Annotated in this window: 62 protein-coding genes and 1 pseudogene (1 of these 63 running past the window's edge); 9 read left to right on the top strand and 54 right to left on the bottom strand. The window is 38.2% G+C overall.

Translation table 11 applies throughout. The features are described 5' to 3' along the window. The 7 genes from CSV77_RS14720 to CSV77_RS14690 form a co-directional block, all read right to left on the bottom strand. On the bottom strand, positions 1-383 hold the 5' portion of the coding sequence (locus CSV77_RS14720; protein ID WP_233201577.1) for a protein-tyrosine phosphatase family protein. Its footprint begins 46 nt before the window's first position; only the first 383 of its 429 coding nucleotides appear in the window; it begins with the start codon at positions 381-383; the stop codon falls past the left edge of the window. 20 nt (positions 384-403) lie between these two features. Further along, on the bottom strand, positions 404-1,348 hold the full coding sequence (gene trxB / locus CSV77_RS14715; RefSeq protein ID WP_099670883.1) for a thioredoxin-disulfide reductase: 945 nt from the start codon (positions 1,346-1,348) through the stop codon (positions 404-406). Positions 1,349-1,366: 18 nt separating this feature from the next. Continuing rightward, the gene (arsA, locus tag CSV77_RS14710) at positions 1,367-3,139 is read right to left on the bottom strand and encodes an arsenical pump-driving ATPase (RefSeq protein ID WP_099670884.1); all 1,773 of its coding nucleotides are present in this window, start codon (positions 3,137-3,139) and stop codon (positions 1,367-1,369) included. 12 nt (positions 3,140-3,151) lie between these two features. Beyond that, the gene (gene arsD / locus CSV77_RS14705; protein ID WP_099670885.1) at positions 3,152-3,511 is read right to left on the bottom strand and encodes an arsenite efflux transporter metallochaperone ArsD; all 360 of its coding nucleotides are present in this window, start codon (positions 3,509-3,511) and stop codon (positions 3,152-3,154) included. An 88-nt stretch (positions 3,512-3,599) separates the two neighbouring features. Beyond that, complete coding sequence (gene arsC, locus CSV77_RS14700) at positions 3,600-4,019, bottom strand: arsenate reductase (thioredoxin) (protein WP_099670886.1); 420 nt, start codon at positions 4,017-4,019, stop codon at positions 3,600-3,602. A 23-nt stretch (positions 4,020-4,042) separates the two neighbouring features. After that, the gene (locus CSV77_RS14695; RefSeq protein ID WP_099670887.1) at positions 4,043-5,341 is read right to left on the bottom strand and encodes an arsenic transporter; all 1,299 of its coding nucleotides are present in this window, start codon (positions 5,339-5,341) and stop codon (positions 4,043-4,045) included. A gap of 15 nt (positions 5,342-5,356) precedes the next feature. Beyond that, complete coding sequence (locus CSV77_RS14690) at positions 5,357-5,704, bottom strand: ArsR/SmtB family transcription factor (RefSeq protein ID WP_099670888.1); 348 nt, start codon at positions 5,702-5,704, stop codon at positions 5,357-5,359. Between the two features lie 353 nt (positions 5,705-6,057). Between CSV77_RS14690 and CSV77_RS14685 the strand changes: the two genes are divergently transcribed. Continuing rightward, positions 6,058-7,020, top strand: coding sequence for an arsenic resistance protein (locus CSV77_RS14685; RefSeq protein WP_099670889.1), 963 nt, complete (start codon positions 6,058-6,060; stop codon positions 7,018-7,020). A gap of 177 nt (positions 7,021-7,197) precedes the next feature. On the opposite strand, the gene merA is transcribed toward CSV77_RS14685, so the two are convergent. Beyond that, complete coding sequence (gene merA / locus CSV77_RS14680; protein ID WP_099670890.1) at positions 7,198-8,838, bottom strand: mercury(II) reductase; 1,641 nt, start codon at positions 8,836-8,838, stop codon at positions 7,198-7,200. Positions 8,839-8,854: 16 nt separating this feature from the next. Then, positions 8,855-9,253 (bottom strand): mercury resistance transcriptional regulator MerR1, encoded by a 399-nt coding sequence (gene merR1 / locus CSV77_RS14675; protein WP_099670891.1) that lies wholly within the window; start codon positions 9,251-9,253, stop codon positions 8,855-8,857. Between the two features lie 143 nt (positions 9,254-9,396). On the opposite strand from merR1, the gene CSV77_RS14670 reads away from it, so the two are divergent. Next, positions 9,397-9,672, top strand: coding sequence for a YmaF family protein (locus tag CSV77_RS14670; protein WP_158231892.1), 276 nt, complete (start codon positions 9,397-9,399; stop codon positions 9,670-9,672). A gap of 132 nt (positions 9,673-9,804) precedes the next feature. Here CSV77_RS14670 and CSV77_RS14665 read toward each other — a convergent pair whose 3' ends face one another. From CSV77_RS14665 to CSV77_RS14625, 9 genes are all read right to left on the bottom strand, one after another. Continuing rightward, positions 9,805-10,326: a CueP family metal-binding protein gene (locus CSV77_RS14665; RefSeq protein ID WP_099636593.1), complete on the bottom strand. Its 522-nt coding sequence runs from the start codon at positions 10,324-10,326 to the stop codon at positions 9,805-9,807. 283 nt (positions 10,327-10,609) lie between these two features. Continuing rightward, positions 10,610-11,173 (bottom strand): YdhK family protein, encoded by a 564-nt coding sequence (locus CSV77_RS14660; protein WP_099670893.1) that lies wholly within the window; start codon positions 11,171-11,173, stop codon positions 10,610-10,612. A gap of 113 nt (positions 11,174-11,286) precedes the next feature. Beyond that, positions 11,287-11,613 (bottom strand): four-helix bundle copper-binding protein, encoded by a 327-nt coding sequence (locus CSV77_RS14655; protein ID WP_099630248.1) that lies wholly within the window; start codon positions 11,611-11,613, stop codon positions 11,287-11,289. 128 nt (positions 11,614-11,741) lie between these two features. Continuing rightward, on the bottom strand, positions 11,742-12,818 hold the full coding sequence (locus tag CSV77_RS14650) for a stage II sporulation protein P (protein ID WP_233201578.1): 1,077 nt from the start codon (positions 12,816-12,818) through the stop codon (positions 11,742-11,744). Between the two features lie 179 nt (positions 12,819-12,997). Further along, positions 12,998-14,488 (bottom strand): multicopper oxidase family protein, encoded by a 1,491-nt coding sequence (locus tag CSV77_RS14645; RefSeq protein WP_099670894.1) that lies wholly within the window; start codon positions 14,486-14,488, stop codon positions 12,998-13,000. Positions 14,489-14,783: 295 nt separating this feature from the next. Then, positions 14,784-15,275 carry a DUF2269 domain-containing protein gene (locus tag CSV77_RS14640; protein WP_233201583.1) on the bottom strand — a complete coding sequence of 164 codons (492 nt, stop codon included), beginning with the start codon at positions 15,273-15,275 and terminating at the stop codon, positions 14,784-14,786. Then, positions 15,272-15,454, bottom strand: coding sequence for a hypothetical protein (locus CSV77_RS14635; protein WP_099670896.1), 183 nt, complete (start codon positions 15,452-15,454; stop codon positions 15,272-15,274). Before CSV77_RS14635 ends, CSV77_RS14640 begins: the two co-directional genes overlap by 4 nt. A 125-nt stretch (positions 15,455-15,579) precedes the next feature. Continuing rightward, entirely contained in the window at positions 15,580-16,662 is a 1,083-nt protein-coding gene (locus CSV77_RS14630) for a sensor histidine kinase (protein WP_099673984.1), read from the bottom strand. Next, complete coding sequence (locus CSV77_RS14625) at positions 16,659-17,351, bottom strand: response regulator transcription factor (RefSeq protein ID WP_199203764.1); 693 nt, start codon at positions 17,349-17,351, stop codon at positions 16,659-16,661. The genes CSV77_RS14630 and CSV77_RS14625 overlap by 4 nt, the downstream gene beginning before the upstream one ends. A gap of 211 nt (positions 17,352-17,562) precedes the next feature. Here CSV77_RS14625 and CSV77_RS14620 point away from each other — a divergent pair, with 211 nt between their 5' ends. Further along, complete coding sequence (locus tag CSV77_RS14620) at positions 17,563-17,952, top strand: cupredoxin domain-containing protein (RefSeq protein WP_099673983.1); 390 nt, start codon at positions 17,563-17,565, stop codon at positions 17,950-17,952. Positions 17,953-18,105: 153 nt separating this feature from the next. Here the strand turns inward: CSV77_RS14620 and CSV77_RS14615 are convergent, their stop codons facing one another. The 9 genes from CSV77_RS14615 to CSV77_RS14575 all read right to left on the bottom strand — a co-directional run bounded on the left by CSV77_RS14615 (position 18,106) and on the right by CSV77_RS14575 (position 27,185). Beyond that, positions 18,106-20,520: a heavy metal translocating P-type ATPase gene (locus CSV77_RS14615; RefSeq protein ID WP_099673982.1), complete on the bottom strand. Its 2,415-nt coding sequence runs from the start codon at positions 20,518-20,520 to the stop codon at positions 18,106-18,108. 126 nt (positions 20,521-20,646) lie between these two features. Beyond that, entirely contained in the window at positions 20,647-20,847 is a 201-nt protein-coding gene (copZ, locus tag CSV77_RS14610) for a copper chaperone CopZ (RefSeq protein WP_099673981.1), read from the bottom strand. Between the two features lie 81 nt (positions 20,848-20,928). Continuing rightward, entirely contained in the window at positions 20,929-21,216 is a 288-nt protein-coding gene (locus CSV77_RS14605; RefSeq protein ID WP_009498348.1) for a metal-sensitive transcriptional regulator, read from the bottom strand. 201 nt (positions 21,217-21,417) lie between these two features. After that, a complete protein-coding gene (locus CSV77_RS14600) occupies positions 21,418-22,461 on the bottom strand; it encodes a C40 family peptidase (protein WP_099673980.1) in 1,044 nt (347 codons plus the stop codon). Between the two features lie 337 nt (positions 22,462-22,798). Next, positions 22,799-23,374: a redoxin domain-containing protein gene (locus tag CSV77_RS14595; protein WP_099673979.1), complete on the bottom strand. Its 576-nt coding sequence runs from the start codon at positions 23,372-23,374 to the stop codon at positions 22,799-22,801. Between the two features lie 64 nt (positions 23,375-23,438). Next, positions 23,439-24,323 (bottom strand): permease-like cell division protein FtsX, encoded by an 885-nt coding sequence (gene ftsX / locus CSV77_RS14590; protein WP_099673978.1) that lies wholly within the window; start codon positions 24,321-24,323, stop codon positions 23,439-23,441. Next, positions 24,313-24,999, bottom strand: a complete 687-nt coding sequence (gene ftsE / locus CSV77_RS14585; RefSeq protein ID WP_099673977.1) for a cell division ATP-binding protein FtsE — start codon at positions 24,997-24,999, stop codon at positions 24,313-24,315. Before ftsE ends, ftsX begins: the two co-directional genes overlap by 11 nt. Before the next feature lie 415 nt (positions 25,000-25,414). Further along, complete coding sequence (gene spoIIP, locus CSV77_RS14580; protein WP_099673976.1) at positions 25,415-26,212, bottom strand: stage II sporulation protein P; 798 nt, start codon at positions 26,210-26,212, stop codon at positions 25,415-25,417. A gap of 49 nt (positions 26,213-26,261) precedes the next feature. Then, positions 26,262-27,185, bottom strand: a complete 924-nt coding sequence (locus tag CSV77_RS14575; protein WP_233212267.1) for a plastocyanin/azurin family copper-binding protein — start codon at positions 27,183-27,185, stop codon at positions 26,262-26,264. A 229-nt stretch (positions 27,186-27,414) separates the two neighbouring features. On the opposite strand from CSV77_RS14575, the gene CSV77_RS14570 reads away from it, so the two are divergent. Continuing rightward, positions 27,415-29,424, top strand: a complete 2,010-nt coding sequence (locus tag CSV77_RS14570; RefSeq protein WP_099673974.1) for a copper-translocating P-type ATPase — start codon at positions 27,415-27,417, stop codon at positions 29,422-29,424. A gap of 163 nt (positions 29,425-29,587) precedes the next feature. Here CSV77_RS14570 and lgt read toward each other — a convergent pair whose 3' ends face one another. The 8 genes from lgt to CSV77_RS14530 all read right to left on the bottom strand — a co-directional run bounded on the left by lgt (position 29,588) and on the right by CSV77_RS14530 (position 38,125). Next, positions 29,588-30,397, bottom strand: a complete 810-nt coding sequence (lgt, locus tag CSV77_RS14565; protein WP_099673973.1) for a prolipoprotein diacylglyceryl transferase — start codon at positions 30,395-30,397, stop codon at positions 29,588-29,590. A gap of 48 nt (positions 30,398-30,445) precedes the next feature. After that, a complete protein-coding gene (gene ccsB / locus CSV77_RS14560) occupies positions 30,446-31,636 on the bottom strand; it encodes a c-type cytochrome biogenesis protein CcsB (protein WP_099673972.1) in 1,191 nt (396 codons plus the stop codon). After that, a complete protein-coding gene (gene resB, locus CSV77_RS14555; protein WP_099673971.1) occupies positions 31,636-33,285 on the bottom strand; it encodes a cytochrome c biogenesis protein ResB in 1,650 nt (549 codons plus the stop codon). The genes ccsB and resB overlap by 1 nt, the downstream gene beginning before the upstream one ends. Before the next feature lie 303 nt (positions 33,286-33,588). Next, on the bottom strand, positions 33,589-34,299 hold the full coding sequence (locus CSV77_RS14550; RefSeq protein WP_099673970.1) for a cytochrome c biogenesis CcdA family protein: 711 nt from the start codon (positions 34,297-34,299) through the stop codon (positions 33,589-33,591). Positions 34,300-34,378: 79 nt separating this feature from the next. Beyond that, positions 34,379-35,113, bottom strand: a complete 735-nt coding sequence (locus tag CSV77_RS14545; RefSeq protein ID WP_099670910.1) for an urease accessory protein UreH domain-containing protein — start codon at positions 35,111-35,113, stop codon at positions 34,379-34,381. Between the two features lie 22 nt (positions 35,114-35,135). After that, complete coding sequence (locus CSV77_RS14540) at positions 35,136-36,053, bottom strand: F510_1955 family glycosylhydrolase (protein ID WP_099670911.1); 918 nt, start codon at positions 36,051-36,053, stop codon at positions 35,136-35,138. Between the two features lie 15 nt (positions 36,054-36,068). After that, on the bottom strand, positions 36,069-36,746 hold the full coding sequence (locus tag CSV77_RS14535; protein WP_099670912.1) for a response regulator transcription factor: 678 nt from the start codon (positions 36,744-36,746) through the stop codon (positions 36,069-36,071). A 17-nt stretch (positions 36,747-36,763) separates the two neighbouring features. Further along, complete coding sequence (locus CSV77_RS14530; protein WP_199203763.1) at positions 36,764-38,125, bottom strand: sensor histidine kinase; 1,362 nt, start codon at positions 38,123-38,125, stop codon at positions 36,764-36,766. 224 nt (positions 38,126-38,349) lie between these two features. On the opposite strand from CSV77_RS14530, the gene resA reads away from it, so the two are divergent. Continuing rightward, a complete protein-coding gene (resA, locus tag CSV77_RS14525; RefSeq protein ID WP_099673968.1) occupies positions 38,350-38,886 on the top strand; it encodes a thiol-disulfide oxidoreductase ResA in 537 nt (178 codons plus the stop codon). 323 nt (positions 38,887-39,209) lie between these two features. Beyond that, on the top strand, positions 39,210-40,109 hold the full coding sequence (locus CSV77_RS14515; protein WP_099673966.1) for a cation diffusion facilitator family transporter: 900 nt from the start codon (positions 39,210-39,212) through the stop codon (positions 40,107-40,109). Between the two features lie 84 nt (positions 40,110-40,193). Here CSV77_RS14515 and CSV77_RS14510 read toward each other — a convergent pair whose 3' ends face one another. The 7 genes from CSV77_RS14510 to CSV77_RS14480 all read right to left on the bottom strand — a co-directional run bounded on the left by CSV77_RS14510 (position 40,194) and on the right by CSV77_RS14480 (position 45,887). After that, on the bottom strand, positions 40,194-40,916 hold the full coding sequence (locus CSV77_RS14510) for a ZIP family metal transporter (RefSeq protein WP_099673965.1): 723 nt from the start codon (positions 40,914-40,916) through the stop codon (positions 40,194-40,196). A 129-nt stretch (positions 40,917-41,045) separates the two neighbouring features. Next, the gene (locus tag CSV77_RS14505; protein WP_099673964.1) at positions 41,046-41,951 is read right to left on the bottom strand and encodes a cation diffusion facilitator family transporter; all 906 of its coding nucleotides are present in this window, start codon (positions 41,949-41,951) and stop codon (positions 41,046-41,048) included. 13 nt (positions 41,952-41,964) lie between these two features. After that, positions 41,965-43,011 carry a flavin-containing monooxygenase gene (locus tag CSV77_RS14500; RefSeq protein ID WP_099673963.1) on the bottom strand — a complete coding sequence of 349 codons (1,047 nt, stop codon included), beginning with the start codon at positions 43,009-43,011 and terminating at the stop codon, positions 41,965-41,967. 88 nt (positions 43,012-43,099) lie between these two features. Then, positions 43,100-43,540, bottom strand: a complete 441-nt coding sequence (locus CSV77_RS14495; protein ID WP_099673962.1) for a disulfide oxidoreductase — start codon at positions 43,538-43,540, stop codon at positions 43,100-43,102. Continuing rightward, positions 43,540-44,214, bottom strand: a complete 675-nt coding sequence (locus tag CSV77_RS14490) for a DsbA family protein (RefSeq protein ID WP_099673961.1) — start codon at positions 44,212-44,214, stop codon at positions 43,540-43,542. Before CSV77_RS14490 ends, CSV77_RS14495 begins: the two co-directional genes overlap by 1 nt. 24 nt (positions 44,215-44,238) lie before the next feature. Beyond that, a complete protein-coding gene (locus tag CSV77_RS14485; RefSeq protein ID WP_099673960.1) occupies positions 44,239-45,333 on the bottom strand; it encodes a copper resistance D family protein in 1,095 nt (364 codons plus the stop codon). Further along, positions 45,330-45,887, bottom strand: coding sequence for a copper resistance CopC family protein (locus tag CSV77_RS14480; protein WP_099673959.1), 558 nt, complete (start codon positions 45,885-45,887; stop codon positions 45,330-45,332). Before CSV77_RS14480 ends, CSV77_RS14485 begins: the two co-directional genes overlap by 4 nt. Before the next feature lie 161 nt (positions 45,888-46,048). Here CSV77_RS14480 and CSV77_RS17300 point away from each other — a divergent pair, with 161 nt between their 5' ends. The 3 genes and pseudogenes from CSV77_RS17300 to CSV77_RS14470 all read left to right on the top strand — a co-directional run. After that, positions 46,049-46,180: a hypothetical protein gene (locus tag CSV77_RS17300; protein ID WP_255407105.1), complete on the top strand. Its 132-nt coding sequence runs from the start codon at positions 46,049-46,051 to the stop codon at positions 46,178-46,180. A 75-nt stretch (positions 46,181-46,255) separates the two neighbouring features. Further along, positions 46,256-46,645 (top strand): ArsR/SmtB family transcription factor, encoded by a 390-nt coding sequence (locus CSV77_RS14475; protein ID WP_099673958.1) that lies wholly within the window; start codon positions 46,256-46,258, stop codon positions 46,643-46,645. Positions 46,646-46,721: 76 nt separating this feature from the next. After that, positions 46,722-48,479: pseudogene (locus CSV77_RS14470) on the top strand (heavy metal translocating P-type ATPase); the annotation flags it as partial. Between the two features lie 3 nt (positions 48,480-48,482). Here CSV77_RS14470 and lspA read toward each other — a convergent pair. The 12 genes from lspA to CSV77_RS14405 all read right to left on the bottom strand — a co-directional run bounded on the left by lspA (position 48,483) and on the right by CSV77_RS14405 (position 57,384). Then, positions 48,483-48,944, bottom strand: a complete 462-nt coding sequence (lspA, locus tag CSV77_RS14465) for a signal peptidase II (RefSeq protein WP_369802781.1) — start codon at positions 48,942-48,944, stop codon at positions 48,483-48,485. 432 nt (positions 48,945-49,376) lie between these two features. Continuing rightward, entirely contained in the window at positions 49,377-50,231 is an 855-nt protein-coding gene (locus tag CSV77_RS14455; protein ID WP_099673956.1) for a tyrosine-type recombinase/integrase, read from the bottom strand. Positions 50,232-50,564: 333 nt separating this feature from the next. Further along, positions 50,565-51,074: a hypothetical protein gene (locus tag CSV77_RS14450; RefSeq protein WP_099673955.1), complete on the bottom strand. Its 510-nt coding sequence runs from the start codon at positions 51,072-51,074 to the stop codon at positions 50,565-50,567. 73 nt (positions 51,075-51,147) lie between these two features. Further along, complete coding sequence (gene radC / locus CSV77_RS14445; RefSeq protein WP_099673954.1) at positions 51,148-51,810, bottom strand: RadC family protein; 663 nt, start codon at positions 51,808-51,810, stop codon at positions 51,148-51,150. Positions 51,811-51,930: 120 nt separating this feature from the next. Beyond that, on the bottom strand, positions 51,931-52,293 hold the full coding sequence (locus CSV77_RS14440; RefSeq protein WP_099673953.1) for a hypothetical protein: 363 nt from the start codon (positions 52,291-52,293) through the stop codon (positions 51,931-51,933). A gap of 15 nt (positions 52,294-52,308) precedes the next feature. Continuing rightward, complete coding sequence (locus tag CSV77_RS14435; RefSeq protein ID WP_099673952.1) at positions 52,309-52,557, bottom strand: hypothetical protein; 249 nt, start codon at positions 52,555-52,557, stop codon at positions 52,309-52,311. Positions 52,558-53,015: 458 nt separating this feature from the next. After that, the gene (locus CSV77_RS14430; protein WP_099673951.1) at positions 53,016-53,552 is read right to left on the bottom strand and encodes a hypothetical protein; all 537 of its coding nucleotides are present in this window, start codon (positions 53,550-53,552) and stop codon (positions 53,016-53,018) included. Further along, positions 53,553-53,723 carry a hypothetical protein gene (locus CSV77_RS16960; protein ID WP_158232082.1) on the bottom strand — a complete coding sequence of 57 codons (171 nt, stop codon included), beginning with the start codon at positions 53,721-53,723 and terminating at the stop codon, positions 53,553-53,555. A gap of 266 nt (positions 53,724-53,989) precedes the next feature. Further along, positions 53,990-54,694, bottom strand: a complete 705-nt coding sequence (locus CSV77_RS14420; RefSeq protein WP_099673949.1) for a RecB family exonuclease — start codon at positions 54,692-54,694, stop codon at positions 53,990-53,992. A 78-nt stretch (positions 54,695-54,772) separates the two neighbouring features. Further along, a complete protein-coding gene (ssb, locus tag CSV77_RS14415) occupies positions 54,773-55,249 on the bottom strand; it encodes a single-stranded DNA-binding protein (protein WP_199203765.1) in 477 nt (158 codons plus the stop codon). Positions 55,250-55,318: 69 nt separating this feature from the next. Next, complete coding sequence (locus CSV77_RS14410) at positions 55,319-56,104, bottom strand: hypothetical protein (protein WP_099673947.1); 786 nt, start codon at positions 56,102-56,104, stop codon at positions 55,319-55,321. 2 nt (positions 56,105-56,106) lie between these two features. Beyond that, positions 56,107-57,384, bottom strand: a complete 1,278-nt coding sequence (locus CSV77_RS14405; RefSeq protein WP_099673946.1) for a RecT family recombinase — start codon at positions 57,382-57,384, stop codon at positions 56,107-56,109. Positions 57,385-57,671 lie beyond the last annotated feature (287 nt).

Here is a 57,671-nt window from a genome sequence, read left to right as displayed (position 1 = left end):
TTCACGTTTATTTTAGGACGAACCGTCATGGCTTTGTTCTCAGCCTCTTCAATCGTTTTGGCTGCACCCAAAGCTAAGAGTGTACCAATCGCCACTGTACCGGTTCGGTTACTTCCCCCCGCACAATGAAAATAAACTTTTCGGTCCGCATTGTATGCCTCCACTACTCGGTCAATCGCGTTCTTTACAGAATCGTCCTGATGTTCATCGGAATCATCAACAATCGGACTGTGAACACGGTGAAAATCAAAGTTGCCTTCCAGTATTTCTGCTCGCAGATCAATAACCACTTCAATACCTTCGTTTTCTATAGCTTCTTTTACTTCGCCCGCACCGCCAATAAAAATCTTATTTTTTACTAATTCCTGATAATTTTCGCTCACATTTTTTCCGCCTTTCATGGTTAGTTTTGGCTCCAATCGTGACTTGCAGAACCTTCTAAGTATCTTTCTACATCTAGAGCTGCCATACATCCTGTACCCGCTGCAGTAATTGCTTGGCGATATTTATTATCTTGGACATCACCACATGCGTAGACACCTGGTATAGTAGTTTCTGTTTTTCCAGGCTTTACTTGAATATAACCAACCTCATCTGTTTCGATTTGTCCTTTTAAGAAATCCGTATTTGGTGTATGTCCGATTGCTACAAAAATCCCATCTGCCTCAATCATCTCTTCTTCACCAGTATCATTATCTTTCACTTTCAAACCATTTATTTTTATACCGTCCCCGATTACTTCAACAGGAGTCTTATTTAATGCCCAAGTAATTTTCGGATTTTGTCTAGCTCGGTCTTGCATAATCTTTGAAGCCCGTAATTCGTCACGACGATGGACGATCACTACCTCAGAAGCAAATTTAGTGAGGAAATTTGCCTCTTCCATCGCGGAGTCTCCACCTCCAATAACGATCACTTTTTTACCTCGGTAGAAAAATCCATCACAAGTTGCACAAGTACTTACACCTGAACCAATGTATTTTTTTTCACCTGGAATTTGAAGAAGTTTTGCTGCTGCTCCGGTTGAAAGGATCAGTGATTCTGTGGCAATTTCTCCAATACCATTAATTTGAAGCTTGATTGGCTTTTGAGATAAATCTACATCCGTTACCCATCCTCTTATAAATTCAGCTCCAAAGCGCTCTGCTTGCTTTCTCATATTATCCATTAGTTCAGGTCCCGTAATACCATCTATAAAGCCTGGAAAGTTTTCAACTTCTGTTGTTAATGTTAACTGTCCTCCAGGTTGGTCACCTTCAATTACAATAGGGTTCATATTAGCTCTTGCAAGATAAATTGCTGCCGTTAAACCCGCAGGTCCAGTTCCTAAAATTACTACTTTATGCATGAGTTTACCTCCAAATTTTTATAGAATAAATTCTTTCAATTTGTCGTAACCAATTTTCTCTTCATGCAACCATGGGATTACTGCACACTGTGGTGCTAAGTCTTCTTTCACTTTTTTAATCCACTCTATTTCAGAAACTGCACGCCCTTTCAAAATGGGATCTGTAGTATCCGTTGCGTACAGGCTTTGATTGATGACCCACCATTTCGGATCAATCTTTGCACGTTTGAGGTCTTCCTGTAATCGAGCGGCTTCTAAAACCGGTGTGGCCTCAGCCAATGCAACAATAACCACTCCAGTTTCTTCTGGATTTCGCAAACGTGGAAGAAGCTTCTTCACACTTTCTGGTACATCACCAGTCGAACGGCTCATTTCTTTGTGATACGCTTCCGTTGAATCAAGCAATAACAATGTGTGGCCGGTCGGTGCTGTATCAATTACAACAATTTCATTTTCCGACTTCTCAACTACTTCTGCAAAGGCTCTGAACAAAGCAATTTCTTCTGTACATGGTGATTCTAGATCTTCTTTCAAATACGCTAGACCTTCTTCATCCAGCCCTTCCCCTGCCGTAGAAAGCACCTCCTGCTGGTACTTTTCGACTTCAACCTCTGGATTAATACTGCTAATCGTCAGATTCTCTTTCAAAGCACTATCTTCAAATGTGTACGCAAGATGAGCTGCTGGGTCTGTTGTAGTCAAATGAACGCGATGACCTTTCTCAGAAAGGCCAACCGCAATTGCAGATGCAATGGATGTTTTACCAACCCCACCTTTACCCATTGTGAAGATTACACGTATGTTTTTCGATGAAAAATCATCAATTACTTTGTTTAAGCCTGGAAGCTGAATAGCTTCTTTTCCGAGGCTGTCATTTACAAATTCAGTAATCGTGTAAGAACTAAATAAGTGCCGGAGGTTATCAACTCCCGTTAATGAATATGAAACGAATGGAAGAGAGAACGTCACAACCTGCTTTAAAGCTTCAGGCGTTTCTTTCAGTGCGTTGCGTTGTCGCTCATAAAACGCTTTTGACACGTCATCATCAGGCCGATGAGTTTGAAGAAGCCCGTTTATAATAAGTAGCTGATTTTTAATACCGATATCTTTCAGCTCAGAGTAGGCCCGATTCGCTTCAACTAAAGAAGATATATCCGGACGGGAAACCAAAATTAACGTCGTTTTTTCTGGATTAGATAGTGACTCGACTGCTTTCGCATACAACTCTTTTTTCTCTCCAAGACCTGACAATGGACCTAAACAGGAAGCACCGTGTGTACTTTCTTCTAAAAATCCGGTCCACGCTGTTGGTAATTGTAACAAACGTAGTGTGTGCCCAGTCGGCGCAGTGTCAAACAATACATGATCATATTGATTTAACACATCTTCATCGGTTAACAGATGAGAAAACTCATCAAATGCAGCAATTTCAACTGTGCAAGCACCAGATAACTGTTCTTCCATAGTTGTGAGAACAGCATCCGGCAACTTACCCCGATAAGGACCGACAACCTTTTCACGGTATGTTTTCGCTGATGCTTCCGGGTCAATATTGCAAGCAAATAAATTTTTTACACTTGGAATAGCTATTGGATCATTCGTCAATTCTACATCGAGAACATCTTGTAAATTTGAAGCAGGATCGGTACTTACTAAAAGTACTTTTTTTCCTTGATCGGCAAGAGAAACCGCTGTCGCACAGGCCGTTGATGTCTTACCAACACCACCTTTTCCGGTAAAAAACAAAAATGGAGTTAGTACGGTTTTGTTTGGATTGAATAATGGATACATGGTTATTCCCCCTTATTTATCAAACTTGACTGAAACACGTACGCGTGGTTTTTCCTGAAGTTCAGCTGTCTTTACATTAAGCCATTCTGCTAACTCTTCGTTTGTCGGATAGGCACCCACCTTTACAACCTCATTATTAACAAGTATCAAAGGAAGAGCATCTGGACCTTTTTCAAGAAGTACTTTATTTACTACTTCATTGTCTACAAATGCCCCTGGATCATTCCCAAGATTATAGCGAGTAATATCAAATTTCTTTTGTTCAAGTGAATAAACAGCCGATGCGACACGCGTTAATTCTGGATCAACACCTGGTCCGCAGACACCAGTTGAACAACACATTGCAGGATCAAATATTTCGATCTTTTTCATTATCAACATCTCCTTCATTAATACATAATCATATCCTTATATACTTAATATAAGAATAGCCGTGGGATGAATCCACGGCCTAATTTATTTATTCACCAGTTTTAGCGAAGCGTTCAATCCTTGATCCGATTTCATCGCGTACACGCTGGAAAAACGCCCATTTCTCTTCATCTGTTCCTTCTGCCTTAGCAGGATCATCAAATCCCCAATGATCACGTTTGACATGAGGTGGTGTCATCGGACACTTGTCAGCAGCATCTCCACAAAGCGTGACAACAAAATCTGCATTATTTAAGATTTGTGGATCAATAATATCCGAAGTTTGATTCGAAATATCGACTCCAGCCTCATTCATCGCTTTAACAGCACTTGGATTGACGCCGTGTGCTTCAATTCCCGCACTAAGAACTTGCCATTCTTCTCCGAGATACTTTTTACCCCAGCCTTCAGCCATTTGACTGCGACATGAGTTACCTGTACATAAGAAATAGAGTGTTTTTTTCGACATAGTAAAAATCTCCTTTTTGTGTTTTATTGTATGAATGACAGCCATACATACAGCCCGATTAGTGTAATCAGGAGTGTAGGAACTGTTAAGATGATACCGATTTTAAAATAGCTACCCCATGAGATTTTCACATCTTTTTGAGACAGTACATGCAACCACAATAAAGTGGCCAAGGAACCGATTGGTGTGATTTTTGGACCTAAATCCGACCCAATGACATTTGCATAAATTAGAGCTTCGCGAATCGGTCCTGTTGTAGTTGTTTCTGATATGGCTAAAGCGTTAATCATAACAGTAGGCATATTATTCATAATGGATGATAAGATTGCCGCGATAAAGCCCATCGAAATCGTCGCTACAAAGAGCCCTTGATTGGCTGCCATTTGAATGACATCTGCCAACACACTTGTCAAACCCGCATTGCGCAAGCCATAAACGACTACATACATGCCGACAGAGAAGAAAACAATAGCCCAAGGTGCACCTTTAATTACTTGCTTCGTGTGAACAGCGGGACTTCTTTGTGCCATAAGCATAAAGAAGATGGCTGTAATCCCAGCAATAATAGATACAGGCAATCCTGTAAATTCACTAGAGAAATAGCCCACGAGTAACACGCCTAAAATTACCCAAGCTAGTCGAAACAACTTTATATCTTTAATAGCATCCTTCGGTTCTTTTAGATCTGATACTTTATAGTCTTTCGGGATATCCTTACGGAAGAATAAAAACAGTACTAAAATACTCGCAACTAAAGCAAATAAATTGGGAACTATCATCCGAGATGCATACTCAACAAATCCGATGCCGAAAAAGTCTGCTGATACAATATTGACCAAGTTACTCACAACTAATGGCAACGAAGTCGTATCTGCAATAAAACCACTGGCAATGATGAATGGAAAAATCATCTTTTCACTGAAATTCAAATTTCGTACCATTGCCAAAACAATTGGCGTTAGGATTAAGGCAGCACCATCGTTTGCAAATAAAGCAGCAACGACTGCACCTAAAAGACTGACATAAACGAACATCCGAATCCCACTGCCTTTAGCCAATCTAGCCATATGAAGGGCAGACCATTCGAAAAATCCAATTTCGTCTAAGATTAATGAAATAATAATGATTGCAACAAAAGCAAGCGTTGCATTCCATACAATCCCCGTTACATCTATGACATCCTGAAAATTAACTACGCCTACTATCAAAGCGATTACGGCACCAATACATGCAGACCATCCAATTGATAAGTTTCTAGGTTGCCAAATGACAAAAATAAGTGTAATTATGAAAATTAATGATGCGGTGATAACTGAAACCAACGTACTTTCTCCTCCTTATTGACAACAAACTCGAAGTCCTTGTGCCTCCAGTTCAGCGATTGATTCATTCTGTTCAGGAAGATGTTCAAGGATGCTTTTAATAAACGGATAATCTTCATGATTTTCATTAATCGAAAAGAAAATCCATTGACCTCTGCGTTCTTCTTTAACCAACTCAATATCTCTAAGTTTACGCAAATGCTGGCTAATCGCCGGCTGACTCATTTTAAAAATCTCAACAAATTCACACACACAGCATTCATGTGACTTGAGTAACTTCATCATCGTCAAACGTGTCGGATCTCCGAGCAATTTTAATAGTTGTGATGCTCGTTGCAGATCAATTGTTGCTGTTGTATTCATGTATCATCCCTCCACTTCATCATCAGTATATAATCATATGCTTATATATGCAAGTGTGTTTATCATTTCCTATGAAATTCTTTTTCAAAAATTATAGCGCTGCTTAATGACAGTCCTTTTGAATAGTTGGAAGTCGTATTGTCGTATAATACTTGCATGTCAAAAAGGCAATGTTGAGGTATAGTAGACATTAGGGTTCCTCATCCAGCCTCACAGTTGCATCACTTACTTATTTCGAAATGTTGGAGAGATACTTCCACTTCAACTCTACATTTAATCCCCACTCTCTAATTATATGAAATCGACTAAGTTATCTTGGGGATATTTATAAAACAAAAGGAGAATAATTTTTAATGTGGACTAGAGAACAATTAGAAGAAAAACAAATATCACTGTATGTTATTGTGCTAGTGATAGCAGCTGGATTTGGATTATTCGTGCCTGATTTCGCCGGACGATTAGATGTGACGATTTCTTTAGTTATTGCTATATTAATGTACAGTATGTTTTCTCAGATTCCATTTGCAGCCTTGAAAAAATCGTTCGGAAATCGTCGTTTTCTCGGAGCTTTATTAACGGTTAACTATATAGCCGTACCCATTGTTGTATGGCTTCTATCAAAGCTATTACCAGAATATCCACCATTATTACTCGGGGTTTATTTAGTATTGCTGACCCCTTGTATTGATTATGTCATTGTGTTCACATCTCTTGGTCGTGGAAATGAAAAGCTTTTACTTATGGCAACCCCTGTTCTTTTCGTAACGCAGATGCTCTTGTTACCTTTGTACTTATGGTTGTTTATGGGAAGGGAAGCTATAGGAATAGTGGAAGCCGGTCCATTTTTCGAAGCATTTCTCGGGCTAATCGTTATTCCAATGGGCATTGCTATCATCGTACAATTATTCGCAAAAAAAGCATCTACTGTAGATAAAATATTAAATAGTTCTGCATGGCTTCCTGTTCCATTCATGGCTCTTACACTTTTTGTTGTTGTAGCATCTCAAATAGGGAAATTATCTGGCCACATTAATTTAATAATAAAAGTAATTCCTATATATATCGCCTTTATGATCATTATGCCCATAATTTCGCGATTCTTTGCTAGGTTGTTTAATCTTGATATTAAAACTGGACGCTCGCTTATATTTGGAGGAGCAATACGTAATTCGCTCGTAGTTCTTCCTCTTGCATTGGCTCTGCCTGACGGAGTGAACACTTTAGTAGCGGCCATCATTGTGACCCAAACAATCGTGGAGCTTATAGGTTCACTTATTTATATACGTTTAATACCTAATTTAGTTTTGCGTGACTGAACGACCTAGGTTCCTATACGAGAAAAAGCAGACAATACCTTTCTTGAAACTATATCTTTGGATTTTATACACTTTGTAAAATCCTGAGATGTGATATACAGATCAATGGTTTAGATTGATTTTAAAAGCCGGAATTCCTTTCTCTAAGGAATTCCGGCTACTTTTAAATTAATATTGTTATCCAGCACAACAAGATAATTTGGATACATCTTTATCAAACGTAAGGGCTGCTAATTTCAATCCTTCTGCCATTGTTAAATAGGGAGTAAGAGTTTCTCGTAGATCTTCTATTGTCAATCCGAATTTTACAGCTAATGTTGCCGCATAGATAACCTCTCCTGCGTTTTCCGCAACTATATGAACCCCTAACACTTTTAATGTTTTTGCATCTGCTACTAATTTAAAAATACCCGTCGTTTCCCGATTAACAAGGGCCCTTGGTACGGCATCTAACGGCAAGACAGACGTTTTAACCTCAAGACCTTTTTCTTTTGCTTTCTGTTCAGTTAAACCAACAGTTGCAATCGAAGGATTAGTAAACGTAACACCTGGAACAACTTCTAAATTCACCTTTTGATTTAGTCCTCCGATTGCATTACGCGCAGCAAGTCCACCTTGATAAGCAGCTACATAAACAAATTGGGGACCAAGCGTTACATCTCCGGCTGCGTAAATTTGGGAATTGGAAGTTTTAGAATATTCATCAATGACGATTTCACTACGAGACCCAACGTCAACACCTGCTGCATGTAAGTTCAAAGATTCTGTATTTGGTTTTCTTCCTGTTGCTACAAGCAATTGTTCTGCTTCAATGATTCGCTTTTCACCATTTATCTCTACATGAACTTTTTTAATGTCTCCATCTTGTTCTACGCGTTCATAGGCTGCTCCTGAAACTAAATTAATTCCCTGTTCTGTTAAGACCTGAGTAATAGCTTCTGAAATTTCAGGTTCGTATTTTTTTAATAGACGCTCGCTTCTTTGTATCAAAGTTACTTCTGCGCCTAAATTATGAAATAGTTGTCCTAATTCCAATCCGATATATCCAGAACCAAGCACCGTGAGACGCTTTGGAACCTTCTTTAATTCAAGTAACGTAGTGCTTGTTAAATACTCTACTTCGTCTAATCCGGGAATATTAGGAATGGATGGTGATGCCCCTGTAGCTATTAAAAATCGTTTCGCAGTTATTTGGTTGCCATTCACTTCAACTGTACTTTCATTTACAAATTTCGCGTCACCCTTTATTAAATCAAAATCGTAATCTTCAATTAAATTCACATATTTTTCATTTCGAAGTGTACTTACTAAATCATTTTTTTGTTGTACTAATAAGGCTAAATCAACATTTTGTGTTGTAGTGTGTAATCCTGTAAATGGATTATTTTTTGCTGAATGATTGATTTCTCCTGCCCTTAACAAGGTCTTAGACGGAACACATCCGATATTAACGCAAGTTCCTCCCACCGTTCCACGTTCAATCATTGCAACTTTAGCACCGTAACCCACAGCTTCAATGGCAGATGAAAAGGCTGCTGCACCAGAACCAATAATGATATAGTCATAATCATCTTCGCAACCTAAATCAACTTTTACTTGTGTTTGTAAATCTTCAATTCCACCTGGATGATATTTGGCTTCAGCAATCGCATTTTTAACTATTTCAACTTCTACGTCATTTTGAAGTTCAAATACAGCTTCCCCACGGCGAAAATCAACTTCAATACGCTTTGCACCTATATTTTGAAGCGCAACAGCCAAATGCTCTTCACAACCCTTGCATGTCATTCCTTGAACGCTAATCCGATATCTTTTCAATACTATTCCTCCGTCCTTAAACTTCTAGTAAAGTTTCAATAATAGGGCATTCATAAATATCTTTGTTTGCGGGACATCTTTCTTTTAGGTCGATAAGCATTTGTTCGATTCTTTTGAGACCTTGAATTTTCTGTTGAATGTCTTCAATCTTATAAACAGTAAAATCATACATATCACGGCATTTCGCTTCATCACGATCTACCACGCCTAAAAGCTTATCAATTTCATTTAAAGTAAAACCTAATTCCTGAATGCGCTTAATGAAATTTAATCGGTCAACGGTTTGTTCTGTGTATATTCGATATCCTGACTCTGTACGAGAAGGTTTGGGAATTAGTCCTAAACGTTCATAATACCGAATGGTTTCTTTATTAACGTTACATTTCTCCGCCAGTTCACCTATATGAAAAACCATTTGTTTCACCTCATACATAGTATAAACCCTGTACCTAAGTACAGGGTCAATATATAGCTTCCTAAAAAAAAATAGCACCACCTAACAGGGGTGCTATTTCGTGTTTTAAATTAATTTTATCCCTATCTGTGATGTTCATACACATGGTCATCTTGGTACAACCACTTGCCCAAATGGACATGTGCAGATATATCCAGGGGGAGACAAGTACGCCGACCGAGACGGAAAAAGGGCATTATCGCCATATGATTGGTAACACAACTTTTGAAGATGGACATATATATCAATACGAAGCATATACAAGTTTACCCATTCCATTACCGGGTGGGTTCCATACCTATTATATGGAAGTGAGAACGACAGAAGATGATGGTCATACACATGTGATAAAAGTATTCACTCAACCCTCAAAAGATTAATAAGAAACGGTGTTAAGGTGAGAAACAATCTTGTTCTGCGGGAATAGCACGAGATCAAATTTGATATAAAAAAAGAACCATGAAAAGTATTGTGAGTACTTCACGATTCTAAGTGGATGATGTTTAAAGGAATTATGTTAGTTGCATCGTTGTAATACAAGTATTGTCGCCTTCAAATGTGGAGATATTAGATTCAACTGTTTTGTCGTCATGTGTAATTTTCACTTGGAAATTTTTATTACGCGGTAACCACAGATCGATAAATCCATTTTCTAAAGAGGCGATCGTTTCGTCTACAACGACATTGCCATCTTCGTCTTGAATATGCACGTCGAAGTCTTTTTCAACTAGTTCTCCTTGGCACCCTGTTAAACTATGTATTGCACAAGGATGTGTAGTTTCAACAAATGGTGCAATAGAAACGAAGAATTCATCACTTGGCAAGTCAAATGTAGTTTCTTTGCCGTTATCATTAACAATCAGTTCATGAGATGTAATAGATGCTGTTACATCGTCTTCAAAACTTCCAACGCTATACTCATGTACCTTTTCTTTTGTATCTTTGACTTCACTTCCATCCGATGAATCATTGCTGCAAGCGACTAACATAAAGCTTAGCAATAAACCAAATACTACGAGTAATCTTTTTTTCATAATTAATTTCTCTCCTATTCTTTATGAAAAATTATAGGTCATCGAATTGACTTCACTTCTATTCAAACTAAAAAGAACTTACATCAAGTATATTTTATCATATCTCACTTATAAAAATTGCAAGTTAACCGAACCGTCACACTTTAAATTGGGAAGTTGCCTATTTGAAAATCAACTTTTAATCGAGTTAAATGATAGAATTGAAGCATGCTATCAAAAAAATGCCCCATAAAACCGATAAATTTTGGCTTATGGGACATTTTTATTCTACTTTGTAAAAACATTATTTAGCTGAAAGCTCACTTTCCGTTACCCATTTATGGTTTGTTACTTCTTCCCCACCGGTAGTCGGAGTATAGTCAATCATATATACAGTAGTTTTTTCTGCTGAATCAATTTCAGCTAATGCTCCTTCCATCCCTTTCATGTGGTCTGCCTCCACGGTGACCTCGGTTCCCTGTTCCAAAGTTTTGTCGTCATCATCTTTAACTTCTTCTTGAATGACCCATTTATGATTTTCCACTCTTTCTCCGCCAGTTACCGGGGTATATGAGATAGCGTAAGCCGTAGTATCATAAGCACCCACAATTGTTGCTACAGCCCCATCCATTCCTTCCATATGGTCTGTTTTAATAATTGCTTCGCTTCCCACTTCATAGGTTGGATTTTCTGCCACCTTCAAGCTTTCAGGGACTTCACCTGAGCCGGAATGGTTCATCTCCATCTTCATTTCTTCCTGTTTGGGTTCGCTATTATTGTTTTGACTTTCCTCGTTGCTGGTACTATTTCCACACCCACTTAAACCAATAATCATAGCGATACTTAAAAAAAGCAGTTGCTTTTTCATTTGAATAACACTCCTTATTCTGGGTAAATATCAAGTAAAAGAAGCTATCCCAAGAAAGCCTTTTTCAACTTCTTGAAATAGCTCCATTGTTGGCTACGTTTTCTGTCTATTGCTTAAGCTACCATTTGTCGACATGCCTCAGCACACTTTCGGCAAGATTCGGCACAGCGTTGGCAATGATCGTGATCATGTTTTGCACACTCTTCTGCACAACGTTCGCAAACTTCTGCACATAATTCTAAAATCTGTTTAGTAAATGGGCTATTTCGCGTCATTGCTTGTGCGGCAAACGCACATATATCTGCACATTCACGGTCCAAGCGGATACAATCAGCCATCATCTTCATATCGTCCTCTTTCAGGCACGCATCAAAACAGACGTTACACGCTTCTAGACATTCTAAACAAGCTTTCAGACATTCTTCGTATTTCGTATTCATGGACTCACCTCCTGCTATTTTTGCAATCAGTGATATTTTTCCCTTAAAAGTCGTTTTAAAACTAAAAAGAAGAAACTCCTTAAAAAATCCTTTTTCTTTTTTTATGTGTTGGACTCCAAACAAACAGATTACTTTTCTCTGTGCCAATAATAATCGCTTAGCACGTCCGCCAACGCTTCGGTAGTCCGATGTAGCTCTTCTACCGTATTATCGACACCTCCAATTTCTACAATAACTGAGTTTGGAGATAAATCCTGGTTATAAACTCCGTTCCCTTGACTGCTATCTTTTATAATTATTCCTTTTGACAAACCCGGATACCGAGCAGCAAGAAGCTTATCCAAGCCTTCTGTAAACAAAAGATTACTTTCATAATTTTCATGCCCAGTACCAATAACAAATAACAAACGTGCAAAACTTTCTCCATTCATTTTTTTAGTTGTAGAATCTTTACGCAATGAATCGCGATGTATATCCAAGAAAATTTCCAAATCTTTGTTTTCCGCACGTGCAGACCGTACCTGTTCCCCCGATAACTGATAAGAACTGTTAAAGTCTAACCCTTTCAAACTTAATTCTTGTACAATATCTGCTGAATCCACTTTCGCGCCTACCCCTCTTCTCTCTAGTGCCCTACCCAGCATGTCACCGACCAACGTAATATTTGCTTTTGAGTGATAAGCATCTTCCGGTTTATCGGTGCCTTTTAAATAAGGTAAAAAAGATTCCCTGTTATGGGTGTGATAAATATAAATAACGTCTCTGCCAAATGTCGAATGAATTGAATCTTTTGTAATTTCTTTAGGTGATTTCATATTTTCAAAGATAGCATCAATATTCTTGAAAGTTAGGTCTCTATCTTTTAAAAGATCCTTCATAGCGGGTTTGAATTCATCCCTATCTGGTTGTTTCATCCGAATCTTCACATTATCTTTTTCATTGGATGCTCCTTTTAAAGTAACATCCGTTTCACCTAATGGCTTGAGAAAATCGGAGGAATCCTTCAACGTTTCCATGTAGAAATTAGAAAAAGAATTCACTTTACCCAATAAAGGATTTTCTTTGATTTCATCATGCCACAAGTAGTAGGACAGCAATAAAACAACTAATAACCATATAAAAAATAAAATAATTGCCAAATATAAAAGGACGATTAATATAGATTTTTTCTTTTTCTTAGTGTACTTCTTAACTTTTGGAAACATAATGTAGCCCACCTTCAGAAAGAATAAATACATTCATTTTTTATATAACTATAAATTTTAATTTTAAAACAGCCAGTGTGAACTAATACACACTAGCTGCTTTAATAACGAATTACATATCATTTCCCCACATGTTTCAGTGTAAACTTCACCAATTTTCATAAAAGATGAATTAAAGTTTACTCCACTTTTACCTGTCCCATCATGCCGTTATCCTCATGTTCAAGAATATGACAATGGAACATATAGATACCCTTATGCTTAAATTGTATAGCAATTTTTACTGTCTCATCTGGTTTTATTGAGATAGTGTCCTTCCATCCCTGCTCATTTTCCGGTGGCTCTTCTCCGTCTCTGGAGATTATTTTAAATTGCGTACCGTGAATGTGGAATGGATGAATCATTCCACCCATCATGTCGGGTTTATTATAAATTTCCCACACTTCAGTAACCCCTTGCTGTTGTGTGAAGTCAATTCTATCCGGATCAAACTTTTTTCCATTTATCGTTACCATATCCATCATCCCAAAGAGTTCCACTTTCTTTGTGACTGGTAAATTCTTCTCTTCTTCTGTCAATACAAAATCATTCAACTCTTCTGAAATTCCACTAATCACTTCGTCTTGATCAGAAACCTTAAATGGTAAAAGGACAGACCCATCCTCATTTACCAACGCCAAGTCATTTGAAGTATTGAGCTGCGAAAAATCGACAATGATTTCCGCTCTTTCTGAAGGCGTAAGTGTTACTTCATTTAAAGTGACCGGTTCATTCAAGAAACCGCCATCCGTTGCGATTTGAACAAAAGAATCCCCTGTATTCAATTTAAATGTGTAATTCCTCGCATTCGATCCATTTAATAAACGAAGACGTACTTTCTCCTTATTTACAGTCAACTTAGGATTCAACGTCCCGTTGATCAGTAAGGTATCGCCAATTGTCCCGTCTTCATTCTTTGCGGCACTAAAATTCAATTGTTTTTTATCATCAAATATTCGATCTTGGAAAATCAAAGGAAAATCATTCTTCCCATAATCAGTTGGCAATCCAATGCTTTTCGAATTTTCATCCTCGATATAAATCAATCCCGCAAGTCCATTGTATACCTGTTCAGCGGTTTTCCCCTCTGGATGGGGATGGAACCATAACGTTGACGCTTCTTGTGTCACTTCAAATTCAATCACCTTTTCTTCTCCCGGCTTAACCACATCATGCGGTCCACCATCCGCATCAGCAGATACTTCCAATCCATGCCAGTGAAAAGTCGTCTCTTCATCCAGTTCGTTTATCGTTCTAATTTTAACTTTGTCACCTTTTTCAAAACGGAGCATCGGCCCTAAAAACGACCCGTTATATCCATACGTTGTAGATTCAGTACCGTCGAATATTTCGGTTTTTCCTTTTTGTGCTCGAACCGTATATACGACTCCATCCTCATTATCAGTTTCAAGCATAGAAGGGATTTTTAATTCATTTTCCCCTGTTGAGTCGTTTAAACTTACCACCTCATCATGGCTCATATGTCCCTCCATCATATCACCCATAGTGGAATGATCCATTTCCTCCATGTCTTGATCCATTTCCTTGGCAGGTTGCGGATTGTTATTGCTACAACCGCCAATAACCAATAAACTAATTGCCGCCGCGGCAATCTTTATCTTTATTCCCATCAAGTATTTCCCCTTTCATCTGCTATATTACTTTTTTAGTGTAACAAGAAAATATGAAAAAAATATGCATATTGCAGTGAAGTAGTTTGAAAGAAGATATTTGATAAAATCGAAATAATTTATCTCTTAATTGAATTGCGCAATTTAAAGATACGAAAACTGATCTCGGCTGTGGATTTTAGAAATTGGGTCAAAAAAAGCCGCATTTCTACATCAAACGCGGCCGTTCACTTAAAATATTGCCCATTCACAAAAAGATATATAAATATTTTAACTAATGCTAATTAATTTTAAATCAACTATGTTGCTTACGCTTCCCAAACGGAGTCGTGCCTCTTGGCTTGTAAACCGATAGTATGATGATTACGAGCAACACAAGTAGACCTACCCCGGCGTGGAAGAGTTCGCCCCACAAGCCGCTAGGATCGGCACTTCCCGTCTCTTTCGCTACATCTGCTAGGAAGCTCACTGTCTGCATATTTAGCAGCAAGACCGTTGTGGCTATGGCGGTGAGCAGTAGTTTGAAAAGGACCCAATAATGCTTTACTAAGCCCCACTTAGTACCCAATGACATAACAAGCCCAGTCAGTAGCGAGAGAAGGGCTAAGGGGACGATGGCGAACCAGCCAATCAACTCCATCGCAATCCAAGCAGCGGGCACCGTCTTGGCATCTCCTTTTATAAGAGCAGCGATGACAAGAACTAGGAATCCAACGACCGCGCCAAGCCAACCAATCGAGCAAGTGATATGCGCAGTGAGCGCGAACTTACGTAGGCCAGGTTTCATGACCACTGCTGTTTCACTCCCTGTTCCACATTGCTAGAAGACGGCATGTGACGACCAGGACCATGTTCACCACCGCTAATAACCATTATTGCAACAGCAAGTAGTACTAAAATAATCACGACAACCCCAGACACCTTTACCCACCGCGGTGTACCCGTAGTAGATTTGCGATCCGACATATTCGTATCCTCCTCTGCCGTATGACTTGATATTGATTTTTTTTATATTTTCCTCCCTTGTATTCATCGTTTTTTAATGCCCAATCAGTATAGCAATTTTTTATGAACGGACGATGAACAGAGAATTATGCATTCCTATGTTTATTTGATTTATTCATAGCTAATGGGAGTGTAAATGTAAAGATTGTCCCTCTTCCTACTTCACTTTCCACTTGAATGTCGGTTTGATGAAGGACTAATATGTGCTTAACAATGGACAAGCCTAGTCCTGTACCCGCCTTTTTAGTTCGGGCCTTATCTATTTTATAAAACCGTTTCCAAATAGATTGAATGTTTTCTTGACTAATTCCCGGCCCATAATCTCGAATTGAAACTACCGCTTGGTGTTCCTTTTTCAAAAACACTTCGATAGAACTCTCGTGTTTGGAATAGTGTACAGCATTTTGAATCAAATTAACGATTACTTGATCAATCCGATCCGGGTCAGCATATACGTAGATGTCTTCTACTTCATCACATATTAATTCCACATTTAGTTTTTTATTTTCAAATTCAGTTTCCATACGAGCCATGACTTGGCGAACCAGCTCTGACAAATTAAAGCGGTCAGGGTGTATTTCCAACTGCCCCGATTCGATTTGGGACATATCGAGAAGATCATTGACCAGCTTAATCATTCGCTCAGTTTGTTCTTTCATAATCGTAAAATAATAACGTTTTCGAGCATCGGGGATTTTATCATCCAGAAACGCACTGGCAAATCCATGAATTGAAGTAAGAGGGGAGCGTAAATCATGGGAAACATTGGCGACAAAATCTTTTCTCATCTGGTCTGCGCTAGCCAACTCATGCGCCATATAATTGAACGTCTCACCTAATTCGCCAAGCTCGTCGCTTGTCCTAATATCAACTTTCTGATTAAATTTCCCTCTAGCGATAAGAAGGGCAACCCGATTCATTTCTCGAAGTGGGGCGGTAATTCTTTTCGTAAGGAAATAAGTAAATATGCCTGTAATCGTTATTGAAATAATCGAAGACGAGATAAACAAGTATTTCATTTGGTTAAAACCTTCGGGATTTAAGTGCATATTGGTTAGTTTATTCTGAAATAACAAATAGGAAGCGACAGCAAAAACAAGATGTGACACAATTAATATGGCGATATATGTGATGAATAGCTTCACAAAAATACTGTTTTTCTTGATCACTGGTTGTCCACCTCAAATTTATAGCCTACTCCTCTTATCGTTTTTACCCTCCAATAAGCGTTGGCATTCCCTAATTTGTCCCTGATCCTTTTAATATGTACATCAACTGTTCTTGGATCCCCCTCATAATCTAAACCCCATATTTTTTCCAGCAGCTGTTGACGTGTGAAGACTTGATTTGAATGTGAGGTAAGAAGATACAACAGTTCCATTTCTTTTGGTGGTAGCACAATTTCCTGTTTCTTATAGATCACCTTGTAGTGTTGAAGATTAATCTTCAATTCGGGGAGTGCGATGATCTCATTTGTACCTAACATTGGATAAGCTCTCCGCAACACCGCATTAATCCGTGCCATCAGTTCGTTTGGATCAAAAGGTTTCACCATGTAATCATCTGCTCCTAGGTTGAAACCTTTAAGTTTGTCATAACTTTCGCCTTTCCCAGTCAACATGATAATGGGTGTTTTATCGAATCTTCTTATTTCCTTGCAAACTTCCCAACCATCCATTTCAGGCATCATAATATCTAAAATAACAAGATCAGGAGAACAATCATAAAACATTTCTAATCCAGTCATTCCATCGTTGGCTGTGCTAACTATATACCCGTTTTTTTCAGCATATAAAATAATCAATTCACAAATGTAAGGATCATCTTCAATGACGAGAACTTTGATTTGCTTGTTCATTCATCGTCCTCCTCTTATTCATTTACGTTTTATAGTAACATCTTTTTATGAACGGAAAGTGAACATAAAAACAAACCACCTACTTTAGCTCACTAATAACTGTCATGACTTTGTCTTACTTTCTCCATAGATAATGGATATTTGATAGCTATCATTATGTATAAGAGGGATATAGGGAAATATATCCCCAAATAAATTGGAGGTATTCATTTTGAAAAGATGGTTATTGGCAACAGTTTTATTAAGTGCTTTGTTTGTTCTTGCTGCTTGCGGTGGAAAAGATTCAAGTGACGCAACCGGACAGGTAGAGAACACCACCCCTTCAGAAACTTCAACCGTCAGCAATGAAATCAATATCACAGGGATTAATTTTGAATTTGATCAGGGTGAATATACTGTCAAGGCTGGCGAGGAGGTTATAATAACATATAAAAACGAAGAAGGCATGCACGGGATTGCTATCGATGAACTTGATATGGACATAAAAGGTGATGGTGAGGCAACTTTTACACCTACAGAGCCGGGTGAATATACAATCTACTGCAATATTCCATGTGGGGCGGGACATGCCGATATGAAGTCAACACTGATTGTCACATGATCTGATAACTGCCAAGCAATTTTGGATGCGGTTCCGTAATTGTTTTTCACGATTTTAGAATGAAAAGAGTAGGATCAGGAATAATTTCCCGGTCCTACTCTTTTTAATGCTTATATTTCCACTTGCTTCAATCGTACAAATCATCTTTATTCATTACTTCAAATTAACTTTTTGAAGACGTAAAGCATTCAACACAACCGATACCGAACTAAACGCCATCGCAGCACCAGCAACCCAAGGGGCTAACAGGCCAATTGCTGCAATCGGTATCCCTACCGTGTTGTAGAAGAAAGCGAAAAACAAGTTTTGTTTAATATTACGCATTGTTTTTCTACTCATAATAATTGCGTCTGCAACACTGTTTAAATCGCCACGCATGAGCGTAATATCTGCCGCTTCAATCGCAATGTCTGTACCAGTTCCGACAGCCATTCCGATATCTGCCATCGCAAGTGCAGGTGCATCATTGATACCATCGCCGACCATAGCAACTTTCTTGCCTTGATCTTGTAGCTTTTTAATTTCATCACTTTTTTGTTCTGGTAACACTTCTGCGATGACATGGGATAGACCGACTTGGCTAGCAATGGCCTCTGCGGTTCTTTGGTTGTCACCTGTTAGCATAATGACGTCCAGACCCAATTCCTGCATTCGTTTAATTGCTTCTTTAGACGTTTCTTTCACCGTATCTGCAACTGCAATGACACCGGCAAGTTGTTGATCTACAGCAATGAGCATCGCTGTTTTCCCGTCACGTTCAAGTTTTTCCATTGAAGCTTCAGAATTTAAAATGGCAATATTTTGTTCTTTCATCAATTTCCTTGTGCCAACCAATACTTCTCTACCACTAACAATGGCCCGAATACCATATCCCGGTAATGCTTCAAAATCTGTAGCTTCAAGAAGGGATAGCCCTTTTTCTTTCGTGCCAAGGACAATCGCCTGTGCTAATGGATGCTCAGATTGATCTTCGGCTGTTGCAACTAACTGTAAAACTTCATCTTCTGTAAAATCCTCTGTCACTGTAATATCTGTTAAAGCAGGTTCTCCTTTTGTAACTGTTCCAGTTTTATCTAATACAACTGTATCGATTGAACGTGTATTTTCTAAATGTTCTCCGCCTTTAAAAAGTAAACCCATTTCAGCAGCTCTACCCGAACCTGCCATAATCGACGTCGGTGTTGCCAGACCTAGCGCACACGGACAAGCAATTACCAAAATCGTAATTGTTGGAATAAGTGCCGAACGTAAATCTCCGGGTGTAACTGCGAAATACCAGATAAAGAATGTAGCAATCGCAATAACAACAACTATCGGCACAAAAACACCCGAAATTCGGTCCGCCAAACGTTGAATATCTGCTTTCGACCCTTGTGCTTCCTCAACCACTTTTACAATTTGCGCTAAAGCTGTATCTTTACCAACATTTGTCGCTTTAATTTGTAATGAACCATTCTTATTGATGGTCGCACCAATGACGGTGTCACCAGCAATTTTATCAATCGGAATGCTTTCCCCCGTAATCATCGATTCATCAATTGCAGAACGTCCTTCGATAATTTCTCCATCCACTGGAATACTTTCTCCAGGCCTAACAAGGATTGTATCCCCTGTGACGACTTGTTCAATTGGTAGCTCTTGTTCAACACCGTCTCTTAAAACTCTAGCTGTTTTTGCTTGTAACCCTAATAATTTTTGAATCGCTTGGCTTGTTTTTCCTTTTGCACGCACTTCAAATAATTTACCTAATACGATCAGTGTAATAATGACTGCTGCCGCTTCAAAATACAGTCCTGGATCTCCGACACTTCCTGCATTCATCCATTCAAACGATAAATAGAGACTGTAGAAATACGCCGCACTTGTACCAAGTGCAACCAATACGTCCATATTGGCACTTTTATTTCTAAGCGAATTAAATGCACCTTTATAAAACTGAGCACCAACAATGAATTGAACGGGTGTTGCAAGTGCAAGTTGTACCCACGGATTCATGAAAATTGCGGGCAGGTAGATAAACGATAGAAATTCAAAATGTGCAACCATCGTCCATAACAAAGGAAATGTTAAAATAGCCGAAAAAATGAACTTATTCTGCTGCTTTTTGATTTCTTTTTCTTGATGATCTATCTTGTCTTTCCCGTCTTGCTTGGGCATTAATTCATAGCCCATTTTCTTAACAGCTGTAATCATATCCGTCGTTTCAACTTGTTTACTATCATATTCGACAGCGATTGTTTCGAGTGCAAAGTTGACGTTGGCACTTGAAACACCATCCATTTTACTAATTCTTTTTTCAATTTTCGTTGCGCATGCCGAGCAAGTCATCCCCGAAATATCAAATGTTTCTTTTTCTTGAACGACACTATAGCCAAGTTTTTCAACTCTCTCCATAAATTCATTCACATTGGTTTTATCAGGGTCATAGACAATCGTAGACCTTTCCATTGCATAGTTGACGTTTACTTTTTCGACACCTTCAATTTGCGACAAACCTTTTTCGATACTGTTTGCACAAGCTGAACAAGTCATACCATTAATTTGCAATGTTTTTTCTGTTGTAGCCATTTACTCTCCTCCTATACTTGGTGGGGGTATACAGTTTTGAAAAAGAAAGATTATACCGATATGGTACAATCCTATCCATCGACTTATCCCCCCCAAGTGGTGTAAGCGAACATTCTTTTTTAAATGTTAAACTAGATCGTAGCCTTGATCTTCAATCGTTTCCTTAATTTGAGCCAATGTTGCTGCATTATCAAATTCCACAGAAACTTCATTACTATTTAGGTCTACTTTAACTGAGGAAACACCTGCAAGTTCCCCAACATTCGTTTCGATTGAATTCACACAGTGATTACATGACATACCTTCTACTTTTAAGATTTCTTTCATATTGAACGCCTCCTGTTTTGTTGTTATTACCAATTTAACATACCCCATACCAGTATGTCAAGTTGAAAGTATTGTTATTTTTTATTTTGTCATTGTTTTCATGACACTCATCAACTCTTTAATCGCTGCTTCACCATCTTGCCCTTTAATTGCGTTCGCTACACAATGATGTGTATGATCTTCTAGCAAAGCTAATGAAACTTTATTCATCGCTGATTGGATTGCGCTAATTTGATGTAAAATATCTACACAATAACGGTCATTCTCAACCATTTGATGAACGCCTCTCACTTGTCCCTCGACACGTTTTAATCGATTAAGAAGCTGTTGCTTATTTGGTTGAACTGTTGTTTTCGAAGTTTCTTGCATGATCTTCCCTCCCCGTATAAGCACTTATACCCTGTACCCCTATACTAACACTCTCCTTTTTCAAGGTCAATTTATAAACAGATTTGATTTCATTAGGCAACATTCCACTTTTCGGACTGATTCCCTGTCTTCTACAAACAAAAACATAAAGCGGGCGTACATCTTTTATAGTAGATGTACGCCCACGCTATATTAAAAACCTTATTTGTAAGATACTGCGGTAAATACTGCCGCAGCGAATTCTGCGCGGGTTGCTTCTTTTCCTACACTAAATCCTGGTTTCTGAAAGACTTGTGTCTGATCAAGTGTCTTCAATGCAAAAATTGCTTCTGAAGCCCAGTGACTTGTCGGGACAACATTATGATTAGATGCTACTTGTGATTTTCCCACGATTTGTCCCTGAAGATCGAATGCCCGATCGACGATAGCCGCGAGATGTGCAAGTGTCAGTTTATCGTTAATGCCAAATTCGCCTGTTGGATATCCTTGAAAAATTCCTGCCTCATTCAAAGCCGCAATGTCACCCGAAAATTGGTGATTTGGCGCGACATCCTTAAATGTCACTCCGGTTGATGCCTCTAATTTAAGCTCTCGATTTATCATTGCAGCTGCTTGTCCACGAGTAATTGATTTTTCAGGTTTGAATGTGGAGTCTTCATAGCCAGTTATAACCCCGCTTTTGTATAGTGCAATGATTGCCTCGTAAGCAGGATGCTTTATCGATAAATCTTTAAACACATCACTCATCTGCTCAGCAGGTGTTTCCTTAACTGATTCAACAGCTGTTTGGGTATTTAATACACGTTTTGCCCCCGCATATTTAGGCGCCCAATAAGGATCTGTCTTTAGATTCGCCTTCAAGACCCCACGGCTTTTCGCCGATATGAACTCGTCATTTCCTAAATAAATTCCAGTATGGGAAATACCTTTCTTGTACGTATTTGCAAAGAACACTAAATCTCCTGGTTGCAGCTTATCCTTACTAACCGCAGTTCCCACTTTGAACTGATCCGCGGATGTTCTCGGTAAGCTAGTGTTGAAATGATTAAATACATATCTAATATAACCTGAACAGTCAAATCCAGCGGGGGTTGTCCCACCGAACTTATAAGGTGTACCGTAAAACTTTTTCGCATAGGTGGCAATCTCATTCGAAGTTGCCGCACTCACTTTATTTGACGATACAAATGGTATTATACTAATCAGAAACACAGCCATTAGTATTTGAATAAATCGTTTTCTCATTCTCCACCCCAACTATTTTATTGATGTCTTTTTCGACATCTTTATTTATCACTTCCTGTATAATTTTAGCATAAGAACAATCATCATCATTTTACAATTCTAATACATTCGGATGACAAAACTAAGGATTAATTAAGGAGAATTCGTGCAATTTTTTAGCAATTCATCTTGCATCTTCGATATGCTAAGTACAAAAAACGCCTAGATTTATAATCTAGACGATTTTTTATATCCATGATTTTCATTGACGGTTCCCATCACACTGTGTTCGGGTATTCTCTAGTAAATGAACAAAAAAGTCATACAATAGTCTAAAGTCTGCCCCTAGTTTCATCTATTATAGATTATCAACAAGTTCTTTTATCGTTTTTTCGTCCATCGGTCCAATAATCTTATGCTTAATTGTCCCATCCGTGCTAATCATATACGTCGTAGGAATTGTCATAATCCTATACATATCCATTACTTCACCATTATTATCAAGCGGAATAGGAAATGTTAGCCCATACGCATCGACAAATTTCTCGATGCTTACGAGCCCTCGCTCTTCCGTCGTCAAATTAACCGCGATGATTTCTACGTTCGCGGAATCCTTATTTTTCGCGTAATAATTTTGCATATGCGGCATTTCCGCCTTACACGGACCACACCACGATGCCCAGAAATTAATAATAACCTTTTTCCCCTTATAATCCGTCAGCTTGATTATGTCACCCGAAAGAGTAGAAAGTTCAAAATCAGGCGGTGTATTTCCTTCTTCTAGCCCGGACTCGTACTCAATCGTTGTAGTATCCGCTCCAACAACAATCGCATCGATTGGCTCTGCTGTTTTCATATTCGACTTAACCGTCATCACAATCAACATACCGATAATTAAAGCTGTTATTACAAGACCAACAGTTCGTTTCTTCACAACGTCCCTCCATAAATTTGTCAATCTACTAGCTAAGACCTTTGCAACCCGCCCGCCTTTCTTTTTAGACTTTTATAAACTTTTGAACTGATATAAAACTCCCCCAGACACCAATAAAGAGACCCATGAATAAAAGAAGCCCATTCAGCTGATAAATAAATGGCGTCACACTAAGAAGTTGAAGGAATTCTCCTTCCAGTTTCGGTTCAAGAAACTCGTATAGATTAAAATAAGTTATTGTCATAATTAACATTGGCAAAATTGCTCCGAGAATCCCAAGCCACATACCTTCAAAGAGGAATGGAATTCGGACGAAATTTCTTGTTGCACCGACAAGCTTCATAATTTCGATTTCCCTTCCTCGTGCAACAATCGTAATACGAATCGTATTCGAAATGAGGAACATTGCCGTAAAAAAGAGCGCAACGATAAGAACGAGACCAACATTACGGCCTGTATTCAACACTTTAAACAATTTCTCGATTTTTCCTTCACCGTAAATAACTTTGTACGCATCATCGTACAATCCAATTTCCTTTGCGATAGTTGCCGTTTGCTGCGGATTCGATGCTTTCACGTAAAACACATGACGAAGGGGGTTGTCTTGTTTATATAAACCAAGTTCGTCTCCATATCCTTTGATCATCTTTTCTAGTTCCTCAGCATTAGAAATAAATTGGATGCTTTCTACACCGTTTGTCTCAAGAATCTTTTGTTCAAGTACCAACACCGCCGATTCATCAGCAGCAAGATCTATTAAAACTTTTATTTCGACATCTTTTTCAATATCATCTGCTACTTTATTTAAATTCATCATAAAGACAATAAAGACACCGACGAGGAGAAGTGTGACAGTAACTGCGCTAACAGACGCTAAAGTCATCCATCTGTTACGATCTAGGCTTTTGAAACTCTCCCGAAGATGTCGTCTAAGTGTTCTAGCTTTCATAGCCGTAACCACCTCCGACTTCATCTCGGGTGATTAATCCACCTTCAATCGCAATGACTCGGTGCTTCATCGTATTGACAATCTCTTTATTATGAGTAGCCATCACAATCGTCGTACCGCGGGCATTAATTCGTTCAAGCATCTCCATAATCTCCCATGATGTAGCTGGGTCAAGGTTTCCTGTGGGCTCATCTGCAATAACGACTTTTGGGGTGTTAACAATTGAACGTGCAATCGATACACGTTGCTGCTCTCCGCCTGACAATTCAGTCGGAAACATCCGTGACTTATGCGTAAGTCCGACAACTCCTAGAACATCATTCACTTTTTTTCGAATTTGTTCTGGAGATTCCTCGATTACTTCAAGTGCGAATGCGATGTTTTCATATACATTTAGTTTTGGCAAAAGCTTAAAGTCTTGAAACACGACACCGACTTTTCGACGCAAATAAGGAACCTGACTATTTCGTAGCGTCGCTAAATTAATATCATCTATGATGATGTCACCACTTGTTGGCACTTCTTCACGGTACATCATTTTTATAAATGTCGATTTTCCAGCACCACTGGGACCGACAACAAAAACAAATTCTCCACGTTTAATTTCTACATTTATGCCGTTTGATGCAACGACACCGTTCGGGTATTTCTTGTAAACCTTTTTCATTATAATCATCCTAATACCGCCTTAATATTAATCTACCTCTTTTAAACAATCATTATGTTTAAGTTTCTCCCCCACTGGGGCACTTGCGACTAATAACTATTTTTCAAGACCATCTCTCCTCCTTACAGAATTTTATTTTACTCTTTATTTATGCACTTTTAAGGGAGGAGCTAAGATAAGTTTGTAAAAGAAGAAATTGAGGGAGCCCTTAATAGCTCCAAAAGGAAGTTATCAAGGGCTCTTTGAGTAAAGTTAATATTAATGACCAGGGTGTCCGCACCGATGCCGATTTAGAAAGCCGGAATTACTCATAATTTTTAAATTCTTGACACTTGGATCATGTATGTTTAAGGTATGTTTAATCCTATTTAAACTAATTAAAGAGCAGTGTTGAAAAAGCGATACTTCAATGTCTGATTTTGTCCTATTTAAGTAAAACTTGAGAGACAGCCTTTGCAAGTGCAGCTGACGTCCTGTTTAATTCTGCTTCATCATTTCCAATTCCACCTATTTCAACGAGCATAAGACGTTTATGAAGATCCTGATTATATTTTCCATCCACACCATGACCTGATTTAAATACGATTTTCTTAGTTATATTTGGAACCATTTGTTCCATTTCGAGCATCAGTCTTTCAGCTAATTCCTGATTCAATTTATAATTAGCATGATCTTCACCGATAACAAAAACGACTTGCGCAAACTTCTCTCCTTCATAAGTGACTGTCGTCCGATCCGCTTTAAGCGAATCCCGATGAATGTCGATTATGATATCATAATCCGCACCGTTCAAGGCTTTCTGTACATATGGCCGAACAACATCATACGATTTATGATACGGAATCCCTGCTTTATTCATTTCCGCCGTAACATCAACGTCAATAATATCCGTCCCTACCCCATTAACCTCTAACTGTTTTTTTACTTTTTCACTCAGACCCATAATATTCACTTCCTGATGAGTAACAGCAATTTTCCCATCATGCTTTAGAGTGATGGGCTCAAACGCTTCATGTGAATGCGTATTGTATAAAAGAGCACGCACATCCGTTTGTACTTCGGATTCCGTTTCGAAGATATTTGCTGCATAAACTAATTTTCGCTCATCGGTTTGAACAACTACTCCCTCTTCAGGTGTTGTCTTCGGAATCATTTCCAAAATGATAGGGAATAAGAAGAGGATAAAAATGAGTGAGCACCAGATTTTCAACGATTTTTTCATGGACAACCCCCCGTCAACAAATATATGCAGCTTGGGTATGTTAAAGTATTTAAGCTACAATAAATCGTCCAATCATCCCTAATTCCTCATGTCCTGGAATCGTACAATAAAATTCATAAATACCAGGTTCAGTTAAAGTAAATGTTAATGTCTCCGTTTTTTCAGGCGCAGCATGTAGATGCAACATATCTTTATTTCCCCCATGATTGTGATTGGATCCCTTTATCATGTTAAAGGAGGAAGTCCGGATTTCAATGTCATGCTCAACCTGATCCAGATTTGTGAGAGCTAGTGTGACTGGTTTATTTTTTTCTACAGTAATATCATTTTTTGAGTACTTCATTTCAGCAACTTCTATACCAATAACTTGGGTGTTCTTATTAAATTCCTCTGTATTATTTATTGTCGGTGAGTGTCCACTATGCTGTAATTCCGAATTCATCAGTTTCTCGTTCCCTTCAGCCAATAAATTTCCCGCTATTAAATACACTGCGATAAAAAATGAAAGCAAGAGTGGTTTTAATAACCATCTTTTATTTTTCACTTTACTTTTTTGAGGAGTTTTTAAAATGACAATAACAAAAATTGTACTAATGGAAAGGAATAAGAATATCTGTATTAAGTTGATTGACTCGTGTACTTTAATCATTTCACCTAACATTGCTCCCATCATGCCACCCATCAAACCGGCCATTACTCCTTCTAGCACGGAGAGGGTTCCGAAACAAAACCCGCATAAAGCGCCTGCGAGTACGCCTATAGCCATTGATAGTATTGTCGAAAAATATAAATTCCCTTGATAGGTTACACCTAATAGAACGCCAGCGGTCAAACCAACATTCATCCCAAAAAACATTGAAATAATCATTCCTTGCATAGATCGAAATGTTTTTTTCCAGATTATCGCTAGCGTAACGACGACAAATGTTAACAAACCAAGCGAACCTAATATAAATAATTCATAGTTCCCCATCAATCCCCCACCTTTTTTAAGCTATAAAATGTTTATGTTTACCTAGTCCAACGAAAGGTTATATACCTTATAAGGGTATGTAATATGAACAGTCTAAATGACTGATATGCGGGAATATTTGTGTGTTCCATAGGATAGAAACCACTTAGATTGTGCATAATTTCTGCATCTTTAATGAGTATACTCAAGACATAATGGTAATTAGATAAATCAGAAAGGAGTTAATTGTATGTCAAATCATTCACATCATCACAAGGAAATAGATTCTCATGAAGGGCATCACGGACACCATGATCATCACGCACATATGGTAGAGGATTTCAAAAAGCGATTTTACATTTCGCTAATTTTTACAATCCCTATTTTGATTCTGTCACCGATGATTCAAATGTTTCTTAGTGTTGACTGGCGCTTCACGGGAGACTTGTACATTTTATTTGCACTCTCAACGTTTGTATTCTTTTATGGAGGATGGCCTTTCCTTACAGGGGCAAAGGACGAGCTGAAAGATAGAAATCCCGGCATGATGACGCTGATTACATTGGCTATAATCGTGGCTTACGTATACAGTACAGCTGCGGTATTCGGTTTTGCAGAAAACGATTTCTTTTGGGAATTGGCTACACTAGTTGATATTATGCTTCTTGGTCACTGGATTGAAATGCGTTCTGTAATGGGGGCTTCAAAAGCTTTGGAAGAGCTTGCCAAGCTGATGCCTTCTGAAGCGCATTTGATTGACGAGGACGGCAATATTAAAGAAGTTGACGTAACCGAGTTAAAACATGGGGATCATGTACTCGTCAAGCCTGGCGAGAAGGTGCCAGTTGATGGACAAATACTTGAAGGAAAGTCAACAATTGATGAGTCAATGCTGACAGGTGAATCAGTTCCAGTTGATAAGGAAGCAGGTTTGGAAGCCATTGGCGGATCAATAAATGGCGAAGGTTCGCTTGTCATTTCCGTTATGAAGATAGGGAGTGAGTCGTATCTCTCACAAGTAATTACCTTAGTTAAAGAAGCTCAAGAATCCAAATCGCGGGCCCAGGACCTTGCCAATAGGGCTGCAAAGTGGTTGTTCTATGGCGCACTGGCAGCAGGTCTGATTACTTTCTTGATTTGGACTTCACTTGGGTATCCTGTTTCATTCGCTATGGAAAGAATGGTGACAGTTCTAATCATTGCGTGTCCACATGCTTTAGGGCTGGCAGCTCCGTTAGTAGTTGCTGTCTCAACATCTATTGCAGCTAAAAATGGACTTCTCATACGAAATCGAGCAGCTTTTGAAGGCGCTCGAAATATTGAAGCTGTCGTTTTCGATAAAACAGGTACACTTACGAAAGGTGAATTCGGTGTAACGAATATCTACACATTTGGAGATTTCAGTGAAGAAGATGTCATTTCCTATGCCGCCCCAGTCGAGGCTCAATCCCAACACCCCCTTGCAAAAGGTGTAACTAGGAAAGCCGATGAAATGGGCATCTCTCTTCACCGAGTGGAGAATTTCCAATCATTGACCGGTAAAGGTCTTGAAGGGACAGTAGATGGAAAGCAGGTCTTAGTCGTCAGTCCCGGCTATGTAAAAGAACTGAACCTTGAATTTGATAACGTTCAATTCGATAAATGGTCATCGGAAGGAAAAACTGTGGTATTCACGTTGATTGACAGCAAACTTGCCGGGATGATCGCCCTTGCAGATATTGTCCGCGAAACAGCTGTAGATGCCATTAACAAGCTAAAAGAAATGAATGTCAAATCAATCATGCTAACAGGCGATAATGTAAAAGTTGCACATTATGTAGGCGTGCAACTTGGAATGGAAGAAATTTTTGCTGAGGTCCTTCCGCATGAGAAGTCTGAGAAAATTGAGCATATCCAAAATGTTGAGCGTCTTCGAACTGCAATGACTGGAGATGGGGTAAACGATGCCCCAGCCCTAGCGAAAGCAGATCTCGGTATTGCGGTAGGCGCTGGAACTGATGTAGCCATTGAAACAGCCGATGTCGTTCTTGTCAAAAGCAACCCGCTTGATGTTGTAAATATTATAAGGCTTTCGAGGGCTACCTATCGCAAAATGACCCAAAACTTGTGGTGGGCTGCTGGTTATAATATTCTTGCAATCCCGTTGGCCGCAGGTGCTCTCTACAAATTCGGAATTGTTCTAAGTCCGGCAGTCGGTGCTATATTAATGTCTCTAAGTACCGTTATCGTAGCGATTAATGCACGTTTGTTGAAAATCTGATGTAGTGATGATAATTGAATAATATTTTCCGATACAAAAACTCCATGGAATATTCTCCATGGAGTTTTTTTTGTGTGTTTCTTGCTTAATTGTGTAATTTCATTTATTGCTAATAAAAACCTGGTTCCCCTCTAGAAGCGACCCTAATTACAAAAGTACTTTTCTAATCATCTTGATAATTTACATCCACTTTCCGAACATAACGCCTGATAATAAAAATGACGACTGAAACGACAATAGCCATAACGGACACAAGCTGTGCCGCACGAAGTTCACCGATGACATATAAGCTATCCGTTCGGATCCCTTCGATGAAGAACCGCCCGATGGAATACCAAACGAGATAAAACAAGAACATTTCGCCGCGCTTTAAGTTCACTCTGCGCAACAAAATAATGATGATAAGCCCTACAAGGTTCCATAGCGATTCGTAAAGGAATGTCGGATGATACGTCACGCCTTCAATCGTCATTTGATTCATGATCCAATCCGGAATAATTGTCGTCTCAAGAAACTTTTCCGAAACGGGGCCACCGTGCGCTTCTTGGTTCATGAAATTGCCCCAACGACCGATTAATTGGCCGATCAGAAGCCCAGCAGCAGCAATGTCGACTGTTTTCCAGAAGGAAATGCCCCGGCGTTTAGTATAAACATACGTCGTAATAAATGCACCAATCAGCGCACCATGGATAGCGATGCCACCTTCCCAAATTTGAATGATTTGCCCCGGGTTTTCTTTGTAATAATCCCAGGAGAAGATGACATAGTAGATCCGCGCACTGATGATTGAAATCGGAACCGCCCAAATAAGTAGATCCGTCAGAAAATCCGGATGCATCCCACGTTTCACCATTTCCTTCTGAACAACAATAAATGCAAGGACTATACCGAGCGCGATTAGAATCCCATACCAACGAATCCCTATGGGTCCAAGTGAAAATGCGACCGGATTAATTGTAAGCAGATTAATCATGTATCAACCTCTCTCCTCCCAATTTGATTTATCTGAGGTGTGTCTTTGTCATGCGTATGAATGCAGTCCCGCAATAATCAAGTTAACAGCAATTAAGTTGAACATGATGATGATGAAACCAATGACCGCAAGCCATGCCGATTTCTTGCCTTCCCATCCACGGGAGAGCCGTAGATGAAGATAAGCTGCATAGAATAGCCATGTAATAAGTGCCCATACTTCTTTCGGGTCCCATCCCCAAAATCTGGACCACGCTTCATGTGCCCAAATCATTGCGAAAATAAGCGCCCCAAGTGTGAAAACTGGGAATCCGATTAAGACAGAACGGTAACCAATTTCGTCCATAACTTGAGAATTTGCCTTTTTCGCAAACGGCTGGAACAATGTCGCGACTGGACGACGTAAAATAAGTCTAAGCAACAAATAAAGCACAATACCCGTTGCAACCGACCATACAAGCGTCGTTAATGTCTTTCCGTTGACGATTGCAGGCATTTCCGCAAGTGGCGTCATTTTATCTGGTGTAAGCGATTCGTACTCATTCATACCGAATAACGGCGGATAATTATAGACAATTTGGGCTTGTTGTTCATTTTGATTAACATAAGTGAATTTCGCTTCATATCCCATAACAGCAAATGTCGAAGAAGATAAGATGAAACCGACAACAAGTATTAGTGTGAACATAACTGATTCCAACCAAAACCGCTGCTTCGACTTTTTCGTCAAGTCGATATTTTTCAACAGGTACACGAGTCCTGCCACTGCACTAATTGCAAGAATCGCCTCACCGATTGCTGCTGTAATAACGTGAACCGTCAACCAGTAGCTTTGTAACGCTGGGATGAGCGGTGAAAGTTCCCTCGGGAACATACTTGCATATCCGATGATAATGACTGCAAGTGGCAACGCAAACAAGCCAAGCGATGGCGTTCTGTAAATGAAAAACAATAAGATGAACGCCCCAACAATCATCATTCCAAATGCAGTCGTAAACTCAAACATATTACTAACTGGGGCTTGTCCGTGTCCAGTAGCTATCCAACGTAAAATAAAGTATCCCAAATGCGAGATGAATCCAATGATTGTAATTACAATCGCAATATTTCCCCATCGGTTGTTTTGATAGGTTGCTTCCGAATTTGTACCTTTTACCGCCCCACCAAAAAACATCGTGGCAACAAGATAAGCAATAAATGAGACGAGAAGCAAATTAGCACTTAAAGACGCAAGTTCCATTATGAGTTGTCCCCTTTCACTTCATCCGAACTGGACTCAGCATCTTGCCTATCTTCGTACAATGGCAGTTTTGCAAAATCTTTCACTGTATCCAGATCCTTTTTTAACCCAAACCAGTTTTTATTTGTATGGCCTGCAAGGACTAGTTCATCGCCTTCGCCTTTTTGAATCCATATCCTTCTATGATTCCAATAAGATCCTTGAGCGACTCCAATCATAAAAATAATTCCTCCAAGAAGTAAAATATATAATGTCTTGTCTTTACGGATTACGAGACCGGTAGCATTACGTGTTTCAGCACTTACAAACGTTGCTTTGTAATCATTTAGTTCCGTTTCAAATGTCTCACGTATCGCTACAAAACTCATTTCACCATCCGGTTTTACAGGTGTTACCATTTTGAAAATGAATGCAGGATTGTTCGGTATTGGTGACCTTGATTTCGGTTCACCATCTACAACCCCTTCATAATCTGGAAAAAAATCCTTCAATTCCACATACGTACCCTCTCCTAGCCGATAAATCGGTTCGGGGTTGATAAGGTCAACAGTGAATTCCCCAAGTGATGTATCCGATGCTTTTTCTGTTAGTTGGAAAGTCATCGATTTCAGTTCGTCGAGTTGATAATCCATCTGGAAAACATTAAATCCGTCAAAATTAAGCGGTTTATTGACGATGATTGAATAATCTTTGACAAATTCCAACTGTTCAGTCTGACCTGGAAGTCCACCTTCCGCTTCTTTATATAACGTGACATCTGATTGATAATTACTCACGATTGTACCGACACGGTCTATCGCCTGACTAAACTCTGCATCTTCTTCTTTTGAATAAGTTTCGAGAATGAATTGATTGTTCTGTAAATAGTACCCAGGTGCACCAGGGATAGCACGGGTCTCTCCTTCACGAAGCCAGAGTGGTTCATCGACGTAAAAACCTGGAAGGCCTCGCAGGAGAACACCAAGGAGAAAGATGATTAGGCCAGTATGGTTGACGTATGGACCCCACCTTGAAAATCGACCTCTTTCTGCTAAAATCGCCCCGTCTTCCGTCTTCACATTGTAACGGAGTGCTTTTAGTTTCTCTTCCGCTTTAACCATTGAGTCATCCGCATCTTCAACTGTACCTAAACCATAAATCCGTTGTCTTCTCATGAATGAGACATGACGCTTCGTGCGTTGTTTTTTCAATGATTTATATAAAGGGACAACTCTATCAATGCTGGCGATGATGATGGAAATCCCAAGCATTCCAACTAGCGTAATGAACCACCAACTGTTGTACATATCATAAAACCCAAGCTTGTAATACAGAGTTCCTGCAAAACCATAATGCTTTTCGTAATAAGCTAAGATATCTACCTCAGTACTTGCCGGAACAAATAGCTTTTGCGGAAATAGTGTTCCAATTGCTGAAGTGGCAAGAACTGCAATAATAATACTAACACCTATCTTAACGCTAGAGAAAAAGTTCCAAATTTTATCGATAATAGACCTTTTATAGGTTTGTGATCTTCTTGCAGAGCCTTCGTATCTCATGTCGATAAGCTTACTTTTTTTCGCCTCTTCTGTTTGTGGCCTTCCACATCGCTCACAAAGTACTGTACCAAATGGGTTTTCGTGGCCACATTGGCATGTGATTTTGCTCATTTTGAATTGACTCCTTCATCTTTCTCATATTTATGAATGAGAGTATCTAGCAGTATATTAGAACTCCATAATCCTCCTGAATCTAATGGTACAGAAAAATTATGCAGTATTAGTGCAATGCATTAGACAAGTATGTGAACGACTTTAATCAAGACCATCTTATTTATAAATTCCTTCAGCAATATATAAATGTCCATAGAAAAAAGCCCGTACAATGCGACGGACTTTAAATGTGAGCTATTACATAATTGACTGTACCTTTTATAACGTAATAAAAACCAATTATCCTTAGAGCTAATTTCATCAGAATCCCATAAATCCTCCAAAAAATGGGCTAATCCATATAATGATGTATGTTAAACCATCGAAGAAAAGGAGTATTCCGAGTGCAATCATTAAGTAGCCCCCGACTTTCGTTATTGTTCGGCTATATTTTTGGATCCATTTAACGCGAGTGATAAAAATTGAAAGCAGGAAAAACGGAATTGCAAACCCTAAAACATAGACAAGCATATACCACATTCCAGACCCCGGATTTTGTGCTGCCATCATGAAAACAGCTCCGGTGATAGGTCCAGTACACGGGGTCCACCCCGCTGCAAATGCAAGCCCTATAAGGAATGTGCCAAAATAGCCGGCCGGTCGATTCTTAAATTGTAATTTCTTCTCCTTCATAAGAAACTTAGGCGTAAAGAAACCTAAAATCATCAAACCAAAGATGGCAATAAAAATCGCACCTATCTGACGGAGTAAATCTTGATACTGATAAAAAAACGTACCGACAAGCGATGAGCTATAACCGAGAAAAATGAAGATAACCGAAAAACCGATTAGGAAAACAATCGTATGGAAAATTCCACTTTTTCGTGACTTCCCTTTATCCGTGTTCATCTCATCAAGTGACATTCCTGTTATATAAGATATAAAAGCTGGATATAACGGTAGTGTGCACGGGGATATAAAGTTTAAAAGACCAGCGCCAAATGCAAGAAACAAGTTCAAATCTGCAAACATCTATATTAATCTCCTCTCTGCCGAACACCTAAAAGTTGTAGACAATTTCCCGCTCGCCCAGTGCAAGAAACTTTATCAATCAAATTCCCCAATAAGTGATGGTATCTGCTATTCCTATGATGATAAGGATAACACCAGCTAAACGTTGCACAATTCTTCCTGCCTTCATGCTTTTCTTCATAATGAGTCTCTTTGCATCAAAGAACCATATTAAAAGAAATAGGACAATGAGCGGAAGCGATGTTGCCAAACCGAAAACAACGGGCAAAACAAGACCATAAGAAGTAGTCACAACCAAGGGCATAAGCCAAACGAAAAAAAGTACAAACATCGTTGGACAGAAGGCAAGCGAAAAACTTGCGCCCAACATAAAAGAACCTAACTTCCCATTCCGTAGACGCATAGGAATGTGCATCGTTATTTTTTGAAGGAATCCTAGCTTAAGGATACCAAGCAAAACAAGACCGGTAATGATAATAAGCGGACCAATCACTTTACGGAACAATGGAAAGTATTCTATTAATGACTGTTCGAATGATTCACCAAAGAACCATACGAACAGTCCTAAAGAACTGAACACCACTACTTTCCCAAGAATAAACGCCACAATTTCTCCCATGTCATTCTTCATTTGAATGGTACGGTTTCCATATAAAGTAATTGCGCTCATATTTCCTGTAAGCTGACAAGGTGCGACAGCCCCAATCAAGCCTAAAAGAAGTGCAACCACAAGAGGATATTGCTCAAAGGAATTTATAAGAATGGTCACCGGTTCAGTTATTATTTGACTGATTTTCGACATCAATCCATACATTTAGTAAGCACCGTCCATTTTCTTATTTCATCAATTCACTATTTTCAGCAAGTGTATCCCAATTGGCCCCTCCATCCATTGTCAAGAAAATATCATTATTATACGTTGCGATGACAACCTCCTTCTCATCCTCCGGATTAACTGCAATAAAAACGATAGGACTCATTTTTTCATCGGGAAGTTGAATCGACATTTCTTGATCGTTCCCAAATGAGAATGATTGGAGTTGTACCGTTTCATTTTCATAGCTCGAATAGTACCCACCATTTTCAGTCAAAGTTACAGCTAGAACCATTTTCGCATCGTTAAAAAGTGCAAAATTTTCGCCGTAGTCCCTCGAAAGGAATATACCCTCTTTACTTCCGATGGCAATCATCTCTTTCTGTGATGGATGAGCAGCCAAATTCGAGATGAATCCCGAGTTGAATTCATTCATAGAGGCCTCATTCCAAGTGGCTCCTTCATCCAAGGTATAATGAAGCCCCCCTGTCATCTCTTCCATAGGCATTTCATTTAGCACATAAATTGCGTTTGAGTCATAACCTGCCGCAAGATAATGAAAATCGATTTCACCATAGAACGCTAATTTATCAAAGCTAGCCCCCCGATCCGTACTTTTGACAAGACCGAGCGGATTTTTATAGTCGGATCCTGGCTCTGGATGACCACTTGAGAAAAAACCTTCACGTACGGCTTGGAAACCCATATAATCATGCTTTTCGCTGTTTGCTTCTTTCCAACCTTCTTCATCATATTCATAAAGGCCATCATGAGTAGATATTACAATTTTGGGCCCTCCATTTATATATCCCAAGCCATGTAAGTGTTCAAATTTACTGTTTTCCACTTTTTCAAAAGCATACGGTTCACTTTCTTTGCTACAAGCGGAGATGACGAAGAGCAGTGATAGCAATCCGGCGACCATTCTCATTTTTTTCATTATGATATTTCTCCTTTAGTTCCATTTATATCCGATTCCCCATACTGTCTTTAAAAATTCATCAATGGGAAATCCGGTAGTTTTTAATTTATCTCTCAGGTTACGTATATGCGAGTCCACTGTCCGGATATCCGTGTACGTATTATAATCCCATGCGGCATGTAATAACTGTTCCCTTGTATAAGTCTTTGTTGGCCGTGAGATCAAAGCTTCAACAATAAAAAACTCTTTTAGCGTCAGCGGCACTTTCAAGTTTCTAAATTGTAATGAATAAGTTTCTTTATCTAGCTTAAAATCACCATAAATAATCATTTCTGTCTCTTTTTCTTCCTCGGGAAAACGGCGCAACAGTGCATTCACCCTTGCCGACAACTCTCGTTCATCAAAAGGTTTTGTAATATAATCGTCAGCGCCGCTCTCTAGTCCTTTTACCAAATCAAGCTTATCGGTTCTAGCCGTCAACATGATGACAGGGACATCAGAAAACTCGCGGATTTTTTCGCACACCTCCCAACCATCCATTTCCGGCATCATAATATCCAAAAGTACAAGGCTAACTTTCTCCTTCTTAATTATTCCTAATGCCTTCTTTCCACTTGTCTCTTTAATACATTTGAAGCCATGCGGAATTAGAAATAATTCAATGAGATCTAACATCCTTTGCTCATCATCAATTAGTAAGATTGTTCTCATGTAGGTGTATACCCCCCTCATATTATGATGGTGAACGTACTACCTCTTCCTAGGCTACTTTCCACTTCAATGCTTCCATTGTGGGCATCGACAAGTTCTTTTACGATTGCCAGACCAATACCTGATCCACCTGATGTACGAGAGCGTGATTTTTCCACTCGATAAAGTTTTTCAAAAATGAACGGGGTCTCCTCGGACGGGATTCCGATTCCGAAATCCGCAATGGAAATGGCTACTTTCTTCCCTTTCTTGAAAACCTTTATTGTGACTACCGATTGCTCTATTGAATATTTCAAAGCATTATCAAGTAAGTTCAAAATTATTTGCTCTAATCTCAAAGGATCTGCATGGATTTCGAAATCCTCTTCACAAATTATCTCTAGGCTCAGTTTCTTCAAATTAAAAGAAGGTCCAACAAGCTGGAGGATATCCTCAAAGAACGGACATACCTTAAAATATTCCTTCGATACTGTGAAAGTATTTTCATCCATTTTCGCTAAATCCAATAAATTTTTAACAAGTTCTTTCATACGGTCCGACTCTTCTGCGATAATTTCAAGATAATGTTTACGATCCTTCTCATTTACCCCTTGTCTCATAGCCACTTTCGAATAGCCGATTAAATACGTCAATGGCGTACTTAATTCATGGGCAATTGAGGCTAAGAACTCATTACGTTCCGTTTTTAATCGCTCCAAGTCGTTCGCAAGCTTTTGAATAGAGCCTGACAATTCGCCAAGCTCGTCATTCCCAATAAACGGAAGGCTTACATCAAAATCTCCTTCGCTCAATTTCTCCGTCGCTTCCTTCATTCGGATTAATGGACGTGTAAGAAATTTGGAAAGTGCAGCGTAAATAATAAGTAAAACGACTATACTCGTCACACCTGCCAAACCAAAATACATGTTCAACTTACCGACTAACTGTTCAATTGGACGTGTACTTTGAAACATGATTATATAACCTGAATGGCTTGAATCTACTTTATATGGATGTGCACTAATGATATATGGTAACCCTTCCCAGTCCGAAGCTAGAATCTGATCGTTCTTCAAATCAATATCTTTTGCTGTAGGAAGGTATTTTTCCAGTACCTCTTTGTTTTCTTTTGAGCTTTGAATGATATCGCCTTGGCTATCTGTAATTATGACTTCCCGATCTCCGTCTTTTTCCATCAATACAATATGTTTCATTGTTGTATCTGAATAATGTTCGATAAGTACATCCCGATGATTTGAACCCACTGCCAATAATCGGGAGAACTCCTCGTCGATCCGTGAATGAATGATATTCTGATGGAGATATCCAATAAGGAATATTTCCATGATCAGTACAGCAATGAAAAAATAAGCAGTTAGCTTGGTAGAGATTCTGTTCAATTGAACATTCGCCCCTCTCCTGAAATTTAGTATAAAGAACAATTATGAAATAAATATGCAGAAACGGCTGAATATGACGAAAAGAAATGATTCTATCTACAATCATGACAGATTTGTGACTGCATAGTTTTTTGATAGATCTTTAGTATAATAATAATCATAAATAAAGACAGTCCAGGTATGCCGTTCATATCCTGCAAGTTCTTGAAGGGAGCAACCGTAAGTTGAATAACAAAAAGAAGAATCGTTTCATGATGCGGTTAATTGTTTTAATCGTATTGACAAGTGCTATCGTATTTACAATATACAACAGCTTAACAAAAGAAAAACATGATGTATTAAAAGTTGGAGATGATGCGCCTGATTTCGCATTAGTTGACTTAAACGGTGAAAGCCATAAACTCTCTGATTATAAAGGGCAAGGAGTCTTCCTAAACTTTTGGGGGACTTGGTGTGCACCGTGTAAAAAGGAAATGCCTGCGATGGGGCGACAATATGAGGTTTATAAAGATCAAGGGGTTCAAATATTAGCGGTCAATATCGCAGAGTCTGACTTGAAAGTTCGAACATTCGCTGAACAATATGGAATGATTTTCCCTACCTTAATTGATAAAACAAAAGGTGTAATGCAGTCTTATAACATTAAACCGTTGCCGACTACTCTCCTTATCAATACAGAAGGCAAGATTGTAAAGATTATAACAGGCGAAATGTCCGAAGAAGATATTCAAGGATATATGGAGAGTATTAAACCTATCTAATGGATGTTAACATTTTCCCAAGGTTCCTCCACAAATCTTATAAATACTACACTGCCCATTTTTATTGTTATATCATTCTAGCCATGTTAAGATAACTAAACACCAAATTCAAGTGAGTGATGATAAAAAATGATACAATATATGGCATCCCAAAACTATATTTTTTTAATCTCAAACCCTCGACCGCTATCGGTCGGGGGTTTTTGTTGCTTAAGGGAAAGAATTTTACTCGGAGTAATGAAAGTAAAGATAAATTTAAAACAAATAATATGGTCAAAGTTGCTGTATATCTGATTTTGGATAAATAGATAGGAGTGAAAGTATTGGAAAAACAAAAATATAATGATCTTAAATTGGGGGAACGTGGAGCAATCATCAGTATTATCGCTTATATTGTCCTTTCCGTCTTAAAGTTAATTTCCGGATATTTGAGTGACTCTGCGGCTTTAAAAGCAGATGGTTTAAACAATACAACTGATATCATTGCATCCATCGCTATTCTGGTAGGATTAAGGCTTTCACAAAAGCCACCTGACAAAGACCATGGTTACGGTCATTGGAAGAGTGAAACGATTGCCTCTATGGTCGCTTCATTTATTATGTTGGCAGTTGGGATACAAGTATTGAATGAAGCCGTTACCTCCATGTTTCAAGGAGGTAAAGAGTCCCCAGATATTGGAGCTGCTTACGTAGGCGTTTTTTCCGCATTAGTTATGTATTTTGTTTACCGTTACAACAAAAAATTAGCAGGAAAAATTAATAGTAAAGCAGTCATGGCGGCTGCAAAAGATAACATTTCAGATGCTTGGGTAAGTGTAGGTACAGCCGTAGGAATATTTGGTTCACAATTTAATATGCCGTGGCTGGATACGCTAACCGCAATAATTGTTGGGCTGCTAATATGCAAAACAGCTTGGGATATCTTCAAATCAGCTTCCCACGAACTTTCGGATGGTTTTGACGTAGTTAAAATTAAACTATATCGAGAGGTAATTCAAGAAGTGTATGGAGTTGTAAGTATAAAAGAAATTAAAGGTAGGAACTACGGAAATAATGAAGTAATAGATGTGATTATTACCGTTGATTCTTCGTTAAATATTGGAAAAGCCCACGATATTTCCAGCCAGGTTGAAAAAGTATTGATAAATGAACATGAAGTGTACGATGTTCATGTCCACGTGGAGCCTGAATATTTTACCAACATAGTTATCATGTATTTTTAATTGTCCCTAATTCTTCTGTCTAATTGTTGCTTATCCATGTGTAATCTTATTAATTTAGGAATTGAAACAATGTTTACTTAAACCTTATGAAGAAATCAGATACGCACCTACCAGACAAAAAGCAATTAGTGCGACCAGTAAGCTATATATATTGGATGATTGCCTAATTGATTCAGGTAGGATTTCCTTTATCGTAACCATATAAATCGTTCCGACTGTCAAACTTATTAAGAACGCCCATAATAGTTGATTTTGCATACCAATCATTTCACCAATGAAAGCCCCTATTGCAACGGGTACTGCAATGATAATAGAAAGAAGAAATAATAAGTAAAATCTAATTCTAGCCATAAATAATGGCATAAATAATATCATACCTTCGGGAATATTGTGCAATATCAACGCTTGTAATAGGGCTAGGCTAAATTGAGAATGTTCACTGGTTCCAAGAACCACTCCTACAGGAAAATTGTGAATAGAAATAATTAAAGCTAGGAATAATCCTATTCTTAAATTATGTTGTTTCCGTGATCCTTTTGAAATTACTGGATTCTTATGAAATCCCATATGGATAAGCTCGAATATAATAACTCCAACCAAGAAACCTAGGGCAAAAACAACCCAGTTACCTAGTTGTATAGCTTCTGGTACGATTTCGAAACTTAATAAGCCTAAGATTAACCCAGTACATACCGCGTAGATTGTACCAATACTTCTCTTAAAACCATTTATCAGTGTTGCGATGACTCCACCCACACCTATTCCTGCAAATGTTGATAAAAAGCCAATAAACCAGATATGAGTCAAAAAACCATCCTCCAGTCATTTGTCTCTATGTTTATATGGCTCTCGATTTGAAATTATGTTAAAGACTTATTTAAATAAGCTTACCTTAGCATCCTAACCCCGAGTACTTTTGAATATATTCGTTTTTAATTATATACTCAATTCCTGATGCTGAAGATTCGACTTTTCAATTTGAATCGTTGTATGTTCAATTTTGTAATTGTCGCGTATTAGATTAATTGCCTGTTGAAGAACTTCTTGTTCATCTTTCCTATCTTCAATTAGAATGTGACAGCTCAATGTATCTAGGCCCGAAGTGATTGTCCAAATATGAAGATCATGAACATTTTTCACACCTTCGATATTTTCTAATATTGTTAAAACTTCTTCTTTATTGATTATCACTGGCGAACCTTCCATTAAGATATGAATACTCTGTTTAAGCACACCCCATGCACTTTTCAAAATTAACAAAGCGACAATAACTGAAATGATTGGATCTGCAATGTACCAGTCGAACAGAAGCATGAGCAAACCAGCCACTATTGCACCAACAGAACCTAGAGCGTCGCCTATTATGTGTATATACGCACTTTTCAGGTTGATATTTTCTTTTACATCAGCTTTTTTAAGAAGAGTTACTGCACTAAGAAGATTTGCCGCTAACCCGATGAATGCAATGATAATCATCGTTCCACTTGCGACTGTTGGTGGATCATTAAAACGTTGAATGGCTTCTTTGACAATAAAACCAGCAATCACAAATAACGTTACTCCATTAAATAAAGCAGCCAAAATTTCAAATCGATAATAACCATATGTTTTATTCGAGGAGGGTGGTCTACTTGCGAACCAAATTGCCACAAGGCTTAAAGCCATTGAGCTTGCATCGGAAAGCATATGACCACTATCTGATAGCAGGGCTAAACTATTTGTGAAAAGCCCACCAAAAAACTCCAAAATCATAATGATTGTTGTAATAGATAAGGCAATGATGAGACCCCGTTTATTCCCTTCCCGTTTTTCCGCAAAGTGATTATGTTGATGATTCTCCATTTAAGCGTCCCCTTTACTTAGTTGTGTTCTTCATGTGATCAATTATATACTTGGCATCATAACCTACTCCCTGAAGCAAAGAGGAACCCCTGCGTGATTGCCATGGTAAACCTAAAAAATAGAGCCCTTCTATCGGACTTATACCTCTATTATGAATAAGTTTTTTCCGCTGATCAATTACACCATCCACTTTTAGCCACTCATACTCTTGTTGGAATCCAGTTGCCCATATTATATTTTTCACCTCAAGTCTAGTTGAATCCTCAAATGTGACTTGGTTATACGCGCCACTGACAGCTCTCCCCTTTAACGTAATTGCCCATTCTTTTACTGCATTTTTTAAGTCACTTCCGAAAATCGGGTCGCCCTTTTTTCGTAACAAACGCCCGATAAATGATGTGTTCGTCACTTTTAGTATTCCCAATTTATCCAACCACCAAAATACACTCATTCCACCTATCGTTAATGGGAAATATCTTGGCTTTTTACTAATAGCTAAATACGTTTCTTTTTCTTCCGACAATTCAACCGCAATTTGGGCACCACTATTGCCCCCTCCAACAACAAGTACATTTCCTTGCTGGAGCTGGCTAGAGTTCCTATATTCAGATGAATGTAGCTGTAAGATATTTTCACTTAGAGAACTCGAAAATGCGGGAATCCACTTCTTTTGAAATGGTCCTGTGGCAACCACAACATTCGTCGTATAAAATATACCTTTTGTGGTTTCTACACAAAAATCTTCTTCGTCTTTTGTTACTGACAGAACCTCGGTATTCAGTTCAACAGGTAATGCAAATGTTTCCGAATAGCGCTTTATATAATTCGCAATTTCATTCTTTGACGGAAACCCCTGTTGTTTACCATCTAGTGGAAGACCAGGCAATGAACTATACATTCTAGGTGTAAACAACTTCAATGAATCGTATCTATTTTTCCATACTTCCCCCAAAGCCTGCCCTTTATCAAGAATTAAAAAACGTTTTTTGTTTTGTTTTAAATAATATCCCATCGTCAATCCAGCTTGTCCCGCCCCTATAACAATAGTCTCATACCGCATAAGTTTCTCTCCCCTAAAAGTATTTTCCAACGCAAAGAAGCCAAAGGAATGACAACCGCGGCTTCTTTGGCTTCTCTAATACAGTTCTTTACTCAATTGGTTTCTTTGATTTGATAAAAAACATGCAGCAAGCAATAATCACAAATGCCACTAACGCTAAAAATGGTATCGTAATAAATCCAAACCAATTGATATATTGGGCACTACAAGGTACACCACTCACACATGGCTTGATTCCGCCAAACCCCGGTATCTTCTGCTCCAAATAATGCATGAGCGATATGCTTCCTCCAATAAGTGCTAACGGAAGCACGAACTTTTTAACGGAACTGTCATTCTGGAAAGTTCCAATCCCTAAGATCAATGTTAAGGGGTACATGAGGATACGCTGATACCAACATAACTCACAAGGAATATACCCTTTAATTTCACTGAAGTACAAGCTCCCGAACATGGCAACTAATGAGACAACCCATGCAACATATAATAAGAATCCCTGTGGTTTTGATTTTTCTTTTATTCTCCCCATCACTTTTCATCCTTAATCTCTTGTTCTATTGTCGTCTTAATGGCTTCGTAATCAAAAGGATCCTCCATCATTTTCCCATTTATCACAATGGTCGGAGTCATTGAAACACCGGCTTCTCTTACTAAATCTTCATCAATCTTAACACTCTCCATAGTCGCTTCCTGTTCCATGTCTTCTTTTAACAGTGTTTGATCAATCTCAGGAAAACCACTTGCAATTTCAAGAATTCTTTCGGGAGTTATCCATGGTCCATCATGATTTTCAACTGGCTGTGCATCAAACATCGCTTGATGAAAGTTCCAATACATACCCGGGCTCCGCTCATATACGGATTCAGCAGCAATCGATGCTAACGTCGATTCGTTTCCATGGAATAATACGTTCACGAATGAAAATTTAACTTTACCTGTTTCAACATACTCATCAACTAATTTCGGATATATCATTTCCCCCCACGCTTTACATGACGGACATTTAAAGTCTCCAAATTCAACAACCGTTACAGGAGCGTCTTTCTCCCCAATTGAGGGCTGTCCAGTTACATCGATTTGTTTTATTTCTATTGGCAAAGATTCCTGTTTATTGCTTAATACAACAACCGCCACCAAAATTCCTATCGCTACGAGTGTTAACACAACTGCAAATTTCATATTTGAATTCTTATTCTGTTTCATCAAATACCTCTTCTCTTATATTTATTATTGAATGCTAGCCATTAATCCAAAATAGAGCGAAAGGACACTGAACATCCCCAAGAAAAAAGGAACAACTGCGGGCGCCTTTTTCCTGAAGCTGTATATGATAAGCCACATGAAAATGAGGGCTACCATAAAAAATAATGTATTTATTGTATTTAATCCAAATTGCAAACTCATTGTTGGCTCAATGATCCCTGAATAAAAATAATCAAACATAGCAGAGGGACCACTACCAGCAAGTGTTGTCTCAATACTATGAGGTGGTTCCTGTTGTCCCAAAACCGCTGTCGAAACAAAGGTGAAAAATAGTAGAATGCTTTCAAACTTCAACCACGGTATTGGGTTAATTTGCTCTTGTCGCTTCAATTTACGTCTAATCCAAAATCCATTTATGAAAGCGAAAAATAAAACAGGGATGATGGTCAGATGCTTCACCAATAAGGCTTGTCCATAGGGTAGCATCCATGCGTCCCCATACTCATTTACATCAATCACCAACGTCATGAGAAATAACCCAGTTCCCGTAATCGTGAGAAAACACGCGATGGCCAAAGGGGTAAACCACCTTAAATAAGAAAGCCAATTCTCTTGGTTTTTTGAACACCAGCCTACGATAAGGAGAATTCCAACCCACACTGTAACGGCTAAAAAATGTAATGAATGAGAAACGAAGCCACCCCATTCAGTAAGGGATGCTGCGTGGCTCGCCCATCCCAATGCCAAAAGTAGAATGAAAGTGAAAACAAGTGATATACCAGACAGGACTTTGCTTTTCAATACCGGGAACAACGAAACAAACAGGTAAAAGAAAATTGCAAGTATGACAGTGACATTCCAAGCCTTCCCTACTTCAAACCCTCCGAGAACGTTTTGCATCGTCAACATCAAACCGATGTCTTCATATAGAAATATGACCAACCTAATCACGGGTGCAACTGAAAAGAACACAACTCCTAACACAGAGAGTTGAATCAGACGTTTTGGAATACGTATTTCCGGTTTCAGTCGTGCCGGAATAAATTGAATGATAAATGCGCCCATTAATAGCGAGAAACAGAGATATAACAAACTTTCAGAAATATAAATCCAAATCATTTACTTTGCCTTCTTCCTATGATCCAGCCGAAAAAGCTGCCGGCAATAGTAAATAAAATAACAAGGATTACAACGAGTACATCATTAGACGCTATTTTCGATGAATCTTCAATTTCCTGCTCTACAGGTTTTTCTATTGATTCTTCCAGTGGAGTAGTAGGGGTTTCTTCGGTTTCTTCAGGCACTGCTGGATCTTCCAATGTGTCTTGACTTACCGTGAATGAATAAGTTCCTTGTATCGGATGGCCATCCGCACCAATAATCTTCCATTCCACTGTATATGTACCATTATCCAATGGCGATGCGAAACCTCCTGTCATCACATTATCACTCACTTGGGTATTACTGACGATGATTTCCTCTTTATTCTCGTTAAAGACTTTCACTGAACTTGTCGTTTCAATTTTTGTATTAAATTCCAATACAATTTCATAGACGTCTTCGGTTATGTCTTCCCCATCAGCTGGCGATGAACTAGTTAAACCTGTATGTGCGGATACAGTAGATGAAAATGCGAACAGTAAAATCAGTGTTGCACTTATTATTCTTTTCATTTTTCCAGCCTCCTAAAAGCGTTAGTAGTAACGTTCATTCTGTTTTCATTTTAACAGAACACACACACATTAAAACAGCCATTTGAGTATTATTATTGACAATTTTTCATCGGTTACATATACTAAAGTCAATCAAATGAGCATTTGAATGAGGTGAAAAAATGACGAAAAAAATCAAAGAAAAAATTGACTCTGCTACAACGGATTCATGTGAGACGTATTGTTATGACGAAACAGTTGTTAACTCTGATTTCATTTTAACGGAAAACACAAACATTAAAACAACCATTTGAACGTTTTTATTGACAATTTTTCAACGGTTGCATATAGTAAAGTCAGTCAAATGAATATTTGAATGAGGTGAAAAAATGACGGGGAAAATCAAAGAAAAAATTGGATCTACTACAAAGGATTCATGTGAGACGTATTGTTATGACGAAACAGTCGTTAACCGTGTCAGTGATCGGATTGACGAAATCAGCGGTGTCGAATTGCTGTTTAAAGCCCTTGCAGATAGCAATCGCTTAAAGATTGCATATGCATTGACACTGGAAGAGAAAATGTGTGTCTGTGATGTCGCCAATGTATTAAAGACATCCACAGCAAACGCTTCCCACCATTTGCGTTATTTACGTGATATGGGGATTACCGCTTCCAAGAAAGAAGGTAAGCTTGTCTTCTACTCTTTGGTTGACGAACATGTCCATCAATTAGTAAATATTGCCCATGAACATTCGAAAGAAGGTTGGTACAAATGAGTACGACGATACTAGGATTAAAATTACGTATGACTAATACAGATTGCATGTGTATATCAGAAGGAGGTTCTAAAAATTGTCTACAACAAAAGAATTAGATGCTGAAAAAAATGTTTACCGTGTTCAAGGGTTTACATGCGCAAATTGTGCAGGGAAGTTTGAAAATAATGTGAAAAAACTTCCGGGAGTGCAGGATGCAAAAGTGAATTTTGGTGCATCTAAAATATCTGTTTACGGAGATACAACGATTAAAGAACTAGAAAAAGCTGGTGCATTCGAAAATCTTAAAGTTGACCCTGAAAAACCAAGGCGAGAAGTTAAAGAGGACAAAAGCGTATACCGTGTTGAAGGATTTACATGTGCAAGCTGTGCGGGTAAATTCGAGAAGAATGTAAAACAGCTTTCTGGAGTTGAGAATGCAAAAGTAAATTTTGGTGCATCTAAAATTGATGTTTACGGTCATGCAACGATTGAAGAATTAGAAAAAGCCGGTGCATTTGAGAATCTTAAAGTAACGCCTGAAAAGTCTACTCGCAATGTTTCGCAAGGGGTAACTGAAGATACGCAAGAAGAGAAAGTTCCATTTTATAAAAAGTATAGTACATTGCTTTATTCAACTTCGTTCCTTGCATTCGGTTTTTTCTCTCACTTTGTAAATGGAGAAGAGAATCTTCTTACAACCCTATTGTTTTTAGCATCAATGTTGGTAGGTGGATTGTCACTTTTTAAGGTAGGTTTGCAAAACTTACTGCGCTTAGAATTTGACATGAAAACCCTTATGACAGTGGCTGTTATAGGTGGAGCCATTATTGGTGAATGGGGAGAAGTTGCTCTTGTTGTCATTCTCTTTGCTCTCAGTGAAGAGCTTGAACGATTCTCCATGGATCGAGCAAGAAATTCGATTCGTTCTCTAATGGGGATTGCCCCTAAAGAAGCACTCGTTAGACGTAATGAGCAAGAAATAATGATTCATGTCGATGATATTGCTGTTGGGGATATCATGATTGTAAAGCCTGGTGAAAAGATTGCGATGGATGGTGTAGTCGTAAATGGCTATTCTGCTGTCAACCAGGCAGCGATTACAGGCGAATCAGTCCCTGTCGGGAAAACAGTTAATGATGAAGTATTTGCAGGTACTTTAAACGAAGAAGGATTACTCGAAGTAAAAATAACAAAACTTGTAGAAGATACAACAATTTCTAAAATTATTCATCTTGTAGAGGAGGCACAAGGAGAACGTGCTCCAGCGCAAGCATTTGTCGATAAATTTGCGAAATATTACACGCCAATCATTATGGCCATTGCGGCATTAGTTGTTGTAGTCCCTCCTTTACTCTTTGGTGGCAGCTGGGAAACATGGATTTATCAAGGATTAGCTGTTCTTGTTGTTGGTTGTCCTTGTGCGTTGGTCATATCGACTCCAATTTCTATTGTTTCAGCAATTGGGAATGCTGCGAAAAAAGGGGTTCTTATTAAAGGCGGAGTGTATTTAGAAGAAATCGGTGCCTTAAAGGCAATCGCATTTGATAAAACAGGTACATTAACAAAAGGTGTTCCAGTTGTAACTGATTTTACTGTATTGAATAATGAAATGAATGACAAAGAATTATTGGCGATCATTACTGCATTAGAATATCGTTCCCAGCATCCGCTTGCTTCAGCCATCATGAAAAAAGCAGAAGAAGAAAATATTTCATATTCTGATGTGCTGGTAGAGGATTTCTCTTCTATTACAGGTAAGGGTATTAAAGGGATTGTAAATGGGATAATTTATTATATCGGTAGTCCGAAACTCTTTAGGGAAGTATTAACTACTGATTTAAATAAAGACTTATTCTTAAATGATAGGATTAATTTTCTCAGTTTTTGATTCTCTATAAGTACTTATTAGTAATAAGATAGCCCCACTAATAAGGAAGACATCTGCTGTGTTAAAAATAGGGTAATTTATAAATCGAATATCAAACATATCCGTGACTTCTCCGAAGATTAATCTGTCTGTTACGTTACCAGCCGCACCTCCCATGAAAAAACCAAGGGCTATACGTGTTAGTTTATCCGTAACTTTTCGGGAATATAAGATAATGGCAATAATCGCAATAAAAGCTATACTAATTAGAAAGAATTTTTGCCCCGAAAAAATTCCCCACGCAGCTCCTGTATTACGATGGGACGTAAGATGGAAAAAGTTATTGATAATAGGAATAGTTTCACCGTATTCCATAAAGTTCCTAGTCATATATTTAGCAAGTTGGTCAAATGCTAGTGTAATAAGAGTAATCCAGTACAAAATTGTCACCTCAAATTTATATTATTATTATCTTTTATTGTTTCATCATTCAAATGATTATTTGAGTAATTTGTATTTCTAGATTAATATTATTAAGGAAAAATGTCAAGTTAACATCGCCTGTTTTAATTCGGAAGTTTCTTGGTTATTGCTTAATATAACCGCTGCCACCAATATTCCTACTGCTACGAGTGTTAACACAACTGCAAATTTCATGTTTGAATTCTTATGTAAAATTGATTACGCCAGGATGAGTTTCAAAATCAATTTTCACTAGCAAAGAAACAATTTTATTCGAAGGGGGGTTGTCACTTTTGGCGTTATTTTTCATTAAATAAAAACAACCCTACAATCACCCACACGGAGATTGCAGGGTCATAATCCCCCTGTGTTACACTTATTGTCGCATAGAACCTCTTCAATTATAAGTTAGATTCATTTTTAAAGTCGATTCATCTTCTCAAGCATTTCCTTTTTTGTGGGGTTCGTATATAACATCGTCGTATGAATATTTGAATGTCCAGCTTGATTAGCCACTTCATGAATACTCATGCCTTTTTCAATCGCATTTGAACAGAAAAAATGCCGTAGATCATGTGGAGTAATATCTTTTCCAATCTTGGCTGAATAAGTATTAAACAACCTATTTACAACAGTACGATCCAACCTCCTGTTTCGATTGCTCGGGAAAAGAAATTCGCAATCTATTCCTTTCTCCTTTCTTTCCCGCAGCCATGACTGTAAGGCAATCTTCACTTTCTCCCCCATAAAGACTGTTCTTGATTTATCGCCCTTCCCGTCCACAATAAGTATTTCACGGGACACCAAGTTAATATCGGTTGTTTTTAAATTGAGTGTTTCTGAAATGCGTAATCCCCCATAGGCTAGAACAGTAACGATTGCATAATTTCTTGCCTTTCCACTGTCCAACACTAACTGACGAAACATTTCTGCATCCTGAAATTCAACTTTTGCAAGGGACGCATATTGCTGCTGAACTTTAACAAAATCATTTTTTTCAATAACTAGATCCGATTGTTTTTTGTCATGAATTAAAAACTCGTTGAATTTTACTAAACCGCTTAATTTCGTGTTAATCGTTTTAGGTCCTACCGTTTCAATTGTTTTAAGATAGGATATATATTCTCCCATATTTTCCCGGTGCAACTTAGTGAATGAAACAGCTTTTGATTCATCGAACCATTTTATATATCCATTAACGGATTGAGTGTATCCTTTGATGGTATTTTCACTTAGGTCACTTGAATTTAAATATTCCTGGAAAGCTTCCATCATAATATCATCTCCTGTAAATTATGTTGCATTTATTTTTCATTATAATTTATAATCTATGTTGCATTATGACCTTAATCATATATAATAAAACGCAAAAATACAACATAATTTATTTTATGTTGCAAAAATAAAACACTCACAATTTACTGTGAATGTTTATGTTTATCAATTCCGATATGTCAAAGAAGTTTTCTAACTTGGTAGTCGAACGCATAGCTTCTGTAGCAACATTTCATACCAATACATCATACAAATCATCCTTTCAAATGTATTAATAAAAAAACAAAAGACGTTCCATTGAATACACAAGGAACGCCTTTCAAATAAATTTAGTCAATCATACCAAATATGTTCTCTTTGATCTAAAGCTCTTACGTGATCTATCGTTTGACACTTTCCAATTTCCTTAGTCAATCCACCGCTACTTTCTCCATCTCGGCAAGTTAAATATAGTACCTCTACCCCATTGGGAGTATTTAAGATGGCTACCCACGATGAGTCATATCCTTGGCGTAATTCAGTTCGGAACAAGTGCAACAAGGAAATACTTTCTGTCGGAACTTTAATCTGCAATACCAAATCCTTTATTTTTTCATCCATAAAGCTTTTTGTTTCCATTACCTTCCTCTTGGATTCGTTTATTACATATTGCAAATCCTTTTTTTCTTTTTCCAATTTCACAATTCTTTTCTCCCGATACGTTGATATATCCCATTCCACGTTGTACGAATTAGTTAACCGGAAATTTTCTTGATCAAGTGCTTTATTTGCGTCCTGTAATTTTTCAATTTCTATGTTCTTTCTATTAAAATGGTTCCATACTTTTGAAAATAAGCTTTTCATTTTGCATTCTCCTCGGATCTAATTTTGATGAAAAATAAAGAGCGTAAATTAATACGCTCTTTGTCAGATTTTTTTACATATATCCTTTTTCTTTAAGTGATAAGAATTGATGGTCTCCTATAATCACATGATCCAAAAGCTCCACTCCCATCACACTGCCAGCTTCAGCCAGTCTCTTAGTAACATCAATGTCTTCCGGTGAAGGTTCCGGCGATCCACTGGGATGATTGTGCCCGCAAATTATGGATGCAGCACTATGTTTTACAGCTTCGCGATATATCTCGCGTGGATGTACTATCGAGGAATTTAAGCTACCGATAAAAATCGTCTTTTTATGAAGCACTTCATTTTTTACATTTAAAAATAATACTACAAAATGCTCCTGTGTAAGAGATGTCATGTCGGCCATTAAATAAGACGCTGCATCTTCAGGCGACCTGATTGTATAACGTTTTTCATTCTTTCCAGCATTCCGTACTTTTTTTGCAAGGAGCATTCCCGAATGAACTTTCAAAGCTGCATTATGTGTCATGCCTTCCTCTTCTAATTCGGAAACAGTCATTTCGACTAAGGCTCTTATTCCACGACCCGCTAATCGACCTGTAAATTCAGGTGTTGAAGTTGGTCCGATTAAAACAGCAAGAATGTCCTGCAATTCTATGACACTTTCAGAACCGATTGCATTGTATGTTGCTACTGCTTCACGTGCAGAAGTAATATATTTTATTGTTGTCATTTTTGATAGTCCTCTCTCACACAAAGCTAGTACCGAGTGGCACTAGCGTTCATGTGCCACTCATTCCTTGCCCGGTGGAAGGCTTTTTATGTTATAATGAATCTACATTGTTTTAAAGAATTACTTTTTACGAGACGAGAATCTTCTTGTCTCTTTTTTTTCGCCCATTTTTGCTACAATGGCATCATCCCAACCCAACTTTTTCAGGTTAGAAGCAGTAATGTTCAACACTTTCCATGGATTAACGCCTTCAAGAACCATGTTCTGCGCTAATTCTTTCAGCCCTTCTTCGTTGAAACTCCATGATGCGGATATGCTATAATCCCAAATCACGTCACCGGTATCAACTGGACCATTAACATCAACGAATGCTTTCAATTCAACTTTCATTGCTTTCGCAGCTGCTTCGACCCGTTCAATTTCCTTACCTAGTTTTATTGCATAATCCATGCTTTTAACTTCTTCTGTTTTTGCGAGTACCATGATTAAACTCCTCCTTTAAATTCCAATACTTCCGCTACCAATAACCTTCACATCACCGTTTTCAATGGACAAGAAAATATCTTGAATATCGGTAAGCAAATTCAGCTTTTTAACTTCTCCTTTACCATCCAGTTGGTAGATACCACCAAACTTAAAGACAAGAAATTTCCATTCTTTCTTTTCATCTATATAACAGATGAAAGATTTCTTCGCACCTCCTTTTTTAACATTGGAAATAAGACTCTCTAATTGTTTTCCAACCATTTAAATCACTCCATTCCCTCTTTATTTTTGAAAACAAAAAAAGCCGACCGCATCCCGAAGGATTCAATCGACTTTTAATATATATCACGCAAAAATGCGTAAATACCCCATGTGATTATGCCCGAAAGCAATTTTTTGACGTACAATTACATCTACCTAGCTTTTCTCGAAATGAGAATTCAAAGGCTACAACCTTTATGTCGAATCTCCTTTTATAAAAAAGAAAAGGTATAACGACTTTCATCTAAATACGATGACTTGAAAACTAATAGAATATAGATTAAGTTTATCAAATGAAAGAAAGTGGCGCAACACTTCGGAATACCTGTATCTAGTAAACCCAGTAGATTACTGACAGCTGGATGTGTCTAAATAATTTCTAACAAAAAAACACCTAATTTCACGGTTGCTTTAATTTGAATTAAAGTTTATCCTATGTAGTTGTTTATATGTTTATTCTATAATCTAACATAGCTTATTATGTAACCACTTTCATTTTTTTGTATTTGCTGAAAGTCATTACCTTTATAGAATTCAATTAATTTATCGTTTTCCTCATATTCAACACACGCAATTTTTATAGCAGATAATTCGTTAACCATACTACATCTCTCTAAAGCAAATTCCAATATTTCACTACCACTAACTTTGCCTTTATATAAGTCGGAGCGTCCCAGTTGTGCAATAAGGATTGTTATAAATGTTGTTGCTCTTTTATCTCCTGTTAACTTTTTTCTGTTCGTTCCTGACACATCTAAAAAATCAAAGTTCTTTACCATTAGTGTGAAATATCCAACAATGTCATTATTTTGTTTTTCATCAATTACTAAAGTTGTTCTAGTAAATCCTCTTTTTTCACTATCAATAGCTTTTTCATGTAAAAAGTTCTCTACATCATGGTTTATTTCGCAATTAAAAGAAGAGAGATAAGAATGAACGTCTCTCCCTTCGGATTCATCAGCCTCTAATAGTGAGTTTAAACTAATAATCTCCATTTATTTACGTGACTTAAGGATACTAGCGGCATGCTTTACTTTATTTGCTTGGGATAGCTTGATATCATTAAATATATTAGACTCTCTAATCGTTCTTCTTGGAGCATTAAGTATTTCCATAGCCTCTGATTGATTTAGAGTAAAATTAGTTTCTAATGCTTTGGTAGCCATATCCTTCTCCTCCTCTTTATTTTCGCACATATACATCACATCCTTTAAGGTACGTATATGTGCAAGTTTATCTATTAAGTACCCTAATTATACCATAGATGTTCCGGAAATTATAATTAATCAATTTTTTCCGAACAAAGAAACTGATAATCCCGATACCCTCCTATCGAATATTCCTTACCGGAGTTCAACACTTTCATTGTTGCATATGCCATAATATCGACCAAAACCCCTCTTTCTTGAGAATTTCTATATTTTTCTTGATATTAATAACTACTAAACTTTCGATAGCATTCAATTACAAACGGGCAATGCCTACAATGGCTAGAAGGTGTTGACAAGAATAAACTTTCCGCTTCTTCTGGTAGCATGTCTAAAATCTCTCGTTTAAAATTGATTTCATTTGCTACACTCAATGCCCACTGTCTAGACCTTTCCATATCAGCATAATTGAAAATGTGTTTACTCGCTCTTCTGAATCGAAGAAAATACAAGTTGCCCTCAACCCGTGTTCTGTCCTTTAATTGACCTACAGCCCACGCGTACAATCCTAATTGATGATTATCACGAACATCATATCTGACGCGATTCGTTTTCCAATCTACTATTTTATTTCCATCTGGTGATACAAGATCTATATAGCCTTGTAGCACTGGGGCTGAATCTGCACCAGAAAGTGAAAGTTGAAAATGAAGCTCCGTTTCACCCATGTTCTCTTTAATCGGTGCATGACTAACCAACTCTGACATTTCATCCATAGTCACTTCTGGATGAAACTCTGCTTCAATCATCCCGTTTATAACGGCTTCTGAATGAGACACTCCATTAATTTTATCCTCAACTGCTTTATGGACCCCTTTACCCAAAGCTAAAGGATAGGTGGTCGGTTCTTCATATCCCTCAATGTACTTCTTGAAGAATCGATAAGGACAGGTTGTGTAAAGGTTTAATCGCGAAAAAGAGTAAATCAATATGATCTCTCCTTTCTTCTTTCTTTTATAAAAAACAAAAGGAGACTGGAAACCCAATCTCCTTCTACTAAATTTTAATTAGAACGGCAGGTCATCATCGCTTACCGCAATAGGACCTCCACTCGTTTCGAATTGATTACCATTTTGATTTTGAGTGCTACTGTTTCCGGCATACGGATTGGATTGTTTCTGGTAGCTCCCCTGTCCTTGCTGTTTTTGAGTGCCTTGACCTTGTGGTTTCGGATCTAGAAACTGTACAAAGTCAGCGACCACCTCTGTAACGTATACACGGTCTCCCTTGTCATTCTCGTAGTGTCGAGTATTAATACGACCATTTACAGCCGCTTGACTACCTTTTTTAAGGAAGTTCGCTGCATTTTCAGCCGGCTTTCTCCATACCTGAATCATAATGAAATCAGCTTCATTTTCACCATTGGCATTTTTAAAGGGACGGTTAATAGCAAGTATAAAATTACAAACAGCTACACCATTTTGTGTGTATTTTAATTCTGGCTCTTTAGTTAATCGACCTACTAAACTTACGTTATTCATAATGTTCTCCTTTTCCCGTAACTGATTTACAGCCACATCCCTATTTGTCCTCCGTAAAGGGTGACGGATATTTTAATTAGCGAAAAACATTTTGTCATTCACGATTGCTTCCTTTTTATGAACACCTTTTATCGCCGTTTGCATTGTATCCATTTTTAGTAAGTGACAAAGAAAAACAACATTGTATACGACTTTATCCATTCCAAAGTCATAGGTTGATAATGATGCTCTCCACGCCGCTCGCGCTATCACAGTTCCTTCTTTAGCCCAGCCAGCACGTTCGTCTTCATCTTTCACGTACTCAGCCAACAGTCGATTGAACAACAAATAAATTTGCGTTTTATGACATGAGTGAATGACATATTGAAGAAGTTCATTTTGACGTGCTGCTTGATTTTCAATGTGAGCAATCACCATAAACAAGGCAAAGTGTTTTACAAGCCCTTCATGCTCATAATTTTTCCAATCTCTTAAAACCGATTCTTGATTCTTTTTGAAATCGTTACGGTCTTTTCGTTTGTATTCAGCCCATCCGATTAATCGAAGCTGGCGTCCATTCAAACTTTCAGCAGGATGTACAGGTTTTTTCCTTTTACCAAAATACTTTTCGCGTACTTTGTTATAGGCAAGTCCTGATAACTTTGCTTCAAAGTCTAAAACGCCTCCTGAAACGCCACAATACCAACATTTATATACTTGATCTTGGATATTTAACGACAGATAAAACTTGTTTCCTTTTCCCGGCTTAGAATCCTCTTCGCAAAATGTACACTTGCAAAGAGTTTCCTTTTTACCGTGATACCGAGGATTGAACGTAAGTCCATATTCCTCGGCAACTTTTAGAATCTCTGGAAGCATAATCAAGCACTCCTTTTATCAGCATCTCTCAATTTCACGAAAAACGTAAATCCATTTTCAATACGTGTCTGCATTTCAAATTCGCTACCTTCGGAAAGATGCTTCGTTTTCTCAACCGCTTCATGACCTTGTGCAAACACCATTGATTGCTTATTATCCGCGATATTTTTCACATACATTTTTGCAAAAGATACGCCAGCTGGTGTTTTACCCGGTTCATACTTTTCCATGATGAATGTATCGAGCGGTTCAGTAGGCTCGGAAGTCATTTGATTTTCCTGTTGAACAGGCTCTTGAACAGATTCCGATTCAGTTTGAACATTTTGCTCATCCGTCTGAACATACGAAAACTTTTCAAGAAAATTAAAGCCACTTTCATTTTTAATAACCAAAGACAACTCTTGCCCCATTTGAACACGGCTTAGAGAGTCAATTGTTTCTTCCTTCTCTTTTACCAAAATAAGACTTACTTCATTGGTCGCTTTGTCCATTACGTTCAATTTTGCAAACGGTACATTTTGTGGACTTACGCCTTTTTCAAAACTTTGTAGGATAAATACCCCTTCGACAGTGTTTTCCTTTGGCTTTTGAACAGATGTTGCAGGAGTATGTTGATTCTCTGCGACTTCGTTTTGTTTTTGTGGGGCTGGATCAGGCTGCATCGGTACATCCATATTTCCACTATTGCCGTTATTGTTTTCTTCGAGCGATATTTCCTCACGAGTATACAAACCACCTAAAGGGAACTGACGACGAAGTACGAAGACTTCAGCTATTTTCTGAATCATAGCGGAGGGCATTTTATCCCAAACATTTTTATTTTTATACTTCGAGTTAAGTTCCCCTGAATTCGCTTGAAAGTATTCCAGAAAATCAACGAATACGGCTACGGGTCTAAAACGCTTATGATGCATAACTGCATAAGCACCAAGTATTGGACCACGCTTTTGACCGAATTCATGCCTTACACTTCCTTCTGAAGGAATGAACTCGAATGTATCACCTTCTCTAACCACGTTAGCGTTGGGAGGTCCTACATAGCCTTCTTGCGTAGTAGCAACACGGAGCAATCCATCGCGAGTAGTAATGAAAGATGTGTTCGGTCCGTTCTTCGTTTCGTAACGTTGAAAAACGATGTCGCCAAGCAAAGGATTCAAGCCAAAGGTTTCACAGACTTCAATGAAATGGTTCGCCTCTTCTTCAGTTCCATTTGCTGGCTGAACAAACCTATTCCAAATCAACGACTTTTGTTCGTTAGTAAACGTAAGTACTTTTTCCACTTAAACCATCTCCTTTAATTTTTTTAGAAATAAAAAAGTCGATTTCACCTATAAGGGATCAATCGACTTTTATGTAACCCACTGCAACAGAAAACGAAAGTTGTTTTGTTTTCAGATCATTTCATTGCTACACTCCTGTCAGTTTTTTTAAAAATCGAGTAGAGTGAACGAATCGTAATTCGATTCGTTCGACCCTCTCACACCACCGTACGTACGGACCCGTATACGGCGGTTCAATAATTCGAGTGTACAAACTGGTACTTCTTGGATATATCCATATATCCAAG

This window comes from Sporosarcina sp. P16b (genome assembly GCF_002743065.1).
Classification (GTDB): Bacteria; Bacillota; Bacilli; order Bacillales_A; family Planococcaceae; genus Sporosarcina.
The sequence above is the reverse complement of the archived record's forward strand: the minus strand, read 5'-3'. Positions and strand labels throughout refer to the sequence as shown.

Bases quoted from the DNA above. Each gene is read 5' to 3' on its own strand.
- trxB (WP_099670883.1), bottom strand. From the start codon at position 1,348: ATGCATAAAGTAGTAATTTTAGGAACTGGACCTGCGGGTTTAACGGCA.
- arsA (WP_099670884.1), bottom strand. From the start codon at position 3,139: ATGTATCCATTATTCAATCCAAACAAAACCGTACTAACTCCATTTTTG.
- arsD (WP_099670885.1), bottom strand. From the start codon at position 3,511: ATGAAAAAGATCGAAATATTTGATCCTGCAATGTGTTGTTCAACTGGT.
- arsC (WP_099670886.1), bottom strand. From the start codon at position 4,019: ATGTCGAAAAAAACACTCTATTTCTTATGTACAGGTAACTCATGTCGC.
- CSV77_RS14690 (WP_099670888.1), bottom strand. From the start codon at position 5,704: ATGAATACAACAGCAACAATTGATCTGCAACGAGCATCACAACTATTA.
- CSV77_RS14685 (WP_099670889.1), top strand. From the start codon at position 6,058: ATGTGGACTAGAGAACAATTAGAAGAAAAACAAATATCACTGTATGTT.
- merR1 (WP_099670891.1), bottom strand. From the start codon at position 9,253: ATGGTTTTTCATATAGGTGAACTGGCGGAGAAATGTAACGTTAATAAA.
- CSV77_RS14670 (WP_158231892.1), top strand. From the start codon at position 9,397: ATGGTCATCTTGGTACAACCACTTGCCCAAATGGACATGTGCAGATAT.
- CSV77_RS14665 (WP_099636593.1), bottom strand. From the start codon at position 10,326: ATGAAAAAAAGATTACTCGTAGTATTTGGTTTATTGCTAAGCTTTATG.
- CSV77_RS14660 (WP_099670893.1), bottom strand. From the start codon at position 11,173: ATGAAAAAGCAACTGCTTTTTTTAAGTATCGCTATGATTATTGGTTTA.
- CSV77_RS14655 (WP_099630248.1), bottom strand. From the start codon at position 11,613: ATGAATACGAAATACGAAGAATGTCTGAAAGCTTGTTTAGAATGTCTA.
- CSV77_RS14650 (WP_233201578.1), bottom strand. From the start codon at position 12,818: ATGTTTCCAAAAGTTAAGAAGTACACTAAGAAAAAGAAAAAATCTATA.
- CSV77_RS14645 (WP_099670894.1), bottom strand. From the start codon at position 14,488: ATGGGAATAAAGATAAAGATTGCCGCGGCGGCAATTAGTTTATTGGTT.
- CSV77_RS14640 (WP_233201583.1), bottom strand. From the start codon at position 15,275: ATGAAACCTGGCCTACGTAAGTTCGCGCTCACTGCGCATATCACTTGC.
- CSV77_RS14635 (WP_099670896.1), bottom strand. From the start codon at position 15,454: ATGTCGGATCGCAAATCTACTACGGGTACACCGCGGTGGGTAAAGGTG.
- CSV77_RS14625 (WP_199203764.1), bottom strand. From the start codon at position 17,351: ATGAACAAGCAAATCAAAGTTCTCGTCATTGAAGATGATCCTTACATT.
- CSV77_RS14615 (WP_099673982.1), bottom strand. From the start codon at position 20,520: ATGGCTACAACAGAAAAAACATTGCAAATTAATGGTATGACTTGTTCA.
- copZ (WP_099673981.1), bottom strand. From the start codon at position 20,847: ATGAAAGAAATCTTAAAAGTAGAAGGTATGTCATGTAATCACTGTGTG.
- CSV77_RS14605 (WP_009498348.1), bottom strand. From the start codon at position 21,216: ATGCAAGAAACTTCGAAAACAACAGTTCAACCAAATAAGCAACAGCTT.
- CSV77_RS14600 (WP_099673980.1), bottom strand. From the start codon at position 22,461: ATGAGAAAACGATTTATTCAAATACTAATGGCTGTGTTTCTGATTAGT.
- ftsX (WP_099673978.1), bottom strand. From the start codon at position 24,323: ATGAAAGCTAGAACACTTAGACGACATCTTCGGGAGAGTTTCAAAAGC.
- ftsE (WP_099673977.1), bottom strand. From the start codon at position 24,999: ATGATTATAATGAAAAAGGTTTACAAGAAATACCCGAACGGTGTCGTT.
- spoIIP (WP_099673976.1), bottom strand. From the start codon at position 26,212: ATGAAAAAATCGTTGAAAATCTGGTGCTCACTCATTTTTATCCTCTTC.
- CSV77_RS14575 (WP_233212267.1), bottom strand. From the start codon at position 27,185: ATGGGGAACTATGAATTATTTATATTAGGTTCGCTTGGTTTGTTAACA.
- CSV77_RS14570 (WP_099673974.1), top strand. From the start codon at position 27,415: ATGTCAAATCATTCACATCATCACAAGGAAATAGATTCTCATGAAGGG.
- lgt (WP_099673973.1), bottom strand. From the start codon at position 30,397: ATGATTAATCTGCTTACAATTAATCCGGTCGCATTTTCACTTGGACCC.
- ccsB (WP_099673972.1), bottom strand. From the start codon at position 31,636: ATGGAACTTGCGTCTTTAAGTGCTAATTTGCTTCTCGTCTCATTTATT.
- resB (WP_099673971.1), bottom strand. From the start codon at position 33,285: ATGAGCAAAATCACATGCCAATGTGGCCACGAAAACCCATTTGGTACA.
- CSV77_RS14550 (WP_099673970.1), bottom strand. From the start codon at position 34,299: ATGTTTGCAGATTTGAACTTGTTTCTTGCATTTGGCGCTGGTCTTTTA.
- CSV77_RS14545 (WP_099670910.1), bottom strand. From the start codon at position 35,113: ATGTATGGATTGATGTCGAAAATCAGTCAAATAATAACTGAACCGGTG.
- CSV77_RS14540 (WP_099670911.1), bottom strand. From the start codon at position 36,053: ATGAAAAAAATGAGAATGGTCGCCGGATTGCTATCACTGCTCTTCGTC.
- CSV77_RS14535 (WP_099670912.1), bottom strand. From the start codon at position 36,746: ATGAGAACAATCTTACTAATTGATGATGAGCAAAGGATGTTAGATCTC.
- CSV77_RS14505 (WP_099673964.1), bottom strand. From the start codon at position 41,951: ATGGAGAATCATCAACATAATCACTTTGCGGAAAAACGGGAAGGGAAT.
- CSV77_RS14500 (WP_099673963.1), bottom strand. From the start codon at position 43,011: ATGCGGTATGAGACTATTGTTATAGGGGCGGGACAAGCTGGATTGACG.
- CSV77_RS14495 (WP_099673962.1), bottom strand. From the start codon at position 43,540: ATGGGGAGAATAAAAGAAAAATCAAAACCACAGGGATTCTTATTATAT.
- CSV77_RS14490 (WP_099673961.1), bottom strand. From the start codon at position 44,214: ATGAAACAGAATAAGAATTCAAATATGAAATTTGCAGTTGTGTTAACA.
- CSV77_RS14485 (WP_099673960.1), bottom strand. From the start codon at position 45,333: ATGATTTGGATTTATATTTCTGAAAGTTTGTTATATCTCTGTTTCTCG.
- CSV77_RS14480 (WP_099673959.1), bottom strand. From the start codon at position 45,887: ATGAAAAGAATAATAAGTGCAACACTGATTTTACTGTTCGCATTTTCA.
- CSV77_RS17300 (WP_255407105.1), top strand. From the start codon at position 46,049: ATGACGAAAAAAATCAAAGAAAAAATTGACTCTGCTACAACGGATTCA.
- CSV77_RS14475 (WP_099673958.1), top strand. From the start codon at position 46,256: ATGACGGGGAAAATCAAAGAAAAAATTGGATCTACTACAAAGGATTCA.
- CSV77_RS14455 (WP_099673956.1), bottom strand. From the start codon at position 50,231: ATGATGGAAGCTTTCCAGGAATATTTAAATTCAAGTGACCTAAGTGAA.
- CSV77_RS14450 (WP_099673955.1), bottom strand. From the start codon at position 51,074: ATGAAAAGCTTATTTTCAAAAGTATGGAACCATTTTAATAGAAAGAAC.
- radC (WP_099673954.1), bottom strand. From the start codon at position 51,810: ATGACAACAATAAAATATATTACTTCTGCACGTGAAGCAGTAGCAACA.
- CSV77_RS14440 (WP_099673953.1), bottom strand. From the start codon at position 52,293: ATGGTACTCGCAAAAACAGAAGAAGTTAAAAGCATGGATTATGCAATA.
- CSV77_RS14435 (WP_099673952.1), bottom strand. From the start codon at position 52,557: ATGGTTGGAAAACAATTAGAGAGTCTTATTTCCAATGTTAAAAAAGGA.
- CSV77_RS14430 (WP_099673951.1), bottom strand. From the start codon at position 53,552: ATGGAGATTATTAGTTTAAACTCACTATTAGAGGCTGATGAATCCGAA.
- CSV77_RS16960 (WP_158232082.1), bottom strand. From the start codon at position 53,723: ATGGCTACCAAAGCATTAGAAACTAATTTTACTCTAAATCAATCAGAG.
- CSV77_RS14410 (WP_099673947.1), bottom strand. From the start codon at position 56,104: ATGCTTCCAGAGATTCTAAAAGTTGCCGAGGAATATGGACTTACGTTC.